This is a genomic window from Ruminococcus sp., assembly GCF_019417665.1.
Taxonomy (GTDB): domain Bacteria; phylum Bacillota; class Clostridia; order Oscillospirales; family Ruminococcaceae; genus Ruminococcus_C.
Genome location: NZ_DXUU01000003.1, coordinates 1 through 57,671, shown reverse-complemented (window position 1 = coordinate 57,671; position 57,671 = coordinate 1). Strand labels below are relative to the sequence as shown.

The 57,671-nt window shown below is 49.3% G+C and carries 56 protein-coding genes and 1 other annotated feature (1 of these 57 running past the window's edge); of the genes, 45 read left to right on the top strand and 11 right to left on the bottom strand.

The window, feature by feature from the left end; genetic code table 11:
• Nucleotides 1–2,611, top strand: partial view of a right-handed parallel beta-helix repeat-containing protein gene (locus QZ375_RS01535; RefSeq protein ID WP_295214215.1) — the 3' portion only. It extends 1,256 nt beyond the left edge of the window; only the last 2,611 of its 3,867 coding nucleotides appear in the window; its start codon lies off the left edge, out of view; it ends in the stop codon at nt 2,609–2,611.
• 105 nt (nt 2,612–2,716) lie between these two features.
• On the opposite strand, the gene spoIIR is transcribed toward QZ375_RS01535, so the two are convergent.
• From spoIIR to QZ375_RS01505, 6 genes are all read right to left on the bottom strand, one after another.
• Nucleotides 2,717–3,325: a stage II sporulation protein R gene (gene spoIIR, locus QZ375_RS01530; protein ID WP_295214213.1), complete on the bottom strand. Its 609-nt coding sequence runs from the start codon at nt 3,323–3,325 to the stop codon at nt 2,717–2,719.
• A gap of 107 nt (nt 3,326–3,432) precedes the next feature.
• Complete coding sequence (locus QZ375_RS01525) at nt 3,433–4,710, bottom strand: folylpolyglutamate synthase/dihydrofolate synthase family protein (protein ID WP_295214212.1); 1,278 nt, start codon at nt 4,708–4,710, stop codon at nt 3,433–3,435.
• A gap of 143 nt (nt 4,711–4,853) precedes the next feature.
• Nucleotides 4,854–7,469, bottom strand: coding sequence for a valine--tRNA ligase (locus QZ375_RS01520; RefSeq protein WP_295214211.1), 2,616 nt, complete (start codon nt 7,467–7,469; stop codon nt 4,854–4,856).
• A 73-nt stretch (nt 7,470–7,542) separates the two neighbouring features.
• Nucleotides 7,543–7,787: a binding site (T-box leader), on the bottom strand.
• 73 nt (nt 7,788–7,860) lie between these two features.
• Nucleotides 7,861–8,490, bottom strand: coding sequence for a hypothetical protein (locus QZ375_RS01515; RefSeq protein WP_295214210.1), 630 nt, complete (start codon nt 8,488–8,490; stop codon nt 7,861–7,863).
• A 357-nt stretch (nt 8,491–8,847) separates the two neighbouring features.
• On the bottom strand, nt 8,848–9,021 hold the full coding sequence (locus QZ375_RS01510; RefSeq protein WP_295214209.1) for a hypothetical protein: 174 nt from the start codon (nt 9,019–9,021) through the stop codon (nt 8,848–8,850).
• On the bottom strand, nt 9,018–10,226 hold the full coding sequence (locus QZ375_RS01505) for an RtcB family protein (RefSeq protein ID WP_295214208.1): 1,209 nt from the start codon (nt 10,224–10,226) through the stop codon (nt 9,018–9,020). The genes QZ375_RS01510 and QZ375_RS01505 overlap by 4 nt, the downstream gene beginning before the upstream one ends.
• A gap of 572 nt (nt 10,227–10,798) precedes the next feature.
• Here QZ375_RS01505 and QZ375_RS01500 point away from each other — a divergent pair.
• Together QZ375_RS01500 and QZ375_RS01495 are read left to right on the top strand one after the other, a co-directional pair.
• The gene (locus QZ375_RS01500; RefSeq protein WP_295214207.1) at nt 10,799–12,469 is read left to right on the top strand and encodes an AMP-binding protein; all 1,671 of its coding nucleotides are present in this window, start codon (nt 10,799–10,801) and stop codon (nt 12,467–12,469) included.
• Nucleotides 12,470–12,648: 179 nt separating this feature from the next.
• Complete coding sequence (locus tag QZ375_RS01495) at nt 12,649–13,500, top strand: CAP domain-containing protein (RefSeq protein ID WP_295214206.1); 852 nt, start codon at nt 12,649–12,651, stop codon at nt 13,498–13,500.
• Between the two features lie 83 nt (nt 13,501–13,583).
• On the opposite strand, the gene QZ375_RS01490 is transcribed toward QZ375_RS01495, so the two are convergent.
• Genes QZ375_RS01490 through QZ375_RS01480 form a run of 3 tightly spaced genes read right to left on the bottom strand, consistent with a single transcriptional unit; the run spans nt 13,584 to nt 16,299 of the window.
• Nucleotides 13,584–14,774: an ATP-binding protein gene (locus tag QZ375_RS01490; protein WP_295214205.1), complete on the bottom strand. Its 1,191-nt coding sequence runs from the start codon at nt 14,772–14,774 to the stop codon at nt 13,584–13,586.
• A gap of 3 nt (nt 14,775–14,777) precedes the next feature.
• Nucleotides 14,778–15,464: a response regulator transcription factor gene (locus QZ375_RS01485; RefSeq protein WP_295214204.1), complete on the bottom strand. Its 687-nt coding sequence runs from the start codon at nt 15,462–15,464 to the stop codon at nt 14,778–14,780.
• A 52-nt stretch (nt 15,465–15,516) separates the two neighbouring features.
• Nucleotides 15,517–16,299 (bottom strand): nucleoside phosphorylase, encoded by a 783-nt coding sequence (locus QZ375_RS01480; protein WP_295214203.1) that lies wholly within the window; start codon nt 16,297–16,299, stop codon nt 15,517–15,519.
• Nucleotides 16,300–16,573: 274 nt separating this feature from the next.
• On the opposite strand from QZ375_RS01480, the gene QZ375_RS01475 reads away from it, so the two are divergent.
• Nucleotides 16,574–16,957 carry a hypothetical protein gene (locus QZ375_RS01475; protein WP_295214202.1) on the top strand — a complete coding sequence of 128 codons (384 nt, stop codon included), beginning with the start codon at nt 16,574–16,576 and terminating at the stop codon, nt 16,955–16,957.
• 14 nt (nt 16,958–16,971) lie between these two features.
• On the opposite strand, the gene QZ375_RS01470 is transcribed toward QZ375_RS01475, so the two are convergent.
• The gene (locus tag QZ375_RS01470) at nt 16,972–17,994 is read right to left on the bottom strand and encodes a YegS/Rv2252/BmrU family lipid kinase (RefSeq protein WP_295214201.1); all 1,023 of its coding nucleotides are present in this window, start codon (nt 17,992–17,994) and stop codon (nt 16,972–16,974) included.
• A 148-nt stretch (nt 17,995–18,142) separates the two neighbouring features.
• Here QZ375_RS01470 and QZ375_RS01465 point away from each other — a divergent pair, with 148 nt between their 5' ends.
• Nucleotides 18,143–19,783: an NUDIX domain-containing protein gene (locus tag QZ375_RS01465; RefSeq protein ID WP_295214200.1), complete on the top strand. Its 1,641-nt coding sequence runs from the start codon at nt 18,143–18,145 to the stop codon at nt 19,781–19,783.
• Nucleotides 19,784–19,882: 99 nt separating this feature from the next.
• A complete protein-coding gene (locus tag QZ375_RS01460) occupies nt 19,883–20,878 on the top strand; it encodes a WYL domain-containing protein (RefSeq protein ID WP_295214199.1) in 996 nt (331 codons plus the stop codon).
• A gap of 51 nt (nt 20,879–20,929) precedes the next feature.
• On the opposite strand, the gene QZ375_RS01455 is transcribed toward QZ375_RS01460, so the two are convergent.
• Entirely contained in the window at nt 20,930–21,967 is a 1,038-nt protein-coding gene (locus tag QZ375_RS01455) for a hypothetical protein (RefSeq protein ID WP_295214198.1), read from the bottom strand.
• A gap of 244 nt (nt 21,968–22,211) precedes the next feature.
• On the opposite strand from QZ375_RS01455, the gene hydE reads away from it, so the two are divergent.
• The 39 genes from hydE (at nt 22,212) to QZ375_RS01260 (ending at nt 57,652) form a co-directional block, all read left to right on the top strand.
• Complete coding sequence (gene hydE / locus QZ375_RS01450; RefSeq protein ID WP_295214197.1) at nt 22,212–23,249, top strand: [FeFe] hydrogenase H-cluster radical SAM maturase HydE; 1,038 nt, start codon at nt 22,212–22,214, stop codon at nt 23,247–23,249.
• Nucleotides 23,250–23,531: 282 nt separating this feature from the next.
• The gene (gene infC, locus QZ375_RS01445; RefSeq protein ID WP_295214343.1) at nt 23,532–24,050 is read left to right on the top strand and encodes a translation initiation factor IF-3; all 519 of its coding nucleotides are present in this window, start codon (nt 23,532–23,534) and stop codon (nt 24,048–24,050) included.
• Between the two features lie 15 nt (nt 24,051–24,065).
• Nucleotides 24,066–24,269 carry a 50S ribosomal protein L35 gene (rpmI, locus tag QZ375_RS01440; RefSeq protein WP_022410771.1) on the top strand — a complete coding sequence of 68 codons (204 nt, stop codon included), beginning with the start codon at nt 24,066–24,068 and terminating at the stop codon, nt 24,267–24,269.
• Between the two features lie 54 nt (nt 24,270–24,323).
• On the top strand, nt 24,324–24,677 hold the full coding sequence (gene rplT / locus QZ375_RS01435) for a 50S ribosomal protein L20 (RefSeq protein ID WP_295214196.1): 354 nt from the start codon (nt 24,324–24,326) through the stop codon (nt 24,675–24,677).
• 94 nt (nt 24,678–24,771) lie between these two features.
• The gene (locus QZ375_RS01430; RefSeq protein ID WP_295214195.1) at nt 24,772–25,596 is read left to right on the top strand and encodes an RNA methyltransferase; all 825 of its coding nucleotides are present in this window, start codon (nt 24,772–24,774) and stop codon (nt 25,594–25,596) included.
• Nucleotide 25,597: 1 nt separating this feature from the next.
• Nucleotides 25,598–26,830, top strand: coding sequence for a DNA-processing protein DprA (gene dprA, locus QZ375_RS01425; RefSeq protein ID WP_295214194.1), 1,233 nt, complete (start codon nt 25,598–25,600; stop codon nt 26,828–26,830).
• A 73-nt stretch (nt 26,831–26,903) separates the two neighbouring features.
• Entirely contained in the window at nt 26,904–29,000 is a 2,097-nt protein-coding gene (gene topA, locus QZ375_RS01420) for a type I DNA topoisomerase (protein ID WP_295214193.1), read from the top strand.
• Nucleotides 28,997–30,301 carry a methylenetetrahydrofolate--tRNA-(uracil(54)-C(5))-methyltransferase (FADH(2)-oxidizing) TrmFO gene (gene trmFO, locus QZ375_RS01415; RefSeq protein WP_295214192.1) on the top strand — a complete coding sequence of 435 codons (1,305 nt, stop codon included), beginning with the start codon at nt 28,997–28,999 and terminating at the stop codon, nt 30,299–30,301. The genes topA and trmFO overlap by 4 nt, the downstream gene beginning before the upstream one ends.
• Nucleotides 30,302–30,322: 21 nt before the next feature.
• On the top strand, nt 30,323–30,553 hold the full coding sequence (locus QZ375_RS01410) for a hypothetical protein (protein ID WP_295214191.1): 231 nt from the start codon (nt 30,323–30,325) through the stop codon (nt 30,551–30,553).
• Nucleotides 30,554–30,661: 108 nt separating this feature from the next.
• The gene (plsX, locus tag QZ375_RS01405; protein ID WP_295214190.1) at nt 30,662–31,675 is read left to right on the top strand and encodes a phosphate acyltransferase PlsX; all 1,014 of its coding nucleotides are present in this window, start codon (nt 30,662–30,664) and stop codon (nt 31,673–31,675) included.
• A gap of 3 nt (nt 31,676–31,678) precedes the next feature.
• Nucleotides 31,679–32,386: a ribonuclease III gene (gene rnc, locus QZ375_RS01400; RefSeq protein ID WP_295214189.1), complete on the top strand. Its 708-nt coding sequence runs from the start codon at nt 31,679–31,681 to the stop codon at nt 32,384–32,386.
• Nucleotides 32,373–33,389, top strand: a complete 1,017-nt coding sequence (locus QZ375_RS01395; protein ID WP_295214188.1) for a radical SAM protein — start codon at nt 32,373–32,375, stop codon at nt 33,387–33,389. The genes rnc and QZ375_RS01395 overlap by 14 nt, the downstream gene beginning before the upstream one ends.
• Before the next feature lie 54 nt (nt 33,390–33,443).
• Complete coding sequence (locus QZ375_RS01390; protein WP_295214187.1) at nt 33,444–33,584, top strand: hypothetical protein; 141 nt, start codon at nt 33,444–33,446, stop codon at nt 33,582–33,584.
• Nucleotides 33,585–33,724: 140 nt separating this feature from the next.
• Complete coding sequence (locus QZ375_RS01385; protein ID WP_295214186.1) at nt 33,725–34,387, top strand: hypothetical protein; 663 nt, start codon at nt 33,725–33,727, stop codon at nt 34,385–34,387.
• Between the two features lie 287 nt (nt 34,388–34,674).
• The gene (smc, locus tag QZ375_RS01380; RefSeq protein ID WP_295214185.1) at nt 34,675–38,232 is read left to right on the top strand and encodes a chromosome segregation protein SMC; all 3,558 of its coding nucleotides are present in this window, start codon (nt 34,675–34,677) and stop codon (nt 38,230–38,232) included.
• A gap of 646 nt (nt 38,233–38,878) precedes the next feature.
• Entirely contained in the window at nt 38,879–39,748 is an 870-nt protein-coding gene (ftsY, locus tag QZ375_RS01375; protein ID WP_295214341.1) for a signal recognition particle-docking protein FtsY, read from the top strand.
• A 2-nt stretch (nt 39,749–39,750) separates the two neighbouring features.
• Nucleotides 39,751–40,353 carry an XTP/dITP diphosphatase gene (locus QZ375_RS01370; RefSeq protein WP_295214184.1) on the top strand — a complete coding sequence of 201 codons (603 nt, stop codon included), beginning with the start codon at nt 39,751–39,753 and terminating at the stop codon, nt 40,351–40,353.
• Nucleotides 40,340–40,627 carry a YhbY family RNA-binding protein gene (locus tag QZ375_RS01365; protein WP_295214183.1) on the top strand — a complete coding sequence of 96 codons (288 nt, stop codon included), beginning with the start codon at nt 40,340–40,342 and terminating at the stop codon, nt 40,625–40,627. The genes QZ375_RS01370 and QZ375_RS01365 overlap by 14 nt, the downstream gene beginning before the upstream one ends.
• Entirely contained in the window at nt 40,627–41,232 is a 606-nt protein-coding gene (gene nadD / locus QZ375_RS01360; protein ID WP_295214182.1) for a nicotinate (nicotinamide) nucleotide adenylyltransferase, read from the top strand. The genes QZ375_RS01365 and nadD overlap by 1 nt, the downstream gene beginning before the upstream one ends.
• 18 nt (nt 41,233–41,250) lie before the next feature.
• Entirely contained in the window at nt 41,251–41,835 is a 585-nt protein-coding gene (gene yqeK, locus QZ375_RS01355) for a bis(5'-nucleosyl)-tetraphosphatase (symmetrical) YqeK (RefSeq protein ID WP_295214181.1), read from the top strand.
• Between the two features lie 10 nt (nt 41,836–41,845).
• Nucleotides 41,846–43,087: an LCP family protein gene (locus QZ375_RS01350; RefSeq protein WP_295214180.1), complete on the top strand. Its 1,242-nt coding sequence runs from the start codon at nt 41,846–41,848 to the stop codon at nt 43,085–43,087.
• Between the two features lie 50 nt (nt 43,088–43,137).
• Nucleotides 43,138–43,506: a ribosome silencing factor gene (gene rsfS, locus QZ375_RS01345; RefSeq protein ID WP_295214179.1), complete on the top strand. Its 369-nt coding sequence runs from the start codon at nt 43,138–43,140 to the stop codon at nt 43,504–43,506.
• 38 nt (nt 43,507–43,544) lie between these two features.
• Entirely contained in the window at nt 43,545–43,871 is a 327-nt protein-coding gene (locus QZ375_RS01340; RefSeq protein ID WP_295214178.1) for a hypothetical protein, read from the top strand.
• Between the two features lie 67 nt (nt 43,872–43,938).
• Nucleotides 43,939–44,646 carry a hypothetical protein gene (locus QZ375_RS01335; RefSeq protein ID WP_295214177.1) on the top strand — a complete coding sequence of 236 codons (708 nt, stop codon included), beginning with the start codon at nt 43,939–43,941 and terminating at the stop codon, nt 44,644–44,646.
• Nucleotides 44,647–44,669: 23 nt separating this feature from the next.
• The gene (gene leuS / locus QZ375_RS01330; protein WP_295214176.1) at nt 44,670–47,081 is read left to right on the top strand and encodes a leucine--tRNA ligase; all 2,412 of its coding nucleotides are present in this window, start codon (nt 44,670–44,672) and stop codon (nt 47,079–47,081) included.
• Between the two features lie 212 nt (nt 47,082–47,293).
• Nucleotides 47,294–47,467, top strand: coding sequence for a 30S ribosomal protein S21 (gene rpsU / locus QZ375_RS01325; protein ID WP_009984057.1), 174 nt, complete (start codon nt 47,294–47,296; stop codon nt 47,465–47,467).
• A 159-nt stretch (nt 47,468–47,626) separates the two neighbouring features.
• The gene (locus QZ375_RS01320) at nt 47,627–48,136 is read left to right on the top strand and encodes a YqeG family HAD IIIA-type phosphatase (RefSeq protein WP_295214175.1); all 510 of its coding nucleotides are present in this window, start codon (nt 47,627–47,629) and stop codon (nt 48,134–48,136) included.
• A gap of 1 nt (nt 48,137) precedes the next feature.
• Nucleotides 48,138–48,569 carry a type II 3-dehydroquinate dehydratase gene (gene aroQ / locus QZ375_RS01315; protein WP_022410796.1) on the top strand — a complete coding sequence of 144 codons (432 nt, stop codon included), beginning with the start codon at nt 48,138–48,140 and terminating at the stop codon, nt 48,567–48,569.
• An 11-nt stretch (nt 48,570–48,580) separates the two neighbouring features.
• Entirely contained in the window at nt 48,581–49,660 is a 1,080-nt protein-coding gene (locus QZ375_RS01310; protein WP_295214174.1) for an aminopeptidase P family protein, read from the top strand.
• Between the two features lie 493 nt (nt 49,661–50,153).
• Nucleotides 50,154–50,711, top strand: a complete 558-nt coding sequence (gene efp / locus QZ375_RS01305; RefSeq protein ID WP_177437100.1) for an elongation factor P — start codon at nt 50,154–50,156, stop codon at nt 50,709–50,711.
• A 77-nt stretch (nt 50,712–50,788) separates the two neighbouring features.
• On the top strand, nt 50,789–51,268 hold the full coding sequence (locus QZ375_RS01300) for a CD1247 N-terminal domain-containing protein (protein WP_295214173.1): 480 nt from the start codon (nt 50,789–50,791) through the stop codon (nt 51,266–51,268).
• A gap of 125 nt (nt 51,269–51,393) precedes the next feature.
• Complete coding sequence (locus QZ375_RS01295) at nt 51,394–52,227, top strand: sulfide/dihydroorotate dehydrogenase-like FAD/NAD-binding protein (RefSeq protein WP_295214172.1); 834 nt, start codon at nt 51,394–51,396, stop codon at nt 52,225–52,227.
• A gap of 2 nt (nt 52,228–52,229) precedes the next feature.
• Nucleotides 52,230–53,642, top strand: coding sequence for an NADPH-dependent glutamate synthase (gene gltA, locus QZ375_RS01290; protein WP_295214171.1), 1,413 nt, complete (start codon nt 52,230–52,232; stop codon nt 53,640–53,642).
• Between the two features lie 37 nt (nt 53,643–53,679).
• Nucleotides 53,680–54,189 (top strand): preprotein translocase subunit YajC, encoded by a 510-nt coding sequence (yajC, locus tag QZ375_RS01285; RefSeq protein ID WP_295214170.1) that lies wholly within the window; start codon nt 53,680–53,682, stop codon nt 54,187–54,189.
• 123 nt (nt 54,190–54,312) lie between these two features.
• Entirely contained in the window at nt 54,313–54,720 is a 408-nt protein-coding gene (locus QZ375_RS01280; protein ID WP_295214169.1) for a TIGR04086 family membrane protein, read from the top strand.
• Between the two features lie 116 nt (nt 54,721–54,836).
• Nucleotides 54,837–54,974 (top strand): six-cysteine ranthipeptide SCIFF, encoded by a 138-nt coding sequence (gene scfA, locus QZ375_RS01275; RefSeq protein WP_021680510.1) that lies wholly within the window; start codon nt 54,837–54,839, stop codon nt 54,972–54,974.
• A gap of 139 nt (nt 54,975–55,113) precedes the next feature.
• Nucleotides 55,114–56,502: a thioether cross-link-forming SCIFF peptide maturase gene (gene scfB / locus QZ375_RS01270; protein WP_295214168.1), complete on the top strand. Its 1,389-nt coding sequence runs from the start codon at nt 55,114–55,116 to the stop codon at nt 56,500–56,502.
• Nucleotides 56,499–57,239, top strand: a complete 741-nt coding sequence (locus tag QZ375_RS01265; RefSeq protein ID WP_295214167.1) for a GH25 family lysozyme — start codon at nt 56,499–56,501, stop codon at nt 57,237–57,239. The genes scfB and QZ375_RS01265 overlap by 4 nt, the downstream gene beginning before the upstream one ends.
• 137 nt (nt 57,240–57,376) lie before the next feature.
• Nucleotides 57,377–57,652: a hypothetical protein gene (locus QZ375_RS01260; protein WP_295214166.1), complete on the top strand. Its 276-nt coding sequence runs from the start codon at nt 57,377–57,379 to the stop codon at nt 57,650–57,652.
• Nucleotides 57,653–57,671 lie beyond the last annotated feature (19 nt).

The window sequence follows — 57,671 nt, the reverse complement described above, 5'->3', positions numbered from 1 at the left end:
CGCAAAGGGCGAAGGTACATTCTCCGGCGAAGACGGCGGTATCATCAAGGCCTGTGGCAACTATATTACCGGTGCAAAGAGCTATGTCACTTATGCACAGGATAATACGGAATTTGATGCCTATGAAGTTTCAAAGGCTTCTGAGACTGTGCCGAGCAGCGTAAAAACTGTTGCAGGCGGCACAACCTATAATAACTTTGATACAAACTCCAGCGTGATGTACAGCTATACGCCGGATGCTGCTGAGGATGTTCCGGAAATTGTGACAGAAAATGCCGGACGTGTTCAGGGCGGTGATTTCCAGTGGACATTCGATAATTCTGTAGATGATGCAAGCTATGCAGTGAACACTGCACTGAAGGCAGCGCTGACCAGCTACGATGACACTATCGTGGCAATTGGCAGTGGATTTACGGATAATACCGATCCAATAACCACAACGACCACCAATCAGCCGCTGCAAACAACCACAACCACAGTGACTACGACAGTTTCTTCCAACCAGACTGCTGTGACAACGAACACAAAGGCACCGGATGTGCCCACAGCCGGCGACATTTTCTGCTCACCTACCGGCAGCGGCAGCGGCGAGTCTGAGAGCGATCCAGCTTCTGTGACAGATGCTGTTTCCAAGCTGACAGCAGGTCATACCATTTATCTGCTGGCAGGTACTTATAAATTCTCTGAAACAATTCTGATTTCTGAGGACAACAGTGGTACAGCAGATGCCATGAAGAGCATGAAGGCATATAACGGCGCAGATGTTACCTTTGACTTCTCCGGTCAGGGGGTTGCAAATGCGTCAAATCGCGGCATTGTACTGGACGGCGACTACTGGCATTTCTATGGCTTTGAGATCACCAAGGCAGCTGATAATGGTATGCTTCTGTCCGGTAATAACAATAAGATCGAGATGATGGTGTTCAACGACAACCAGGATACCGGTCTCCAGCTGTCTCGCTATAACACCAGTGCGGCAGCCATTGCAGACTGGCCCAGCAATAACCTGATCCTGAACTGCACCTCGAAAAATAACTGTGACGATGTGTCTATGGAAAATGCAGACGGTTTTGCTGCAAAACTGACCTGCGGTGAGGGCAATGTCTTTGACGGCTGTATGGCATATAATAACAGCGATGACGGCTGGGATCTCTTTGCTAAGTCGGAAACTGGCCCCATTGGCGTGGTAACCATCCAGAACTGCATTGCATTCCGCAACGGCTTTACGGAATTCGGTGAGGGCTACGGCGACTGTGACGGTAACGGCTTCAAACTGGGCGGCTCCGGCATTGGTTCTGCACATGTTGTGAAGAATTGCCTGGCATTTGAAAACCTCCACTGCGGTTTCACCGATAACAATAACCCTAAGCTGGGTACGCTGATCAACTGTACCGCAGTCAATAACAACGGCGAGGGTGCAGGAAAGCCCAACTTCTCCTGCTATCGCTGCACCGATGACGGCTGCGATTTTGAGAACATCCTGTCTTACTATGATAGTTCCGTATTCCTCTCTGACAGCAAGCTGAAGGGTGGTACTTCTAACGATAAGTTTGTGGGAACATTTACAAATGGCATCTACTATAACAGCGGTTATTATCAGGTAGATGCAAAGACAGATATCACAAACGGCGCAAAAATTGGCACAAAGCTTTCCGCAGGGCCGGCAGCTTCTGACTTTATTTCGATGGCAGCTGCTCCGGCACAGGGAACAGATTTCCATACTGCATGGAGAAATGTAGACGGTTCTCTCAATCCGGGTGGTTTGTATGAAACTGCGGATTCCAGCAGCTATAAGACCATGGGCTATCATATGTATAACGGCAGCACCGTGGTTCCGCCGACGACAACAACAAGCAGCACATCTTCTGGTCAGACAGAGACAACAACTGTTGCTACTGGTACTTCCGGCAGTGATGGTCCGGTGATCCCGGCTGGTGCGCAGATCCATAACTTTACCCTGAACGGCACAAGCAGCACATTCTACACCATCAGCGGTAATCTGTCCACTGGAAAGGGTACTGTAAATTATGATGGACAGGAACTGACCCAGTGTCTGAAGATGGAATCTGCCACCTCCATTACATTTACGAATGCGGCTGACGGTAATCTGACGTTGGTATTTGTTGAACCGGCTGCAACGGTCAAGGTGGATGGTACCAAATATACGGCAAACGGTGATGGCATCATTACAGTGCCGGTTTCCTCCGGTGCTCATACCATTGCGAAAGCAGATGCTGCAAATCTGTTCTACATGGTTTATGCCGATGATGGCAGTGTGACAATAGACACAACAACAACCGCAAAGCCGGATGAAACTACAACGGTGAAGTCTGGTGAATCGGAAACTACTACGACTGCAAAGCCGGATGGAACTACTACCAGCGTTTCTGTGGAAGAAAATACGCTGTTCGGCGATGTCAATCTGGACGGCAGAGTGGATATTACTGACGCAGTTTTACTGAACAAGGCGGCTGCTGGTGCGGTACAGCTCAACGATGCTCAGTTTGCAAATGCGGACTGCTATTACAATAAGGAACTGAGCGGTGACGATGCACAGGTGCTTTTGAAATTCTTAGTGCATCTCATTAGCGCGCTGCCTGTAGTAGAATAATCGCAATACCTCAATCCAATGGAATGATTTCATCAGGGTGCGATGCTCCTGAAGCCTGAAAAAGACGGGTACGATTTTGTGCCCGTCTTTTTGTATACCTTTCTGTTATTTTAAAAACATTTTTTCGAACCATTCCACGCATTTTAATTTTACCGCATATCGCTCATGATGCTCCAGAAGATCCTGTTCTTCCGTATCAAAATATGTCTCTTCTGTCTCCGGATCCTCCGTCACCTCGCAGGCATTGGGCACACAGAGGGATGGGTACATGACACACCACCAGTTCTGTCCCTGTGCTTCGCCGATGGTGATGCGCAGGGCATCATATTCGCCGGCAGGCATGGTCAGTTCTCCATAGGTACGGTCGTCAAAATCCATTTCTACCAGTTGGGCGGTAACATCATAGGAATACCCTTCATCCTGGATCAGTTCCCGGGCGATCTCCTCCAGTTCCTCCAGGTGCTCTGTGACGACTTTCTCCACTTCCTCCAGGGTGTTTCCTGGATTCCCCAGAATGTCACTGGTATATTCCAGTATCCGGTCACGTACTTTGAGCTTTAACGCTTGATCGTCGATGCTGTCAGAGTTGGCGAGAATGTGCAGCCGCAGGACATTGTCCTCTAGATCAGAACGGCTTTCTGCTGTTTTGGAAAGAGAAGAAAAACAAATCGCTCCGGCAAGTCCCAACAATAATGCAAGTTCCAGTTTTTTCATATCGGTCACCTCAATAGAAGTATGCACCGGAAAAATCTGTTTAAACAAAAATTGCAGAGAATGCACATAGCACTCTCTGCAATTTTTTGCAATTATTTCAGATGATTTTACAGCACCGGCTGATTTTCTGGCGCTGTTTCTTCTTGAAGTACAGCACTTGCCAGATAGAGGGAACCGCAGACCACGACCATGCCGCCGTCCGCCTTTGCCTGCTGCAATGCTGTTGCATAGGCTTCTTTCAGTGGTGCAGTCTGTATCTGTTTATGATCTTCGAAACATTTCACCAGAGTTTCGGCATTGACAGCATGTTCCGTGAAATCGTCCACGCAGATAACCGTGTCCAGAGCCTGGCGCAGAATACCGCAGGCTGTCTGATAATCCTTGTTTTGCATCATACCGCAGATACCGTGTACTGGTTTGCGTCCTGCATGCTGGATCAGATCTGTCAGTGCCATGACGCCTGACTGATTGTGACCGCCGTCCAGCAGAACCAGTGGTTCCTTTTGCAATACCTGGGTGCGTGCCGGCACTTGCACCTTTTCAAATGCCTGCTGAGCGACAGCAGCGGAAATGAGATAGCCATGCATTCCCAGCAGACGGATCACCTCAATGGCAGTCAGTGCATTGTACACCTGATGCCGTCCGGACATATGCAGGGTGTAGGTGAAACAATGATACTGAAATATAGTTTCCTCCAGCGTTTCCGACACGATCCGACAGTCCTCCATGGCTGGGGTAATGAGTGCGGCGTGCTTGCGCTGCGCCGTTTCCTGTACCAGACAAGTCACATCCAAAGGATTGTCCGGGGACAGCACCACGGGACATCCCGGCTTGATAATGCCGGCTTTCTGCGCTGCGATCTGGGTCAGGGTGTTTCCGAGGATTGCCATATGATCATAGGAAACCGAAGTGATGACACAGACCAGAGGATGCTTCACCACATTGGTGGCATCCAGCAGACCGCCGATCCCTGTTTCCAGAAAGACCAGATCGCATTCCTTCTGCACAAACCAAAGAAGTGCAATGGCAAACGTGATCTCAAACTGGGAACAATCCCCAGAGACTGGACACTGCTGCACCTGTTCACAGAGAGTGCAGAGGGTTTCCATGGGAATATCCTGCCCATTGATCTGAATCCGGTCGGTGTAATGCCGGATAAAGGGAGAAGTCAGCGTGCCCACCCGAAAGCCTGCCGCAGAAGCTGCCGCTGCGCAGAATGCCAGCACGGAACCTTTACCGTTTGTACCGGCAATGTGCACCACACGGAGAGAATCCTGGGGATTGTCCAGTGCATCCAGCAGGGCATGAATTCGGGAAAGGTCATGGACAGGCTTGCCGCTTTTCTGAAAGCTCTGGATATAGTCCATGGTTTCGGAAATGGTCATTATCATTCACCTCGTTCAAAAGTAGTTCGGTAAAAATGTAGGGGCGAACTTTGTTCGCCCGCTGCTGTATTTTCAATTGGGGAACACGGGCGAACAAGGTTCGCCCCTACAAAATTTGATGTTCCCGAAAGTCAACATGAGTGTTATTGCAGCGCCGCCATGGACTGCATGATCTTGTCCATCTTTTCCTGTGCCTTCGCCAGTTTCGCCTTTTCTGCTTCTACCAGCTGTTCCGGTGCCTTTGCCAAAAAGCCCTGATTGGACAGCTTCTTGCTCAGGAAGTCCAGATCCTTCTGTACCTTTTCCTGTTCCTTTTTCAGCCGTGCCAGTTCCTTGTCCTTGTCCACCAGTTCATCCATGGGGATGAAAATTCTCACGCTGTCTGTTACAGCAGTAGCTGCATCCGGCATATCGAAGCTTGCACCAACTTCTACCGCAGAGGCAGATGCCAGTTTTTCAAAGAATATTGCAGTGCTCTTGTAAAGTTCCGGCTCTGTAGTCTCAATGCAGACACGTGCCTTCTTGGACGGCGGAACCTGTAATTCTGTCCGGCGGTTGCGGATCGCACGGATAGCGTCGATCACCTTTTCGAACTGTGCTGCATCGGTATAGTTATATTGTTCCTCATAAACTGGATAGGATTCTGTGATAATCATGGATTCGCCGTCTGTCAGTACCTGCCAGATCTCTTCGGTGATATAGGGCATAAACGGATGCAGCAGCTTCAGCATACCACGCATTACCCATACCAGAACAGCCTGTGCCTTTTCCATGGCAGCACCGCCGGCCTGGATTCTGGGCTTTGTCAGTTCAATATACCAGTCGCAGTATACATCCCAGATGAAGTCGTAGATCTTGGCACTTGCTACGCCGATCTCGAACTTGTCCAGATTTTCGCCGACTTCCTTTGCCACTGCATTGAATTTGGATACGATCCAGCGATCTTCCAGCTCCAGATCTTCCGGCAGACCGTTGTACTGGAAATCATCCGGCAGATTCATCAGAATGAATCGGGATGCATTCCACAGCTTGTTGGCGAAATTCCGGGCAGCCTTTACCTTATCATCGCTGTAACGCATATCATTGCCCGGTGCATTGCCGGTTGCCAGCATAAAGCGCAGGGCGTCTGCACCATATTCGTCAATGACTTTCAGTGGATCAATGCCGTTGCCCAGTGACTTGGACATCTTCCGTCCCTGTTCGTCACGCACCAGACCGTGGATAAGAACGGTGTTGAAAGGTACTTCGCCCATATTTTTCAGACCGGAGAACATCATGCGGACTACCCAGAAAAAAATGATATCATAGCCTGTTACCAGCGTATTGGTGGGGTAGAAATATTTCAGATCTTCTGTCTGTTCCGGCCAGCCCAGAGTAGAGAACGGCCACAAGGCAGAGCTGAACCAGGTGTCCAGCGTATCGGGATCCTGACGCATGGGTTTGCCGCATTTTGGGCAGACTGCGCTGTTTTCCTTGGTGACAACCATTTCGCCGCAGTCGTCGCAGTAGAATGCCGGGATCTGGTGACCCCACCACAGCTGACGGGAAATGCACCAGTCTTTGATATTTTCCAGCCAGTGGAAATAGATTTTGTTGAAACGCTCCGGAACGAACTTAGTCCTGCCAGACTTGACTGCATCAATTGCCGGCCGTGCCAGGGGTTTCATCTTAACGAACCACTGCTTGGAAACTCTCGGCTCAACTGTCGTACCGCAGCGATAGCAAGTGCCGACATTGTGGCTGTAGTCCTCGATCTCCACCAGTGCACCCTCGGCTTTCAGATCTTCGACGATTGCCTTGCGGGCTTCATAGCGATTCATGCCAGCATACTTGGGATAATCATCTGTGATCTTGGCATCATCTGTCATAACGTTGATGACTTCCAGATTGTGACGCAGACCAACTTCAAAGTCGTTAGGGTCGTGTGCCGGTGTGATTTTGACTACGCCAGTACCGAAGTCCATTTCAACGTATTCATCAGCAACAATGGGAATTTCCCGGTGTACCAGCGGCAGGATCAGCGTCTTGCCGATCAGATGCTGATAGCGTTCATCGTTGGGGTTTACAGCTACGGCAGTATCGCCCAGGAGTGTTTCCGGACGGGTAGTTGCCAGTTCCAGATAACCGCTGCCGTCTTTCAGGGGATAGCGCAGATGCCAGAAATGACCTGCCTGATCCTCATATTCTACCTCTGCATCGGAGATAGAGGTGAGACATTTCGGACACCAGTTAATGATACGCTCACCTCGGTAGATCAGTCCCTCTTCATAGTACTTGATGAAAACTTCTTTGACTGCTTTATTGCAGCCTTCGTCCATGGTGAAGCGCTCTCTTGTCCAGTCGCAGGAAGAACCCAACTTTTTCAGCTGTTCTACGATTCTGCCGCCGTACTGTTTTTTCCAGTCCCAAGCACGTTCTAGAAAGCCGTCACGTCCGATATCCTCCTTTTTGATGCCCTCTTTGCGCATTGCCTCCACGATTTTCGCTTCGGTTGCAATGGAGGCATGGTCTGTACCCGGCAGCCACAGGGTGCTGTAGCCGGACATACGTTTCCAGCGGATGAGAATATCCTGCAATGTCTCGTCCAGTGCGTGACCCATGTGCAGCTGACCGGTGATATTGGGCGGAGGAATCACGATGGTGTAGGGTTCTTTTTCCGAATCCACATGAGGCGTGAAGCTGCCGCTGTCGTTCCACATCTGGTAGATGCGGTCTTCAAAGTCTTTGGGCTGGTAAGATTTTGCCAGTTCCTGTTTCATAGTTACTTTTCCTTTCCATGTATAATATGTGCTGATTGCCGCAATAAAAAACACCCCGGCAATCTGAAAGATTGCTCAGGGCGAACATTTGTCCGTGTTACCACCTGAATTCGGCAACAAAAACTGCCGCACTCATTGCAGAAAAACTCTGCCTGCGCTGGAACGGGCGCACCCGGTGCAGATTACCCATTCTCCGGACGAGAACTTCTTCTGCACTGCTCCAAGGCTACCTTCTCCTGCACCGTCCAAAAACTCGCACCAACCGTTTTCTCTCTGAAAGAGCCGGCGCAGGATACTCCTCCTTTTCACTGCATTTCAATATTCTATCCTATATTATAGTGAATTCGGCAGGGTTTGTCAAGTGGGCAAGCAGAAGATTTTTTGAAACCATTCATTCCTCTTCAGGCAAAAACATCTGTACCTTTTTCCAGTTCTGAAGCTCATGGATAATGCAATAGATACAAACCGTCAGGGTTCCTACCATCAGAAGAATCCAGATCACTGGTAATTTCCTGATTAAAATCCAAAGAATTCCCCAAATTAACAAGCCATCAAAGCAAATAGAAGTGATATGCCGGCAATATTTCCAGAAGCAGAGTTTTGCGTGTAGCGGATTCGGTGTAACAATCGGAATGATTTCTTTCTGATTCACCATGATTTTCGGCGAACGGCAGGCATGGGTAATTTCATCGTATCGGGACGGTGTATATTTAATTGTAATATCTGGCTTTGTCACCGTATAGCTGCAAGAAAAAACATACGGTTCCACGTCCTTAATCCATTGATCAGGCGTGTTAGAAAAGAATATATCCCAAAATCCTAACAAAATCCGAAACGGCGCAGTACACCAGACATGTTTCAAATCCTGTTTTGTGGTTGGCTTCGAATAAATTTCCATTGACGTAATTGCCGAACAAGATATCGTTATCTCATCGTCACCATAGAGATCGTACTCCTGATTGTCATAAAGTAGATATAGTTCTGTACCTTCTTTTGCTTCTAGTTTTACTTGTAGTTCCATGTGAAATCACCTCGCACTGCTCCAAAGGCTGCCTTTTCCCACACCATCCGAAAAATCTAGTGCAGGATACTCCTCCTTTTCACTGCATTTCAACATTCTATTATTATAGTGGATTTGGCAGGGTTTGTCAAGTGGAAAACATGTTTTTTCACAAAATCAAAAACATGTTTTTTCACAAAATCGAATTTATGGATGTGTAATTTGTGGGATGGAATCTGTGATATTGTTTGGGCAATCTGTGTGACAAGAGACTTTGCCACCTGACCCCACCAGCATTTTTGAAAAATTGTTGAACCAAAAACTTCATTGTCAAGGGACTTTTTTGAAGATGAGTAAGGAATAATATGGAGACTGCCTTTACCATTCATTCTCTATCCGCTTCGGATGCTTTTCTTTCCGGCGATAGCGCTTGACATTGGTATCTGCCACTTTTGTTACCGGATCAATGCTGCCCCAATCTCTCCGCCGGAGTGCATTGCGGCGTTTCTGTTCCTTTTTGCTGCACTTTTCGAAGGGAACGAACTGATTCATGCTTCCTCACCTGCCTTGAAATTATAAATGGGACGGATGATATCCATAACTTCTACTGTATCGCCGATGCACTGCAAAATTTCCTCCATGGACTTGTATGCCATGGGGCACTCGTCCAGGGTGTCCTTGTTGACAGAAGTGGTATAGATGCCCTTCATCTGCTTTTTGAATTCTGATACGGTAAACGTATTCCGGGCGGCAGAACGGGAAAGCACTCTGCCTGCACCGTGGGGCGCGGAATAATTCCAGTCGGGATTGCCCTTTCCCACGCAGATGAGACTGCCGTCACGCATGTTGATGGGTATCAGCAGCTTTTCGCTCAACTGTGCCGAAACGGCACCCTTACGCAAAATCATGTGCTCTGTGTCAATATAGTTGTGGATGGTGGTGAACTGCTCTGCCACGTGGAGTCCCATGCCCTTGATAAGTTCATCCATCATTGCCTTGCGGTTCCACATGGCGAATTCCTGTACCAGCTTCATGTCGTGGAGATACTGTTCAAACAACTCTCCCTCGGTATAGGCAAGGGGCTTCGGTACGCTGGTGTATTTGGTATTTTTCCGCTTCTGCAATTCCGTCTGGATCTGCTTTTCCTTTCCGGCAGCTTTCAACTTGGCAATCAGGGCGTCCAGGTCTGCCTTGGAGCAGCCGTTGAGGCGACGATACGCCTCTTCCTGGTAATACTGCGCCGTTTCCACACCCAGGTGCCGTGAGCCGGAGTGCAGCATCAGGTAAAGACTGCCGTCACTGCCCTTGTCTGCTTCAATGAAATGATTGCCGCCGCCCAGTGTGCCGATGCTCCGTTCTGCACGAATGGAATTGATATACTTGTAGCAGTATAGTTTTGTCAGGTCAATGTTCTGTGCATAGCGGTGCGGTTTTTCACGGATGGAAAAGCCGGAAGGAATTTTCTGGTAGATCAGCTTGTCTAGCTTTTGCAGCTCCAGATGGGTCTCCTTGAGCCGGACGACCTCCATGCCGCAGCCAATATCCACGTCTACCAGATTCGGCACAGCTTTGTCCGTAATGGTCATTGTAGTACCGATGGTGCAGCCTGCACCGGCATGGACATCCGGCATAATGCGGATCTTGGCGCCTTCTGCCATGGGCTGGCTGCACAGTTGAATGATCTGCCTCACGGCAGTGTCGTCAATGTGATCTGTAAAGACCTTTGCTTCGTTGTATTTTCCGTTTAATGTGAGCATTTCTGTTCCTTTCTGTTGTACCTGCGCCGGGACATGAATGTATATTTTTGTATATGGAACTTGACAAACAAACCATCGATTTATCACTGTAAGCGATATTATAATTGTAAATTATACATTTCATGCGTCATTTTGGGAATAAAAAATGCACCTCTGCTGAAAGCAAAAGTGCATGGATTTCCAGAATGTGATCAGATAGATGTGTCAGATCTGCCGTGCGCAGGGAATGATCATGCTTCGGTTGCTTTTTGTGCTGTTCAGTTTTACACTCTTATGATATGTACGGTTTCGCATGAGATTCACCTGCCTTTCTTGTTTTCATCTATTATACCACATTTTTTTAGCTTGTCAAGTAATTTTTGAAACAAAATCCCTTCGTCCGCTGTAGAAAAACAGCAGTCGGCTACAGAAAAACAAGTATTTTTGAAAATGCGAGGAAAACGTTAGATTTTCCTTGACAATGTCAGGGGAATATAGTATAATAAAAACAATGTCGCCAATTTTATGTAATGTATACAGGCGAGATTGCAGAAAATTGCAAAAAAATTGAATAGAAAAGGAGCATTTGCATTATGCTGCTCGACAAATATTTACCGCGTATTGAATTTGACAGCTATGAGGATTTTAAACAGAATTATCGTGTCAACATCCCGGAGAATTTCAACTTCGGCTTTGACATCGTTGACGAATGGGCAAAGCAGGAACCGGAGAAAAAGGCACTTGTCTGGTGTGATGATCACGGTGAGGAGCGTACGTTTACATTTACCGATATTTCTCTTCTGTCCAACCAGGCTGCGAATTATTTTCTGAGACTTGGCATCAAGAAGGGCACAGTTGTTATGATGATTCTGCGCCGCCGCTGGGAATATTGGGTATGCGCTGTGGCACTCCATAAGATCGGTGCCATTCTGATCCCGGGATCTCTCCAGCTGACGAAAAAGGATCTGATCTATCGTGGAAACAGTGCAAAGATCCATACCATGATCTGCGTCAATGACGATTATGTGATCGAACAGGTGGAACGGGCACAGCCCGCTGTTCCCACAATTGTCAATAAAATTGTCGTAAATGGCGAACGTGCAGGCTGGAGAAGCTTTCAGGATGAAGTGGACGGATTTTCCACCGAGTTTGTACGCCCGACTGGCGAAGCCGGCACAAAAGCAACAGACACCATGCTGGTATACTTCACTTCCGGCACCACCGGCGAACCGAAGATGATCCAGCACAACTGTACTCACCCATTGGGACATATTGTTACTGCGAAATATTGGCATCAGGTGCAGGAGAACAAGCTGCATATGAGTGTTTCTGATTCTGGCTGGGCAAAGTTTGGCTGGGGCAAGATTTATGGTCAGTGGATCTGCGGTGCAGTTCAGTTTGCATATGACATGGACAAGTTTATCCCCGCCCACTTGCTCCAGAAGATCCAGGACTACAAGCTTACAACTTTTTGCGCACCGCCCACGATGTACCGGTTTATGCTTCAAGAGGACGTTGCTTCTTATGACCTTTCCAGTGTAGAAAATTTTACCACAGCTGGTGAGCCGTTGAATCCTGAAGTGTTCAACCGCTGGAAGGAACTTACTGGTAAGGAGATCCGGGAGGGCTTTGGGCAGACCGAAGGCACTGTTCTGATTGCAAATTTCCCATGGATCACTCCGAAGCCCGGTTCTACCGGAAAACCGTCGCCGCTGTATGATATCACATTGCAGCGTGAGGATGGTACGCTGGTATCGGATAACGAAAGCGGCGTTCTGGTGATGCAGAATTTGAAGAAGGCATGGCCTACAGGTTTGTTTGTGGGATATTACAACAATCCAGAAATGACAAAGGAAGTGCTGGGCGGCGGAAGTTATTGCCCTCACGATGTTTTTGAACGGGATGCAGACGGCTATTATTGGTTCGTGGGCAGAAACGATGATGTTATCAAGTGCTCTGGCTATCGTATCGGACCTTTCGAAGTAGAAAGTGCTTTGATTGAGCATCCGGCAGTCCTGGAGTGTGCCATTACTGCGGCACCGGATCCGATTCGTGGTCAGGTAGTAAAGGCAACTGTGGTTTTGACAAAGGGCTATACTCCCAGCCCAGAACTGACCAAGGAACTGCAAAATCACGTAAAACATACCACTGCACCGTATAAATATCCTCGCATCATTGAATATGTGGATGAGCTGCCGAAGACACTGGGCGGCAAGATCAAGCGTGCACAGATTCGTAAGGAGGATGCAGCAGCACAGAAGTAATTTGTGCCATTGTGTATTAAATGTGAAGAACACCGTGTGAGTTTCTCATACGGTGTTTTTTTGCAAAAGCAGCACAAAAGGTTTACTATATTTTCTTTTAAAATGTTGCATTTTTTTGTTATGTGTGCTATAATAAAAGCAAATGGGTTCGTGCAAATATTGCAAAGGAGTGTGGTAGTATGAAACATTTGATACGAAGTTGCATGGTCTGTATCCTGGCGGTTTGTCTTTCTGTTTTTTCACTGCACACAAGCGGAGTACGGGCAGCGGCAGAATATCAGGCAGAGGTACTGGATATGAGCGGATATCCAGAAGAAGTCGCTGTGCTGGTCAATGCTTTTCGGGCTGAAAACGGGCTGGAGCCGCTGCAGATCGCTCCTGTTTTGCTGGAGGCCTCTTCTATCCGTGCGCAGGAACAGCAGCAGGCGTATGGTCACATAAGACCATCCGGTGAAGATTGGTTTACGGTAGTAGATGAAATGGGACTGGATACCAATTGCTATGCTGCAGAAAACGTTGCAGCTGGTTATGAAACACCGGAGGGCGTTGTTGAGGCCTGGAAAAATTCCCCGCTGCATCGTGCCGCTATGTTGGGGGAACATTATGAGTACATCGGTGTTGGCATAAGCTATCTGGAGGATGATCCGGAATACTATTTCTATTATTGGGAATTAGTGGTGATCTCTTCCGAAACACCTCTGGAGGGAGCATGGATACCAGGAAAAGCTGAAACCACAGTGACTACGACAGATACGATGACGGATCTGAACTCGACTGGCACCACGACTAGCAATACCATGTCCGATGGAATGTCTCTTTGTACCAAAATAGGCGATGTCAATATGGACAAGGAGGTCGGCCTGGCGGATGTAGTTCTGTTGCAGCAGATCATGCTGGGACAGGTGACTGCTAGTGAAGTGCAGCAGGTTCAGGCGGACTGCTATCAGGATGGGGTGATCGATCAGAAAGATGTTCTTACCCTAATGCAGTTTCTGATGCATATTGTGATGCAGATTCCAGTGTTGCCTTAAAATTTATGACTGAATGCAAACAGCCCTGCAAACATGTACTTGCAGGGCTGTTTTATGTTCAATAGGTTGATGTGGGATTGGTATCACACTGTTCTGTTCTCAATGGGCAGCAAAATGGTGATCTCTGTGCCTTTTCCCAGTTTGCTTCGGAGAGAAATGGTGCCGTCATGGCAGTCAACGATATGTTTGACAATGGACAACCCCAGACCTGTGCCGCCACGTTGTTTGGAACGGCTTTTGTCCACACGGTAAAACCGTTCGAAAATCCGGCTCTGTGCGTTCAAGGGAATGCCGATGCCGTTGTCGGAGATGACGATCTTTGCCTGCTGTTCCACGTGGGCAATGGAAATGTGCACTTGACCGCCGGAGTTGTTGTATTTGATGGCATTGTCGATCAGGTTGATGAACAGTTCTCGGATATACCCCTCGTTGCTATGCAGCAGGAGACAGGTACCGTCTAGTGTCACCTGGATCTGATTTTGTTGGATCTGCGGCTCCAGGATCTGAATAGCGCTTCTGGCGGAGACAGAAAGTTCTACAGGGGTATCCAGCATTTCTGTATGTTCTTCGATCTCAGAGAGACGGATGATGTCATTGATGAGAAAAAGCAGCCGTTCGCTTTCTCGTTCAATCATGGCACCGTATTTGAGCACATCTTCTGTCTTGGTGATCATGCCGCTGCCAAACATTTCTCCGAAGCCTTTGATGGTCGTCAGAGGCGTTTTCAGTTCGTGGGAGACATTTGCTGTGAATTCCTGCCGCATTTTTTCTGCCTTGACGCTGTAGGTCACATCCACCAGGAGAATAATCGTACCGAAAATGCCGCCCATTTCCACCCGGCTGATGTGAGCACGGATGTATTTTCCGTCAATTTTCAAAAGCTGGCGGACAGATGTATGGTGCTCTGTTTTGGATTTTCGCAGAGCATTCAGAAATTTCTGGTTGTCTGTGAGAATGAAAATGGATTTATCCTCCCATTCCCCCTTGGCAATTTCCAACAGCGCTGTGGCTGTACGGTTTGCCAGTTGGATCTTATCGGAATCATCCAGGATCAGAATTCCTTCTACCATGTGCTCCTGGATCAATCCAATGATATCTTTTTCGTGGCACAATTCCTTTTGGGTGCGATTCATCTCTTGCTGCAGGGCAGTCAGTGCTTTTTGATCTTCGCTGTGCTGCTGCTGCATCTGCTGTTTCTGGTGCATATGTACTATGCCCAGAATAAGCAGCAGGGTGATTGCCACAGTCAAGGCAGTCCATGCAATCCAGTCCATGTCTTATCCTCCGATCTTATACCCATATCCTCGAATCGTATGAATGAAATTCTGACATCCAGCAGCATCCAATTTTTGCCGCAGTGTTTTGATATGTGCATCTACTGTGCGTGTTTCCCCTTCGTACTGAAAGCCCCAGACCTGTTCTAAGAGTCGGTTCCTGGAGATCGCCGTGCCTCGGTTTCGTACCAGATAAGACAGCAGTTCAAATTCTTTGTATGTCAAGGAGATCTCTGTGTCACAGAAGTTCACCATGCGCTGATCCAAGTCAATGACAAGCTTCTGGAGAGTCAGAACATGGGGCTGTTCTGGCTCTGCCGGATGGCTGCGGCGCAGGACCGCCTTGATACGGGACAACAGTTCCATAATGCCGAAAGGTTTTGTGATGTAATCATCAGCACCGTTTTCCAGTCCGGTCACTTTGTCGATCTCCGTGGACTTTGCAGAGAGCATGATTACGGGGATATTCTGTGTCACCGTTTCGGATTTCAGACGCTTTAAGATGGAAATGCCGTCCTCGTCGGGGAGCATGATATCCAGTAGGATCAATGATGGTGAAGCCGTCTGCATTCGCTGGAAAAAAGCTTTGCCGTTGGAAAAACCCTCCGCCGTGTAGCCGCCGGACTGCAATGCGCAGGTGATCAGTTCTCGTATGCCGTTGTCATCTTCAACACAAAATATATTTGCCAAGATTCTCGTCCTCTTTCTTGTAACTTCTGTTAGGGCAATATCGCAAAAGCCGTCAGGCATTCTTTATACAGTGCTGCCTTAGATCTTCCTCGATGGCTGCCGTCATGGCGTGCACCGCAGTTTCCACTGCATGCGTCATGTCGTTTTCGGCATGGGCATCATCCCGTATGACCTGTTCCCGTTCCTGATTCCACAGCATCTGGAGCACTGTGGCACAGCGGACATGCCGGGCAGCAGCTACAATAAACAGTGCGGCGGATTCCATTTCGGATGCCAGAGCGCCTGCCGCTTTCCATGCCTGCCAGTGATCCAGCAGAGTATGGCAGATGGGCATAGACTCCGGGTCGTGCTGTCCATAGAAGGAATCCTTGCACTGTACTACGCCGGTGTGATAAGGATATGCAAGGGACTGGGCAGCGCATGCCAAATGCTGCGTCAGGGAAAAGTCGGGTACTGCCGGAAAAGCGAGGGGCAGATATTCCTGTGTGGTGCCTTCCATGCGGATGGCGCCGGTGGGAATGATGAGCGATCCCGGCATCAGTTCTGGCTGCATACCGCCGCAGGTGCCAATGCGGATGAAAGTATGAGCGCCCAGTGCAGCCAGTTCTTCCATAGCAATGGCGGCAGATGGACCGCCGATCCCGGTGGAAGTGACGCTGACAGGCGTATCGCCGATTTTTCCGGTATAGGTAGTAAATTCCCGGTTCCGGGCAATTTTTCGTGCATCTGTCAGATAGCCTGCGATCATTGCCGTCCGTCCGGGATCTCCGGGAAGAAAGACATACTGTCCCACTTCACCAGGAGCGCATTGAATGTGGAATTGACGTTCAGACATGATTGATCCTCCTAAGCATAATGTGTAAATTATGGTGCATCATGCAAATTGCAATGAAGCGTAGAAAGGCTGGAAATTGTAGGGACAGACTGCGTTCACTCGCAGAATTCCGAAAATTACTCAATGGGCGAGCAAAGTTCGCCCCTACATTGATATGATCTCAATAAGATAAAACAACAAAAATCGTTTTTGACAATAAAAACCGTCTGCTTGACAAATTGTCGAAACTCTGTTATGATACTTACTGTTATCTTATTACGTGGAGGAATTGCGTATGCAGCCGAATTCGTACTGGCAGTTGCCGGAATCTCAGCATCACTATGACGTACGAGCATTGATCTTCGGGGCAGTTTCTTTTTTATTCTGCCAGCTGCCGCTGATCCCTGTGGGAATGGGTATTGCGGCTATCGTTTATGCTGCAAAAGCCAGAAAACAGCCATACAGCAGCCGGCATATCACCATAATCGGCATGGTACTTGGCATCATCGGGGTCTGCGTGGGTTTTGTTGCCACCATATACTGGGTGATTTGTTTTCTGGGGATTCTGATGATGCTATACCAGGAGTCAGATCTTGTGCCCACGCCAGTCGATCCAGATGTCTATGAGTTTGAAAATCCCGGTCAGCCGGCTTTGTTTTGGCTGCGAAATCTTCTGTAGATTGCTTCTGAGAATTACAGTTCGTTACCCTCGGCGAGCCTTGGCTTCTGCGGCAGTTCCTGGCTGTTCATTTCTTCCGGCGGCGGCATTACTACTGCAAAGCCGGAATCCGGCGCTTCTTCTGCCTGTTCCCGGCAGGCGGGATCCACGCAGAAGGAAATGGCCTGATGGTTGTTGACGATCTGGTTCACACGTTCTGTGCCGCCGTATTCTCCGTCAATGGTCCAGGAGACCGGTTCGTCGTCCAGATTGGTCACCGTCAGGTGGGACGTCCGAAAGTAGTGGAGATACTGCTTTGCCAGTCCCAGTTGGATCTTGGAAAATGCCGCAATGAGCTGGTGAAATTCGATCAGATTGGACGGCTTGTGAATCAGCGTTACTTCGAAGAGACCGTCATCCCAGCGGACATCGGAAAGCGCCAGAAATTTTGCCACGGAGGAAGAGTTTGTTACCATGCCGTAGAGAAACTCATCTTCAATGACGCCGCCGTCATGTTCGATGTGCATCCGGCAAGAGCGGATCTTCGGCAGTTTGGAGATCGCATTGAGAATATAGGCAGCATGCCCCAGGACATTTTTGAATTGCTGAGATGTCTGATATGAGATCTCCGTCAGTGCGCCGAATGCCGCAACATAGGTGAAATATTTATCATTGAAGCTGCCGATGTCACATCGCATGGGTTTACCGTTGATGATGCAGTCTACAGCAGCTTCGGGATCTTTTGGAATGCCCAGACCACGTGCGAAGTCGTTGGTAGAACCGAATGGAATATAGCCGATGGGACAAGGGGTCTCGCTTGCCATACAGCCCTGGATCACTTCATTCAGCGTGCCGTCGCCGCCGGAGCAGACGAGGATCTCATAACACCCGGCGTCGCAGGCTTCTTTTGCACATATTGTGGCATCGCCGCGTTTTTGTGTGGGATGCACTGTGACCTGGAATCCGGCAGCTGTGAAACGGTCTACAATCATAGCGAGATGAGAACCGACAGAAGCTCTGCCGGAATGCAGGTTGCAGATAAAGTAAAGCTGTTTCAAAAAATAACCTCCTTTGTCATTTCTATGGTACTTTTAGTATAACACGATTTGTGCAAAAATGCAAGGGCGTTGAAGCGGAAAAGGAAATGTGTTAATTCAACATATTAAATTTTTTAGAGATACCCTTTAGAGAAAGGAGATGGAGTTCATGAGAAATGTGATGCAGGAAATGGACGTGTCAGATTGGAAAGAACGTCTTGCCGCATATGTTCCACAGGATGCACAGGAACAGGCAGACTATGAGGAAATATGCAAGGCGGCAGAAACTGACGGCGGGCAGATCTTGTATCGTTCCAGAAATGCAGGTCATGTGACTTGTTCCGGTTTTGTCATGAATCCGGCGCTGGATGCGGTACTGATGGTGTACCATAATATTTATGATTCCTTTGCCTGGACAGGGGGACATGCAGACGGTTCTGCGGATTTCTTGTGGACAGCTGTTCGGGAAGCGAAGGAGGAAACGGGGGTTCGGAAACCTTTTCCACTGTCTGGTGTAATTCTGTCTCTGGATGTGCTGCCGGTAAGAGCACATGTGAAAAACGGCGCTGAAGTGCCGGCGCATGTGCACTATAATGTAACATACGGACTGATCGCCGATCCCAAGGAAATACTTTCTGTAAAGCCGGACGAAAATCAGGATGTCCGTTGGATCCCGGTGGAACAGTTGACGCAGGTCTGTCGGGAACCACATATGCTCCCAGTCTATGAAAAGGTGATTGCACGGATGCGTGCCTGTGCTGCACGGCAAAAGCAGGTGATGGCTGCACTGGCAGAACCGCTTTTGGCTTGGTATCCATCCCATGCAAGAGATCTGCCCTGGCGGCATGACAGGGAGCCATATTATATCTGGCTGTCGGAAATTATGCTGCAACAGACTCGTGTAGAGGCAGTGAAGTCCTACTATCAGCGTTTTTTGGAAGTGTTCCCGGATGTTCATGCCCTTGCGGCAGCGACGCAGGATCAGGTCAATAAATGCTGGGAAGGTCTGGGCTATTACAGCAGAGCCGCCAATCTGCGCAAAGCCGCAGGGGAGATCGTGGAAAAATACAACGGCATCTTTCCGTCTGCCTGGGAGGAAGTGCGCAGTCTGCCAGGTATAGGAGGTTATACAGCTGGTGCAATTTGTTCTATCTGTTATGAATTGCCTACGCCGGCGGTGGATGGCAATGTCCTCCGGGTAGCAGCACGGGTGACAGACAACTTCTGCGAGATCGACCGCACAGAGCAAAAAGAGGCAGTGACTAAGAATCTTGCGGAAGTATACCAGTCTCACCCAGGCAGCTGCGGCATGCTGACTCAAGCACTCATGGAACTGGGTGCTACAGTCTGCCTGCCCAATGGTCAGCCTCTTTGCGGAGAATGCCCATTGGCAGCGCTATGCACGGCACGGAAAAATAACGATGTCATGCGTCTGCCCCAGAGAACGGCAAAAAAGCCTCGGAAGATGGAACAATATACTGTATTTGTACTGTGCTGTGATGGGAAATATGCGGTTCGGAAACGCGGTGCAAAGGGACTTCTCCATGGTTTGTGGGAATACCCCAATATTCCGGGTATCTGCACCGCAGAGGAGGCGATCGCACAGGTCAGTGCATGGCGCTGCCAACCTCAGGATCTGTTGCAAACAGTAGAGCGGCGGCATATTTTTACCCATGTGGAGTGGGAGATGTACGGAGTTTATCTGACCTGTGCCCGACAGGATGAGCAGTTTGTCTGGCTTTCTGCACAGAAGATTGCAGAGGAGATCTCTCTGCCCACGGCATTCCGGCAATTTTTCCGGGAGGAATAATGTTGAAGAGCGTTTTTTTGTGCGGTGTTGCCTTAAAGGTATCATGTATATAAAACGGTGATATAGTACAATGAAAAAAGCCCATTGCATGGAGGCGTTATGGAACGGGAACGAATCATACATATACTGGAATTTCTCAGCCGATATACAGACGATGAAAAAAGCGCTACGGTCAAGGAGATCCAGACATATCTGGCAGCCCAGACCAATGTGGGCAGCATTTCTCCCCTGAGCATCCGGCGGGATATTGACAGCCTGATCCTTGCCGGAAATCAGATCGAGATCGAGAGAGGTCCGCACAATACCTATTATTACCGGATGCCGAGCCGGGGATTTACGTTCAATGAGATCCGCTTTCTGGCGGATTCTGTTTCTATTAACAAGTTCCTGTCAGCAGAGCAGAAACAGCGCTTGTTCCGTAAATTCGAGGGTTTGTGCTCCCAGGCGGAAGTACGGAAACTCATTGGACGTATCACCATCAGTGAAGTGACGCCGCCGTCTCTGGATCTGCTGGAAAATCTGGAGCGGATCTATCAGATCCTGGCGGAACACCAGAAGATCAATTTTGCTTACGGAAAATACAACACCCAGAAGCAAATGGTCTATTATGATAAAAAACGAGAGCTAATCCCTTGCCGTGTGGTCTATTTCAATGAGCGATTTTATTTGAAATGTGTCAGTGAAGAGACCGGGCAGGTGCGTACCTATCGGGTAGACCGCATGAAAAATATCACTGCCGGCGAAAAGGCAGAAGTTTGCCTGGAACTGCCGAAACGGGAAGGGGCGGTGGTAGATATCTTTGAACCGGAACGCTATGAAAATATCAGGCTGCGTGTGAGTCGGGAACTGCTGGATGATATGCTGGAACAGCTGGGAAATTACGCTAGTATTCGTGATGATCTGTCCCATCCGGATTATGTCATCGTTCGGGCAAAGATCGGTATCAGCTATGGCTTTTACCGTTGGATCATGAAGTACGGCAGTACAGTGGAGATTCTGTCTCCGGAATCGGTGCGCCGGGATTTTGCAGAAAAAATACGCCAGGTCTGTCATATGTATGATGATATACCGGAAGAATCTGACTCAGAAGGATAATCAAAAAACGGACAGCCTCAGCTGCCCGTCTATTCTAATATATTGCTGTTTTTATGCTTGTTTTCCGCTGCGTTCCTTTGCCAGCAGGTCATAACGATCCATCATTTCTTTGATCTCAGGATCGTTTGTCAGACCGTACTGCATGTGCAAATAGAACCGGATCGCCGGGAGATCCTTATTCTCCACAGCTTCCTTGGCAAGTGCGGTGATAACGCCTACCACATCCTGATTAGCACCGGGCTTCATGCCATAGTGTTCAAATGCCGCATTGACCTCTTCACGTGTGGGCGGAACGATCTTCTTCTGGGTAATGGTGTGGATATGGTGCAGTTCTGCCGCAACAAAGGGGTGATCTGCATAGATCAGGCTCTCATAGTAGAAGCAAACAGCCCGGTCGTAATCCTTCACTTCCACGCAGTAGAAGCCCAAATTGCAGTAGCACCGGGAGATCTGTACCGGTGTGACAGCGACTTCCAGCGTCTCCTTGATGACAGAGAGCAGCTGATCCGGGTCGTGCATGGCTTTGTAGCACTCTGCCAGTTCGAAATATGCGTCCGTATTCATAGGATTATAGCGGATGGCATCGTTGATAACACGTGCTGCTTCTTCCGGACGTTTTAACTCCAGGAGATTGTAGCCGTGGAGCAGCACCATCTGAGACAGGTCGAATACTGGTCGTACTAGTTTTTTGGACGGGCGATAGAAATAGAGATAGAGCTGGTGCTCCAGCGTATTGCGCATGCTCAGATAGACTTCGCTTTCTGTTTCGCGATAATTCATACGGATCTTGGTATAGAGTGCTTCGGTCAGGCGGAAGGATTCTTCGATTTTCTTTTCCTGAATCAGTTTTTGTGCTTCGGCAAAGACAACATCCAGGCGCTTGCCGTCGATGTACATCATTTTGTTGAGAATGGCACGTTTATCTTCGGGCATAATTTCATATGCCAGATCAGCGATGGCGCTTTCGATTTCCTTTCCGTTTTTTGTCGGGCGGTACTTGTCCGCCTGGGATTCCAGGTAGACAATATCCACGCTGTATTCTCCGGTCAGTCCGTCCCGGATCTTTTCGATGATTTCATTTGTGGTCATAGTTTAACTCCTTTGTTTTCATACGGCAGCTGCCGCAAATGTTCTTGTTTTTATTATACAAGATTTCTGAGAAAAAAGCAACCCTAATTTGTCCGGGTTTACGAAAATGATTTCAGGAGCAGGATGGATAAGAATAGTGCGTTAACAAAAAATCTAATTTGAAAAATTGCTGGATCAAAAAACTTCACTGCCGCCTGCAATGATTTTTTCTTTTATTTTTATCTCTTTGGAAAGGGGAATGATTATGCAGTGTCTTATTTCGCAGCTTGTGACAACTGGTGATCTCCCGGACGAATCTCTCCGGGAATTGCTGGAATCTGACGCATATGATACGGAACTATTCCGCCAAGCAGACCGGGTGCGAAGAGGATATTACGGCACAGATGTCTATATTCGTGGGTTGATCGAATTCACCAATTACTGCAAAAATAACTGCTACTACTGCGGCATACGCCGGGGCAACACCAAGGCAGTGCGCTATCGTCTCACCAAAGAAGAGATCTTGTCCTGCTGTACAGAAGGCTATGGTCTGGGATTCCGTACCTTTGTGCTTCAGGGCGGTGAAGATCCGTATTTCACGGATCGGATTATTTGTGAGATTGTCTCTGCCATTCGGGAACGCTTTCCGGATTGTGCCATTACCCTGTCTATGGGGGAACGTTCCCGTGAAAGTTATCTTGCCTGTTATCACGCCGGCGCAAACCGTTATTTGCTTCGCCATGAGACGGCAGATGCGGCGCATTACGGGCGGCTGCATCCGGAGAGCATGTCCTTGAAAAATCGGAAACGCTGCTTGTTTGATTTAAAAGAGATCGGGTATCAGATCGGCTCCGGCTTTATGGTAGGGTCACCTTTTCAGACTACGTCGCATCTGTTGGCGGATCTGCGTTTTTTACAGGAATTGCAGCCGGATATGATCGGCATCGGTCCGTATCTTACCCATAAGGATACGCCTTTTGCGGACAAACCCAACGGCAGTCTGCCACTGACTTTGCGGCTGATCGCTGTGCTGCGGCTGATGTTTCCCTATGCGCTGATCCCGGCAACTACTGCCCTGGGGACGATCCATTCTCAGGGCAGGGAACTGGGGCTGAAATCCGGTGCAAATGTGGTTATGCCAAATCTCTCGCCAGTCCGGGTGCGGCAGTTGTATTCTCTCTATGATGACAAGATCTGTACCGGAGAGGAATCCGCCCAGTGCCGTCATTGTCTGGAACAGCGTGTGGCATCTGCCGGGTATGAGATCGTGACGGCAGTGGGTGATGTGAAACGGGTGCTGTAGCGGGGAATAGGAATCTTTTTGGCTTCATTCATATATGTGTATAAATTGTAAAACTTGAAAGGAACTCTTGACAAACGCATGAAACCGTGGTACAATACGTAAAGTAAACAAAGAAGAGCATTCCAGTTCTCACCGTTTGGCCTGTTGTCGAAACGGTCAATAATTCGTTTTCGCTTTCCTGATATTGTGGGAAGAGTGTGGTTTGACGAACGGAGAAGGAGTGTTCACAAAGGTGGACGCTTTTTTTTGTTTTTGAATTAACATGTTTGGAGGTGCTGGCTTATCAGCAAGCAGGAGCTGCAGATCAATGAGGAAATCCGGGACAAGGAAATTCTGGTCATCGACCAGAACGGCGAAAAGCTCGGAACAATGTCTGCAAGAGATGCGCAGAAGATCGCCTACGAAAAAGATTTGGATCTGGTGAAGATCGCACCGATGGCAAAGCCTCCGGTGTGCCGGATCATGGATTATGGCAAGTACTGTTTTGAACAGCAGAAACGGGAAAAAGAGGCACGGAAAAACCAGAAGGTTGTTTCCATCAAGGAAATTCGGATGTTTTCTGCTATCGACACCCACGACTTTGAGACCAAGATCAATCAGGCGAAAAAGTTTTTACAAGGCGGCGACAAGTTGAAGGTTTCGGTTCGTTTTCGTAAGCGTGCAATTGCCCATCCGCAGATCGGCGAAGAACTTCTGAAGCGTTTCAAAGAGGCGTGTGCAGAGGTTGGCGTTGTTGAAAAGCCGGCAAAAATGGAAGGCCGCAGTATGGTCATGTTCATTTCACCGAAGGCATCGAAGTAAACAGGAGGAATCACCATGGCAAAGATCAAGACTAAGACACATTCCGGTGCGAAAAAGCGTTTTAAGATGACTGCTTCCGGAAAAGTGAAGTATCAGAAGACCAATAAGAGACACAGACTGACTCAGAAGGATACCAAGCGGAAGAGAATCGCTCGTACGGTTGGCATCGCAGACAGCACAAACGCACCGGCACTGAAAAAGCTGATGCCGTATCTGTAAACTGCACAGTCGGTCAATTTGGTTGGAATCAGAGAAAAACGGAGGTAAAGAATTATGGCACGTGTGAAGGGTGCAATGATGACTCGCAAGAGAAGAAATAAAACGCTGAAGCTGGCAAAGGGCTACTGGGGCAGCAAGAGCAAGCACTTCAAGATGGCAAAACAGGCCGTTATGAAGTCCGGCAACTATGCGTACATCGGCAGAAAGCAGAAGAAGAGAGAGTTCAGACAGCTGTGGATCACTCGTATTTCTGCTGCATGCAAAATGAACGGAATCAACTATTCTCAGTTCATGAACGGCTGCAAGAAGGCTGGTATCACACTGAACCGCAAGATGCTTTCTGAAATTGCTATTCATGATGCAGCTGGTTTTACTGCAATCGTAGAACAGGCAAAGGCTGCTCTGTAAGATCGAATGCGAAACACGCTCTGGAACGATACGGGGCGTGTTTTGTTGTATGTTGTGATATTTCAAATTAGATCAGATAAACGGGGTTGATTTTGTGGAAGCACTGCTGAAAATATCAGCACATGACAATGGAGCGGTGAAGCTGTATCGGAAGCTGGCACGCTCCAAAAAAGACCGGACACGGGAAGGACTGTTTGTCTTGGAAGGACTGCGGTTGGTGTCGGATGCGGTGCAGAATGGAGCTGTTCTGACCCATCTTTTCTGGACGGAAGAGGGCTATGTCCGTTGGAACGAAGAATCCATTCGGGCGGATCTGGGGAAAATACGCTGTGCACTCCTCTCTGATGCCCTCGGGACGGCGCTGTCTCAGACGGAACATTCCCAGGGTGTGTATGCGATTTGCCGGATGCCGGAACAGCCGGCGCTTTCCGATCTCATTCGACCCGGCGGCAATTATGCTGTTCTGCACCAGCTGCAGGACCCCGGCAATGCTGGTATGATCCTGCGGACAGCTGATGCTATGGGATTAGATGGCGTCATCTACAGTGCAAGCTGCGATATTTTCAGCCCCAAGGTCGTGCGTGCAACGATGGGGTCTTTGTTCCGGGTACCTATCTGCTGTACGGCGGACATTGCTCCTGTGTTAGAAGCGTGCCAAGCTGCTAGCGTGGAAACCTGTGCGGCAGTGGTCGGCGGTGCAGCAGAATTGGTGGGACAGTGCACTTTTCAGAAGGGTACGGCTGTGGTTATTGGCAACGAAGGAAACGGTCTGCCGGAATCGGTTTCAGCAGCATGTGACCGGAGGGTAACCATTCCCATGCACGGGACGATCGAGTCCCTGAATGCCGCAATGGCTGCCGGAATCATCTTGTGGGAAGTGCAGAAAGCCAAGACAGATATGGAGAAAGAGGTGCGCTGATATGGAGGAAATTCGTTGCCTGCTGTGGCTTGTCATGGTATTCGGTGCAGGAAATCCCCGGATCTGGACGGCGCTCCATCGCTATGAAACACCTCAGCGCACTTGTGAAGTGCTTCGTTCCGGCTCTGACCCAGAGCTGCATTTGCCGGAGCATACCCAGCGCAGGATGCGCCAGATCGGAAAGGCACAGATTGATGAGATGCTGGCACGATGCGAAAAGCTGGACTTGTCCATTCTCTGGTATGGAGATGATCTATATCCAGAGCAGCTGTTTTCCATTGTAAATCCTCCGGTGCTGCTGTTTTATCAGGGTGATCCGGCGCTGCTTCAGCATCATCTGCTGTTGACAATTGTGGGGACACGCAACCCTTCGGAGTATAGTCTGCGTGTGGAAAAGGCTATTTGCCATGATCTGGTACAGCTGGGATTTGTTCCGGTGACGGGCTATGCAGTGGGAATCGATATTACGGCAAATTTGTGTGCGCTGGAGGAAAACAAACCCAGTATTGCACTCATGGGCTGCGGTCTGGATATTGCGTATCCCCAGCCTCATGCCAATCTGAAATACCAGATCGCTCAAAATGGTCTGATCCTGTCGGAGTTTTTGCCGGGAACGACCCCGGCACCGGCAAATTTCCCTTTGCGAAACCGGGTGCTCTCCGGTTTGAGTATGGGTACATTTGTGGTACAGGCACCAGCAAGAAGCGGTGCGCTCATTACCGCAGAGAATGCCATGGAACAGGGAAGAGATGTTTTTTGTGTGCCGCCGGCGGACATATTTGACAAACGGTATATGGGTGTGATAAAATATCTTCGGGACGGTGCGATTCCGGTATTTGACAGCCGGGATATTGTCTATGAGTATTATACCAATCATGCGCACATGATAGCGGCATCGGCACTCTATGATGAGAACCGGGAGAAATCCGAGAGTCTGGTCATGACATTGGGCGAAAAGACGGAAAAGCAGAAATCGTCTGCGCCAAAGGCAAAGCCACAAGAATCCCATCCGACAGAGCCAGATTCCGTGACAGATCTGATGCCGGAAGAGGAGACTCTGGAGGGACTGCCGGGACAGGTCATGGATTTGCTTCGATCACAGGCGGTTATGCATGTGGATCAGATTGCAGCGGAACTGGATGCGCCTATGGATGTATTGATGACAACGTTGACAGAACTGGAATTGTATGGAAAGATCGAACGACTGCCGGGAAAGCAGTTCCGAGTGATGTAGGCATCGTCATATTGTAGAAATAAACGAAAATCAAGCGAAAATGTAACAAGAGAAGAGAGTATAGAGAGTAACTATGTCGAATTTAGTCATTGTTGAGTCGCCGGCAAAGGCGAAAACCATTCAAAAATATTTGGGCAAGGATTATGATGTCATTGCCTCTATGGGTCATGTTCGTGATCTGCCAAAGTCCAAAATGGGCGTGGATGTGGAGCATGGATTCCAGCCTCAGTATACGGATATGAAGGGCAAAGAGGATGTGATCAAAAAGCTCAAGGAACACGCCAAAAAGTGTAACCGTGTGTATCTGGCAACTGACCCGGACCGGGAAGGAGAAGCCATATCCTGGCATATCGCGCAAATGCTGAACCTGGACATGAATGCGGACAATCGCGTGGAATTCAACGAGATCACACGAAGCGGTATTCAGGCAGGTATGAGTCATCCCCATAAAATTGACCTGGATCTGGTGAATGCCCAGCAGGCACGCCGGATCCTGGATCGTCTGGTGGGCTATAAGCTCAGCCCATTCCTATGGAAAAAGGTGCGCCGTGGTCTGTCGGCTGGTCGTGTGCAGTCTGTGGCAGTGCGTCTGGTGGTAGATCGGGAAAACGAGATCCGTGCCTTTGTGCCCCAGGAATACTGGTCTATTGATGCGAAGTTCACTGCACCGCCGTCCCGGAAAGTGTTTGGGGCAAAGCTGGTGAAAGTGGATGGTGTACGTGTGGATAAGACAGAGATCCCCACGAAAGAAGATGCAGATGCGCTGTTGGCACGGCTTCAGAATGCTGCGTATTCTGTGCAGAACGTGAAAAAGCGTGTCACAAAGAGACATCCGGCACCGCCGTTCATCACGTCAACACTCCAGCAGGATGCATCTTATCGTTTGGGATTTCAGTCCAAGCGCACCATGAAAGTTGCGCAGGAACTGTATGAAGGTGTGGATATTGAGGGACTGGGTGCAGTCGGTCTGATCACCTACATGCGTACCGATAGTTTGCGTATATCCGAAGAGGCGCAGAAAGCCGCATCGGATTATGTCACTGCACAGTATGGCGCAGATTATCTGCCGCCGGAACCCCGTGTGTACAAATCTAAGAAAAACGCTCAGGATGCTCATGAAGCCATTCGTCCGTCTATGCCGGATCTGACACCGGATCGGGTAAAGTCCAGCCTGACTGTGGATCAGTTTAAGCTGTATAAGCTCATCTGGGAACGGTTTATTGCCAGTCAGATGGCAGATGCACTCATGGATACGGTTTCCGTGGATATTGAAGCGGATCACTGCATCTTCAAGGCAACTGGTTCTACCGTGAAATTTGAGGGCTTTACGGTGCTGTATGATGATGCAAAAAGTGAAAAGGGCGAAAACAAGAATCTGCCGGAGCTGGAAAACGGCATGGCGATCAGGGTAAAATCTCTGGAGGGTAACCAGCATTTTACTCAGGCACCCCCTCGTTATACCGAGGCAACGCTCATCAAGGCTCTGGAAGAAAACGGCATAGGTCGTCCGAGCACTTATGCACCTACGATTACTACCATTACATCTCACCTCTATGTGGAGCGTGAGGGAAAACAGCTGAAGCCTACAGTTCTGGGCGAAGTGACCACAGAGCTGATGAAGGAGCATTTCCAGAATATTCTGGATGTAAAATTCACTGCGGAAATGGAGAATAACCTGGACGAAGTAGAACAGGGCAAAAAAAGCTGGGTGGCAACGCTGGAGGATTTCTACGGCGACTTCTCCAAAACCTTGGAAACTGCCGAGGAAAAAATGGAAGGCAAACGTGTCAAAGTGCCGGACGAAGAAACGGATATTGTCTGCGATCAGTGCGGCAGAAATATGGTCATCAAGATCGGAAAATACGGTCGGTTTCTGGCATGTCCGGGATTTCCGGAGTGTAAGAATACCAAGAAGATCGTTCAGGAAACTGCCGGCAGCTGTCCTCTCTGCGGCGGCAAGATCATTCTGAAAAAATCCAAGCGTGGACGCAGCTTTTATGGATGCAATGCCTATCCGGACTGTAATTTCATGACCTGGAATGTTCCCACAGAGGAAAAATGTCCGGAGTGCGGCTCGACTCTGTTCCAGAAAGGCGGAAAGTCGGGTACGCTTGTCTGTGAAAAGCCGAACTGCGGTTACTCCCGTCCTGTGGGCGGAGGTGCATCATGAGTCAGGTAACGGTCATTGGTGGCGGTCTTGCCGGATGCGAAGCGGCGTGGCAGTTGGCGGAGGCAGGTTTTTCTGTTCGTCTGCTGGAAATGAAGCCGGTACAATATACCCCAGCGCATCACTATGAAGGACTGGCAGAATTGGTCTGTTCCAATTCCCTGAAAGCAGACCGTATCAATTCTGCGGCAGGTCTGCTCAAGGCAGAAATGACCCGGCTGGGATCGCTGCTGATGCAATGCGCCCGAAAGTCTGCCGTTGCTGCCGGCGGTGCGCTGGCAGTTGATCGGAAACAATTCTCTGATCTGGCAACGGAGGCAATTCGGAATCATTCGAATATCACGCTGGAAACGGCTGTTGTGGAAAAAATTCCTGACACGCCTACAATTGTTGCCACAGGGCCGCTGACGGCTGGAAAACTGGCAGAGGATATCGAAAAGCGCTGCGGTACAAGACTGAGCTTTTTTGATGCGGCGGCGCCTATTGTCAGCTTTGAGAGTCTGGACAAGGAAAAGGTATTTTTTGCTGCACGCTACGGCAGGGGCGATGCGGATTATATCAATTGTCCCATGAATAAAGAAGAATACGAGAATTTCTACCATGCATTGGTGACTGCGGAGCGTGCGTCTCTGCACGACTGCGACAAGGATGCTTTCCGGGTGTACGAGGGTTGTATGCCCATTGAGGTGTTGGCATCCCGAGGGATGGATACCATGCGGTTCGGACCGCTGAAGCCCGTGGGGCTGACAGATCCCCGGACGGGACATCGTCCTTGGGCAGTGGTACAGCTGCGCCGGGAAAATCGAGAGGGCACGATGTATAATCTGGTGGGATTTCAGACGAATCTGCGCTTTCCGGAACAGCGCCGGGTGTTCTCTATGATTCCGGGATTGGAGCATGCGGAGTTTCATCGGTATGGTGTCATGCACCGGAATTCCTTTCTGGACAGTCCACGGCTGCTGAATGCGGATTATGCGTTCCGTGGGGCAGAGAATCTCTATTTTGCAGGACAGATGACCGGCGTAGAGGGCTACATGGAATCTGCGGCGAGCGGTATTCTTGCCGGGAAAAATCTGGCACGGAAATTACAGGGCAAGCCACCGCTTATTCTCCCCAGAGAGACTATGATGGGTGCACTTGCCGCATATATCAGCAGCGCACCTACAGAGAATTTCCAGCCCATGGGGGCAAATATGGGCATCCTGCCGGATCTGTCGGAGCGTATCCGTGGGAAGCAGGAGAAATATCAGGCATACGCAGACCGGGCAATGGCAGCGCTGGAAACTTATCTGGCGCAGATCTGAGGCAGAAAGGAACAAGTAAAAATGGGGCTTGTTTTGGGACTGGGACTGATCATTTTTCTGATATTTGCAGTGCCGGCAGTGATGCTGTTGATCGGAAGCATTCTGTTTTTTTGTTTTTGGCATAAAAATCGGAAAACCGTATTGTTGGTTCTGGGAATCGTGAGTCTGGTGCTCATGGTGATCTGCATGGTTTTGGCGGGGATAGGCTTGCTATTGATGTATGGACCATTGAGCTATGGCGGAATGATTTAAGTGAACAAAGAATCAGGCGTTAGAATTGAGGAATGACGGAAAAATGAGCGTCATTCTTCACTCCTAATTCCTTATTCTGTAGAAAACGAAATGGGGGAACTCAAAAACGTGAACATTTTAATAGACGCATTCGGCGGTGACAACGCACCGCTGGAGGTCATCCGGGGCAGCGCTCAGGCTGTGAAAGAATTGGGCGTGGCTATGACTCTGGTGGGTGACTCGGACAAGATCAGAGATTGCGCTGCAAAAAATAATATTTCTCTGGATGGCATGGAATTGCTTCATGCTTCGGCGGTGTTTGATATCCACGAAGAACCGACTACACTGCTGAAGCAACACGCTGATAGTTCCATGGCTGTGGGTATGCAGGCACTCCATGACGGTAAAGGGGATGCCTTTGTCTGTGCTGGAAGTACCGGGGCACTGCTTGTGGGGGCAACATTTCTTGTAAAGCGTATTCCCGGCATCAAACGTGCTGCAGCTGCACCGGTATTGCCTACGGAAAAGACGCCTTTTATTCTCATTGACGGTGGTGCAAATAACGACTGCCGTCCGGAAATGCTGGTGCAGTTTGCCATTATGGGCAGTGCCTATATGCAGAATGTCATGGGCGTGGAAAATCCTCGGGTGGCACTTCTGAACGTAGGTGCAGAGGAAACAAAAGGCAGAGAACTGGAACTGGAATCCTATGTCCAGTTGGCACAGGCACCGGTCAATTTTATTGGGAATATCGAAGCCCGGGAACTGCCGGCAGGTGCGGCGGATGTGGTTGTTACAGACGGCTTCACAGGTAATGTGACACTGAAGCTGTATGAGGGCATGGGCAAATTTATGGCGCACCAGATGAAGGGCAACCTCTTTGCCGGTTTTACCGGCAAGCTGGCGGCACTGCTCATTCTGCCGAAGATCAAGGCGCTGACGAAAAAAATGGACTATAAGGCAGTGGGCGGCGCAGTCATGCTGGGCGTCCAGAAGCCGGTCATCAAGGCTCATGGCAGTTCAGATGCCGTGGCATTTTTCAACGCCATCCGGCAGGCACGGGATTGTGTTGCCGGAAATGTAGTACAGTCTATAACAGAGACCGTTTCTGCTATGCGGTCGGAAAAAATCGGAGGAAAGTAAGCAATGGAACATACCGAATATGTGGATCTGGGACGGTTTGAAACCTACATCCATTATCATTTTCATGACAAACACTTGTTGCTGGAGGCACTCTCTCATTCCTCCTATGCAAATGAAAAGCGCAAGACACGCAATAGCAATGAACGGCTGGAATTTCTGGGTGATAGCGTACTGTCTATTGTGGTGTCTGAGTTTCTGTTTCATAAATATCCCAATATGCCTGAGGGCGAGTTAACAAAGCTTCGTGCCTCTATGGTTTGCGAAAAGGCACTCCATGTTTTTGCACAGGAGATCCATCTGGGCGAATTCCTGTTACTGGGAAAGGGCGAGGAGCACACCGGCGGAAGAGAACGTTCCTCCATTTTGGCGGATGCCTTTGAAGCAGTCATTGCAGCAATTTTCCTGGACGGCGGCATGGGTGCGGCAAAACGTCATATTCTGCGGTTTATTCCCGATGATCCTGAGGAAAAGGAACCCATCGGATTCCAGGATTATAAGACCCAGCTTCAGGAAGTTGTCCAGAAGAATCCGGAAGAAAAGGTGGAATATGTACTGGTCAGCGAATCTGGTCCCGACCATGACAAGGCGTTCAAGGTGGAGGTCTGTCTGAATTCCAATGTGATCGGCATGGGGGTCGGTCATAGTAAAAAGGCAGCAGAACAGTTGGCGGCAAAGGAAGCCTTGTCGCTCATGGGCTATGGCAAAGCATAAGACACTTGCCTTTTTCATTCCCCATCGTGGATGTCCTCACCAGTGCAGCTTCTGCGATCAGCGCACTATCAGCGGCACCCAGGATGCCCCAGAATCGAATGAGATCGCACAGACCTGCCGGGAAATGCTGGAACGATCAGCACCGTTGGAATCAGCAGAGATCGCCTTTTTCGGCGGCAGTTTTACGGCGGTGGAGAAGGGATATCAGGTCGCACTGCTGGAGGCCGCACAGCCTTTTCTGGGGGTGGGAAAATTCCAGGGTATCCGTATTTCCACACGTCCGGATGCCATTGATGGGGAGGTTCTGAAACGGCTGAAACAATATCATGTGACAGCGATTGAACTGGGTGCACAGAGTATGTCAGACACTGTTCTCACGGCAAATGCACGTGGGCATACGGCACAGGCTGTCCGGGATGCAAGTGCAGCGATCCGCAGTGCCGGGTTTTCATTGGGATTACAGCAGATGGTTGGGTTGTATGGCAGTACACTGGCGGACGAATATGACACGCTGGAACAGCTGCTTCGGTGCAGACCGGAAACTATGCGGATCTACCCCACAGTGGTGCTGGAGGGAACAAAGCTGGCGGAATGCTGTCAGGCTGGTGTCTATCCGGCATTGTCTCAGGAGGAGGTACTGGAGTTCTGTGCAGACGCGCTTTGCCGTTGTGCTCAGGAAGATGTGCGTGTCATTCGGCTGGGACTTCATGATACGCCGTCCATTCGGGAACGGATGGTTGCCGGGTATTATCATCCGGCGTACCGGGAACTGGTGGAATCCAGACTGTACCGCCGTGTGTTGGAACAGGCGGCGGAGGATCGTGGAAAATCAGAATTGTTTGTGGAAACTGCACCGGGAACCATGAGTAAGTTGCTGGGACAGCACGGGTGTAACCGGAAGTGGCTGGCGGAGCGTGGAGTGATGCTGAAAGCTGTGGAAACAATGGGAGTGCAGCAAGGCAGAATTCGTGTCGGTGAAAAGACATATGACCTGTTTTTTTAGTGAAAAGTAATATAAGAGCATGTTTGCTGCCAATTTTCAGAAAGGGAGCCCATCATGCTGGTCCAGCTGAGTACAGCTGGCGCAGATCCAGGGTTGCGGAAGCCCTGGCAGAGTCCAGGGACAGCGTCCCTGGTCGCCGTCCGCAGACGGCGAAACACCCTGCGCCGTACTTTCGGCGCACGGAGAGGGTGGTGAGAAAAAGCGATAGCTTTTTCGAGGAGGGGCGAACAAGATCGCCCCTCCTTGTGAAACCATACAAGTAAAGGAAAGCCTTGCAAACGTTCCGGTGGAACGTTTGCAAAAGAACAATTTCTTATTCAACAGGAGGAAATGCTATGCAGAAAAAACGCCGTAAGATCTGGATCCTGATTGTTATCATTGCGGTTCTGCTCGCCGGACTCGGCACAGGCTATGTCCTGTATCGCCGACAGAGTGCGGAGCCGGTTTCTGTGGAGACAACGCTGGAATATGCTCCGGAAAACGTGGTTTTCTTTTATCAAAAAGACGATGCATGGAAATCGGACAAGCTGGGAGATTCCAAGTATACCATGAATGATTCCGGCTGTCTGACATGCTGCATGGCGGCAGTGCTGCAAATGCAGGGCTTTTCTGTGGATGGTTTATCTGCTGATGCCGATGCTGGAGAAGTGAACCGATTTTTTTCGGAGCATGGTGTCTATGACAGCGAGGGCAACCTGCAATGGGATGTGCTGGAGCAGGTGACGGGGGTATCTGTAACGAAAAAAGACGCATCGGAACTGGCAGACGGAGAACTGGATGAATATCTGGAGGATGGGTGCTATCCTATTGTCCGGGTGCGTGTGGGCGGAACCGGCAGCTATCACTACGTGCTCATCGTCAGCAGTACGGACGGAGAATACTGGTGTATGGATCCGCTGGAGGAAGAGGAGACACTGGTGCCGCTGTCGGACTTTGGCGGGAAAATTTATGCCGTGCGGTTTTTGCAGTGGGAAAGTCGTGTTCTGAATGAGACTTGACGAAAGTGGGGCGGCGAAATTCGCTCGCTTTGCTCGCTGTTCGCCTTGGTTCGCACAAACGCTGTTTGGGGTTTTACTGTATGGTTTACTTTGGAATCCTGAATTTACACTGCTTGTATGGGGAAGTTATTTTAGTAGCGTTTGTGCTTTGTATGCTATGCGTTAACTTGATAGAGAGGGTGTTTCTTCCTTTTTCTTTTTGCTGAAAAAAGAAAAAGGAAGCGAAAAAGAAAAAAGACGGCTCGCTTCGCTCGGATGCGAATTTAACAACGAAAGGAGATGTGTGTATGTATTTACAGTCGCTGGAACTACAGGGTTTTAAGTCCTTTCCTGACAAGATCAAACTGACCTTTGACAAGGGCTTGACTGCCGTTGTCGGCCCTAACGGCAGCGGCAAAAGCAACATCGGCGATGCCGTGCGCTGGGTGCTGGGAGAACAGTCCACCAAGACCCTCCGTGGCAACAAAATGGAGGATGTCATTTTCTCCGGCACAAAAACCCGGAAACCTATGGGCTTTGCCGCAGTCACTCTGGAGATCAACAACGAGACCGGCGAACTGGGCGATACTTATGGTGAGGTAGTCAGTGTTACCCGAAAGCTGTACCGCAGCGGTGATAGTGAGTACCGCATCAATGGCAAAAATGTCCGTTTGAAAGATGTGACTGAGCTGTTCATGGATACCGGCATGGGCAGGGACGGCTATGCCATTATCGGACAAGGGCGTATTGCAGAGATCGTCAGCGCCAAGAGTACTGACCGCCGGGATATTTTTGAAGAGGCTGCCGGGATTTCTAAGTTTCGCTATAAAAAGCAGGAGGCACAGCGTAAACTGGATGCCGCCCAGGATAATCTGGTGCGTCTCCAGGATATCGTGGCGGAATTGGAATCCCGTGTAGAACCTCTGCGCCAGCAGGCGGAAAAAGCGAAACAATATGTGGAGCTTGCCGGACAGCAAAAGCAGTTGGAGATCTCTCTGTGGGTGCGCAGACTTTCGGCACTGCGGGAAAAGTTGACGGCACTTTCTGACGGCTTTTTGCAGGCACAGGCGGAATATCAGAACGCTGAACTGGAGATCCAGCGTGCAGATGAACAGGTGCAGGAGGGCTATCGCCGGATGCAGGAGAGTACGCTCCAGATCGAAGCTATCCGGCAGAAGATCCAGCAGGCAGAGGAAGAAGCTGCACAGCTCCGTGCGGCAGTTGCCGTGTGCGAAAATGAGATCACCCATGGAAAACAGACCCTGGAAAGCCTGGAACGGCAGATGCAGGAGACTCAGTCGCAGTCTGAGGGTATGAAAAACCGTATGTCCTCTCTGACGGAACAGACAGTACAGCTGCGGCAGAAACGGGAGGCGCTGTCTCTGGAGACAGAACAGGTTCAGCAGCAGTGGAATGAACTGGAAGAGCATGCCGCAAAGCGGGGACAGGAGTATGAACAGGCCAATGCCCGGTTACAACAGCTTTATGTTCAGCAGAGCGAACTCCGTGTGATGCAGCAGACCACAGCCGGGCAGCAGGAGGAACTCCGTGCCCAGCTGGCGGAGCACATCATGCGGCAGAATGCCCTGAAACAGGCGTGCGAAGCACAGACAGGGACATACCAGACGGCAAAGTCCCAGGCGGAGCAGGCAGAGACAGAATTGCAGCGTGTGCAGAATCAGCGCAGTGGCTTTCAAAAACGTTATGCCAATGCAGTACATGCATTGGAAGAGGGACGGAAGCGCCGGGAACAGGCGACCTTTGCACTCCGGGAAAAACGCCAGCGGCAAAAGCTGTTACAGGATATGGAACGAAACATGGAGGGGTTTGCCGGCAGTGTCAAGGCAGTGCTCCGTGCAGACGGCGGCAAGCCTCACGGCGTGTTCGGTACAGTGGCACAGCTGATCACCACCGACCAGAAATACGGCGTGGCAATTGAGACTGCACTGGGCGGTGCAATGCAGAATCTCATTGTAGCCGATGAAAGTGCTGCAAAGCAGTGGATCCGCTATCTGGCACAAAATCGTGCCGGACGTGCCACATTCCTGCCCTTGACTTCAGTTCGTGGGAAACAATTGACAGAGACCGGTCTGGAACGTCACGAGGGGTTCGTGAATTTGGCCTGCAATCTGGTGCGCTATGATCCGAAATATGCGGATATTGTCCGATTCCTGTTGGGGCGTATCGCTGTGGCAGAGGATCTAGATGCGGCAACGGAAATTGCCAAAACGCATCAGTACCGGTTCCGCATTGTGACATTAGACGGTCAGGTGATCAATGCCGGCGGTTCCTTTACTGGTGGTTCGGCGCAACGTTCTGGGGGAATGCTTACACGGCGTGCGGAGCTGACAGCATTGTCTGCGGAGGTACAGACTCTGGAACAGCAGGAACAAGAAGCGGCAGATGCTTTTCAGAAAGCGCAGGCGCAGTCGGTGCAGTTACAACAGCAGATGGAAGCACTCCAGGCAGAATGCCGTAAGGCAGAGTCGGAGAGCCTGACGGCAAATACGCAGCTGGAAAAATACAGCTATATGCAGCAGCAAGCAACGGAACGGCTTGCTGAGGCGCAGGCACAGCAGATATCCCTGCAAAGCCGTCTGGATGAAGCTGTGGAAAAACACACTGCTGCAAAAGCCCAGGCAGCGCAGACAGAACAAGACATTGTTCAGGCGCAGGCGGCATTGGAACAGGAGACAGACAAACGCAGTGTCTTGCAGGAACAGCAGGAAAAGCTTGCAGATCGGCGTGCTCAGTTGAAGATCGGCAGGATGGAACTGGAAAAGGACATGGAGACCCTGTCCCGGGAAATGCAGCAACAAAGCGAGCAGCAGCAGTCCATGGTGCAGCGGCTGGAAGAGATCCGGTCGGATATGGAAGTCCAGCGACAGCTGATCTCTCAGAAACAGGAAGAGATCACCCAGGGCAATGCGAAAATCGAACAGATGAAAAACGACCGTACCGACAGCCAGGCACAGATACAGCATTGGCAGCAAGTGCATGATGCGCAGGATCAGCAGATCCGGCAGATCCAGAACGGTCTGCGGGAAACCAATGCCACACGGGAGAAATATTCCGGAGAAATGAGCCGTCTGGAAGAACGGAAACTGTCTGTACATGGCGACTATGACGGTGTTATCCGGCAGCTGTTCGAACAGTATGAATTGTCCCTTTCCGAAGCACAGGCATTAGCGCAGCCGTTGGAAGATTTGCAGACAGCACAGCGAGAGCTACAAAGCTTGAAGAGCAGGATTCGTGCACTGGGAACAGTCAATGTTGCGGCAATTGCGGAATATGATGAAGTATCTCAGCGATACAAATTTCTGTCGGCACAGATGAAGGACGCACAGACTGCCAAGGAGGAACTGGAAGATCTGATTGCATCTCTGACAGAGGAAATGCAGCGGATCTTTTCGGAGAGTTTTACCCTGATCAACCAGAATTTCCAGGAGATCTTTCGGGATTTGTTTGGCGGCGGCGAAGCACGGCTGGAACTGACAGATCCTGAAAATGTGCTGGAGTCAGGTATTGAGATTAAGGTGGCGCCGCCAGGAAAGGTCATCAAGAATCTGATCTCTTTGTCCGGCGGAGAACAGTCTTTTGTGGCGATCGCCATTTATTTTGCCATTCTGCGGCTGCGCCCGTCGCCGTTCTGTATTCTTGATGAGATTGATGCGGCATTGGACGAGGGCAATGTGCGGCGGTATGCTCAGTATCTGCAAAACTTTACGGATACCACTCAGTTTATTCTGGTGACCCACCGCCGGAGTGCCATGGAAGAGGCAAATGTGCTCTATGGCGTCACTATGCAGGAGGATGGTATTTCCCGTTTGCTGCGGATGGAGCAGGAAGAATTTGCGTTGAATTGAATGTATAATTCATAATGCGAAATGAAATGTATTTGGGTAAAGTAATCTGAAAAAGGACAGGTGTATTATGGGCTTATTTGGAAAGAAAAACAAAGAGAAAAACGTACCGTTCTGGAAACGCAATAAGGAAAAGCCGACAGAGGAGCCACTGGTACAGCCGGATCCTACGCAGCGGGATGAGGCAGAGGAAATTGCAGCTGCGGCACTGGAAGCACTTGCAGCCCAGGAACAGGACGAAGTGGAAAAGGTGCGTCAGGTTGCGGAAGAAGTTGTTCAGGCGTCTGAGCAGCGAAAAGAAGCAATTGCATTGGCACGCCAGGCAGCGCTGGAGGCTGCCGGAATTTTGACAAAGGAAGAAGGTGGTCATGTACCGGAGTCCGATATGTCGGAGGAAACAGCAGAGGAAACGCCGGAAGAAACAGAAACAGTTCCCGAAGTATCAGAAGCAGAATCGAAGGAAACAGAAGTACCGGAGGTCACAGAAGAACCTGCGGCTGAACCAGAGGAAGAGACAGCGGCTGAAGAAATATCCGAAGAAACACCGGAAGAGCCGGAGGAGATTCCGGAGACGGCGATACCGGAGCAATCAGAGAAAAAGGGTCTCTTTGCAAAGATTCGGGATGGTCTGCGCAAGACAAAGGATGCCATGATGTCCCGGATGCAGCAGGTGCTGGGGAACTTCACAAAAATCGACGACGACCTGTTTGACGAACTGGAAGAGACCATGATCATGAGCGATCTGGGACCGGAAACCTCTGTGCAGATCTGCGACACGCTGCGCCAGCGTGTCAAGGAACGAGGCGTTACAGATCCTCAGGAGATCATGGGTATGATCCAGGAGATCATTACTGAAATGCTGGGTGAGGATCAGGCACTGGAATATCCCACAAAGCCCACTATCGTCATGGTCATCGGCGTCAACGGCGCAGGCAAGACCACTACCATCGGCAAGCTGTGTCATCAGCTGAAATCCGAGGGCAAAAAGGTTATTGTTGCTGCGGCCGATACGTTCCGTGCGGCGGCGATTGATCAGCTGGAGGTCTGGACACAGCGTGCCGGCGTAGATATTGTCAAACATGCTGAAGGCTCTGACCCGGCATCGGTGGTATATGATGCTATTGATGCGGCAAAGGCACGGGACTGCGATGTGCTTATCTGTGATACTGCCGGCCGTCTGCATAACAAGAAAAACCTCATGCAGGAGTTGGCAAAGATCAATCGTATCATTGAGACCAGGGCTGAGGGCTGCCATCGGGAGATTTTGCTGGTACTGGATGCCACCACGGGACAGAATGCGGTCAATCAGGCACGGCTGTTCCAAGAGGTTGCCGATATTACAGGCATTGTTTTGACAAAATTGGACGGTACTGCAAAGGGCGGTATTATCGTTTCCATTCGCAACGAACTGGGCATTCCGGTGAAGCTTGTGGGCGTTGGCGAAAAAATTGACGACCTCCAACCGTTCCGTGGTGCAGATTTCGTACAGGCACTTTTTGAACCTACAGAGGAGGCGTAAGGATGCAGAAAATTGTCATTGCTTCAAACAATGCCGGAAAACTTCGGGAGATCCGTGCCATTCTGGCACCCTTTGGGTTGGAGGTAATTTCTCAGAAAGAAGCCGGATTTCATGCCGAAGTAGAGGAAACAGGTACGACATTTCAGGAAAATGCAGCACTGAAGGCACATGCTGTTTATGAAGCTCTGCATTGCCCCGTGATCGCCGATGACAGCGGTCTTATGGTAGATGCGCTGGACGGTGCGCCGGGTGTGTATTCCCATCGCTTTGCCGGGGAAAATGCTACAGATGTCCAGCGGTATGAAAAGCTGCTGGAATTATTGGAAAATAAACCCTTGGAACAGCGGACGGCACGGTTTGTATGCGTGCTGTGCTATGTGGACGGGGATGGAAAGGAACAGTTCTTCACAGGTATCTGCGAGGGATATATCGGGACGGAGCCTCTGGGGGAAAACGGTTTCGGCTATGACCCGATATTCTGCTGTGGTGAAAAGACTATGGCGCAGATGACAGATGCAGAAAAGAATCAGATCAGTCATCGGGGCAATGCGCTGAAAGAGCTGAAACAATATTTTGAAAGTGAGAGTAGATATGCTAACAAGTAAACAGCGTGCGGCACTGCGTGGTATTGCCAGCACATATGAGACGATTTTTCAGGTGGGAAAAGGCGGTATCAGCGATACACTGGTACAGCAGGTAAAAGATGCACTTCATAAGCGTGAGTTGATCAAGCTGCACGTGCTGGACAATTGTCCTCTGGATGCCCGGGAAGCGGCCGATGAACTGGCGGAGAAAACAGAATCTGATGTGGTACAGGTCATCGGAAATCGGTTCGTGCTGTTCAAGCGCAATCCCAAAGAACCGGTCGTGAAATTCTGATGCACCGGATCGGGATCTTCGGCGGCAGTTTCAATCCCATCCACAATGGACATCTGCACTTGATCCGGACGGCAAAGGAATGTCTGGGGCTGGATCAGGTGATTCTGGTGCCGGCACGGGTGTCGCCTTTTAAACAGCATCATACAGAAATGGCATCGGCGGCAGACCGTCTCGCCATGTGCCGGCTGGCGGCAGAAACTGTGCCCGGCTGTACTGTGGACAGCTGCGAACTGGAACGGGAGGGTGTGAGTTATACTGTGGATACAGTGCGGTATTTCCGGCAGCAGTATCCGGATGCGGAACTGGTACTCCTGGTGGGCAGTGATATGTTCCTGTCTTTTTGCCGTTGGTATCGGTGGCAGGAAATTTTACAGTATGCTGGGCTGGGGGTGGTCTCTCGTGAGGCTGATGACAGAGACGCACTGGAGGCGCAGCAGCAATTTTTATTGCAATATGGCAAAATTTTTTTGTGCAGTGCGGATGTATACACCATATCTTCTACAAAAATTCGGGAAAATTACAAAAATCAAACAGATTATTCTTGCTATTTGCCGGAAAAAGTAGTACAATATATAATATCTCATGAGCTGTATCAACAGGAGTAGAAGGGAGACTGCGTTCGCATGGAAAATATCGAGGAATATCGGCAGTATCTGAAGCAGCATCTTTCACCGAAACGCTTTGCACATTCGGTCAATGTCTCTGCGGCAAGTGCAGCGCTGGCAGAACGCTTTGGGGGTGTAGATCCTGAAAAGGCACGCTTTGCAGGGTTGATTCACGATATCTGCAAGGAAGAACCCCGGGATGTACAGTATACCCTGATGATGCGCTCGTCGTTGGATGTGTGTGAAGAGGAACGCAAGGCGTTTAAGGTGTGGCACGGCATCGCCGGGGCAGAAATGCTTCGGGATACTTTCGGCGTGACAGATCCGGATATTCTCTATGCGGTGCGGTATCATACCATTGGGAGAGCCGGTATGTCGGTTCTGGAACAAATCGTCTATCTGGCGGATATGATCTCGGAGGAACGGGATTATTCCGACGTGGATGTGATGCGACAGAAAACCAGGGAAAGCCTTGCAAAGGGAATGTGCTATGGGCTAGAGATCTCTTTGCAGAAGCTGCTCCGGCGAGAGGCGCTGATTCCCCATCACACTGTGGAAGCGTATAATGAATATGTCACAAAGCTCCAGCAGCAGGAAGGATGAATTTACCAGTATGAGAAAGCAGAAACGATCCCAAAATGAATATGGATATTATACACCGAAACAGAAGAAAAACAGTGTGCGGGATATTGTGGTCATTGTTGCCAGTATTGCGGTCAGTATTGTACTGATTCTGTTGATGGTATGCAATGTGCCTATCATCAACTACGAAAAAGTTGAGGGTAATACCGTTACGACCCAGCAGGTTTCTATTGTGAAATACTGGAAACTATGGCAGCCCCTGGTGGAACGTGAGGGTACGCTTTCCAAGGTGGATTCAGCAGATGCATCTGCACTGAATCTCAAAAGTGATCTGGATTCGGATATGAATGATGGACTGGATCTGGAGCAGACGATCGAGGGTCAGTATACCATTCTTTTCCTGGGAATGGATGAAAGCGGCGAGCTTTCTGATGTCAACTGGATCTTCCAGTTCGATTTGATCGCTGGGACGATGAATATCCTACAGGTGCCCCGGGATTCTTATATGCCGGATTATGCGTCCTACTCTACTGGAAAATTTAACAGCATTTATCATAGCGGTCAGGAGACAGGTGTAACGCCGATTCAGCGTGTGGTCAATGCCATTGAAGAGAATTTCTGTATCTACGTAGATTGTTATGTCAAGCTAAACTGCAATGATATTGCCAATATTGTAGATTCCATCGGCGGGATTCCCATTACATTGCCGGAGGAGATCATCTATGAAGCAGATAAAGTGCTTCCGGCAGGAGAACAGGTGTTGGATGGTCAGCAGTCTGAGTGGTTTGTTCGGTTCCGTCATGGATATACCGAAGGGGATATCGGTCGTGTGAAAGCACAGCGCATCTTCTTGGCGGCAGCTATGGAGAAGATGCTGAATATGAGCCAGACAGAACTGATGAGTGCTATGCAGAAGATCTATAAAAATCAGTGGATCGCAACGGATCTGTCTCTGGAGCAGATCAGTATGGTGGCGGATTTTGCTTCCACACGGCTGACCATGGATTCTGTCAATGTCTTTATGGTACCTGGTGAGGGCTCTACCTATTATCCGGGAGATGGGAGCAGCCAGTCAGTTTATTCCATCCACAAGTCTGCTACCATTGATCTTCTGAACGGCTATTTTCGACCGTATCAGAATGAGATCTACCCGGAGGAGAGCACCATTGTGGAGCTTGTTCCCGAAGGGGAGTATCTGGCGACTACCTATGATGACACGCAGGAGAATTTGTCAAAGATCCATGAGGGTGATACAGAGGATGGCGCGCAGTAAATCAATTGATTTCATTTTAAGGTGATCTTCAATATAGAAAGGAAGTTATTATGACGCAGCAGGAAATGTTAGAAACCATTGTCAAAGCATTGGACAGTAAGCGTGCAGAGGATATCAAGGTGCTCCGTGTCAATGATCTGACCATTCTTGGCGATTATTTTATCATTGCCAATGGTACCAGCACGACCCATACCCGGACGCTGGCGGACGAAGTGGAATATCAGCTTTCTCAAAAGGGAAAGGAACCGACACACCGGGAGGGACGTGGAAACGGCTCTAACTGGGTGGTGTTGGATTATTCTGATATCATCGTGCATATTTTTTATAAAGAGACCCGCAATTTCTACCAGTTGGAGCGTCTCTGGGCAGACGGCGAGCCGGTGGATATTTCGGCGTGGACAAAGCAGGAGGGCTGCTGAGCGCAGCTCTGTCTCTTTTTTGAGAAAGGATGAGAACTATGGCAGAAACCGGGAAGAAATGGGTCTTTGGGATCGGTTTGTATCTGATCGTGAAATCGGTACTGAACCTGCTTCTGGGATTCAGTGCGTCAAACCTGATCATGCTGATCGTGTCTGTTGTGGCATTGGTGCTGATGCTGAGCCGTGTGCCGTATATCAACTATATTGTGGCGGTGTTCCTGACGATCATGTTTTTGATGCATGTGGGAAACAATATCAGCAATTTCGGCAGCCAGTGGCTGTATCTGCTGGAAGGTCTGCTGGATGTAGGCGCTGCGGCTGTACTGGTGTTTGAGAAGAATGTGAAGGCTTACTTTGGAAAGTAACAGAAAAAATAGAAATTTCAAAAGAAACGCCTGTATTATATTTGGATGCATACTGGGGATTGCGTTAATGGAGGCGTTCCGGCTTTCTTCGCTGAAAAGCGGATGGCGTGTCTGTTATCAGCTGGAACAAAAATATCAGGAGAAATTTGTAATTTGTGACAGCAGTGCGGAAAGCATCCGTGAGAAAACATATACTGTTTCACCGAAAGAAAATCCAGATCTGGAGTTTGAGGTAAATGTTGGTTGGTCAAAAGCTGGATGGAATGACCTCATACCGTTTATTTACGAGTTTCCGGAGTATTTCATGGGTGATAATTATGAAGCCACAGTATGGCTGGACTACTGCATAGAACATAAAATTCCTACAAGAGTAGTAAGTACAGATTTCCGCTATTTTGAAAATACCATAAATGACCAACCTTGGCATTCTGATAATATTTATGACAGCTTTGGCGAAAATGGAAATATTACGGTGGATTTTTCAAAGGATAATCTATCGGAAAAGGCGGATGAAATCTATGCGCTTTACAGTGGTATTGGTGCGCTTCGCCCCTTTTGTAATTTTTCTGCGGAAGAGAAGAATGATTACTGGAATGGTGTTGCTTTTGCAGTATATGTTGTATTTTCCAACGACAATAGGGAGATTTACAATACAATAACAAGAGAACGCTATCATTATGGCTTTCTGATAAATTACCCATTTACACGGGATGAGATCTACCAGCAGCTGGTGGAACTCGCATCGGAAGACAAATGGGAATATAAAGACGAGTAAATATAATAAAAGGAATGATATACATGAGCAACAAATACGATTTTGCCGCTGTGGAACCTAAGTGGCAGAAATACTGGGAGGAACACGGTACATTCCGTGCCAACGAGGATCATACCAAGCCAAAATTTTATGCGCTGGTAGAGTTTCCCTATCCGTCGGGACACGGTATGCACGTGGGACACATTAAGGCATATTCCGGTCTGGAGGTTGTCAGCCGGAAACGCCGGATGCAGGGCTATAATGTCCTGTTTCCCATCGGCTTCGATGCCTACGGTCTGCCTACAGAAAATACCGCCATCAAAACCGGTGTGCATCCGAGAATCGTAACAGATAATAACATCGAGAAATTTACTGGTCAGCTGAAGCATGTGGGCTTCTCTTTCGACTGGTCACGTGTGATCGATACCACAGATGAGGATTATTACAAGTGGACCCAGTGGATTTTCTTGAAAATGTTTGAAAACGGGCTGGTGTTCCGGGATAAGACCATGGTAAATTACTGCCCTAGCTGTAAGGTTGTTCTCTCTAACGAGGACTCCCAGGGCGGCAAGTGCGATATCTGCCACAGCGACATTGTTCAGAAGACAAAGGAAGTCTGGTATCTGCGCATTACCGAATATGCGGATAAACTCCTGGAGGGACTGAAAGAGGTAGATTATCTGCCCAATGTAAAGCTCCAGCAGGAAAACTGGATCGGCAAATCCACTGGTGCATTCGTGAACTTTTCTATCAAGGAGCATGATGAGACACTGCGTATTTACACCACTCGTCCGGATACCCTCTATGGCGTGACATTCATGGTCATTGCACCGGAGCATCCCATGATCCAGAAATACCGGGACAGTATTGCCAATATCGACGCACTGGACGCCTATAAGGCGGAGTGTGCTAAGAAGAGTGAATTCGAGCGGACGCAGCTGGTCAAGGACAAAACTGGTGTGAAAATCCAGGGACTGACCGGTATCAACCCCATTACCGGCAAGGAAATTCCCATTTACATTTCGGACTATGTTATGATGGGTTATGGCACCGGCGCCATTATGGCAGTACCGGCACATGATACCCGTGACTATGAGTTTGCCAAGAAGTTTGGCATTGATATTATCGAGGTTATCAAGGGCGGCGATATCTCTAAGGAAGCATATACCGGCGACGGCGAAATGGTCAACTCCGGTGTGCTCAATGGTATCACCAACAAGAAGGATGCCATAGCCAAAATGCTGGAGATCCTGGAGGAAAAGGGCTGCGGTGAAAAGGGCGTTCAGTACAAGATGAAAGACTGGGCATTTAACCGTCAGAGATATTGGGGCGAGCCGATTCCCATTGTACACTGTCCGACATGCGGCATGGTGGCTGTGCCCTATGAGGAATTGCCCCTGCGTTTGCCGCCGGTGGAGAATTTTGAGCCGGGTACAGATGGTGAAAGTCCACTGGCAAAGATCGATTCCTTTGTGAACTGCAAGTGCCCGAAGTGCGGTGGTGCTGCAAAGCGTGAGACTGACACGATGCCCCAGTGGGCAGGTTCGTCCTGGTACTTCCTGCGCTATTGTGACCCCAACAACGACAAGGAATTCGCCAGCCAGGAAGCTTTGAAATACTGGATGCCTGTCGATTGGTACAACGGCGGCATGGAACATGTGACACGACACATGATCTATTCTCGTTTCTGGCACAAGTTCCTATATGATCTGGGATTGGTTCCCACATCTGAGCCTTATGCCAAGAGAACGGCACAGGGTCTGATCCTGGGACCGGATGGAGAAAAGATGTCCAAGTCCAGAGGCAATGTCGTTGACCCTAACGATGTGGTGGATGTCTACGGCGCAGATGTGCTTCGGCTGTATGTCCTCTTCATGGGTGACTATGAAAAGGCTGCACCCTGGAGTGACAACAGCGTGAAGGGCTGCAAGCGTTTCATTGACCGTATCTGGGCATTGCAGGACAAGCTGGTGGATAGTGACAGCTACAGCGATGGGCTGAGATCCAATATGCACAAGACCATTAAGAAAGTCTCTGAGGATATCGAAGCCATGAAGTTCAACACTGCCATTGCGGCAATGATGACATTGCTCAATGATATCTACACAGTTGGTTCTATCACAAAGAAGGAATTCCGTGACTTCCTGGTGCTGCTGTATCCCTTTGCACCTCATATTTCGGAGGAACTGTATCAGGTCATCGGCTGTGAGGGCGTACTCAGCGAACAGGAATGGGTGACCTATGATGAGGCGCTGTGCGTGGATGATACCATTGAGATCGTGGTACAGATCAACGGCAAAGTTCGTGCAAAGCTGGAAATTGCTGCTGATGCAGAGAAGGATGTCGTTCTGGCACAGGCAGCCGCAGAACCGAAGATTGCAGAAGCTGTCGAGGGCAAAACGATCATGAAACAAATTTATGTACCAAAGAAACTGGTCAATTTTGTGGTAAAATAACAAAAAGATAAGTTTTTCGAAAAAACTGCTTGACAAATTCTGTGAGACATGCTATAATAGATTACATTGCAAAAAATGTTTGCTGGTGACAGATGGAGCTAGTCCCCGATATCCTGTTTTATGCAGGATTCTGGTGATATAGATTGGAAGTCTGACCTTGGGTCAGATGGAAAATTAGCCTCTGCCGTAGTGGCAAAGGGAGGGAAATGTAAGTGGCAGAAGTTCGCGTTGGTAAGAACGAGTCTTTGGACACCGCTCTGAAGCGCTTTAAGAGATCTTGTGCGAAGGACGGCGTTATCGCTGAAGTTCGTAAGAGAGAGCATTACGAAAAGCCTTCGGTAAAGCGTAAGAAGAAGTCTGAAGCTGCTCGTAAGCGCAAGTATTAATAAAATCATTGCGATACACAGCATGCGGGCGCACTTGAGAAGAGTGCGCCCGTTTTTTGCAGTATGCGCATTTTCGACATTTCCGGCAGGGAAATGAGAGTATAATGATACTATTAGGGGACTTGCTGTCCCTCTATTCGGATATAAGGAGGGACAGCCATGCTGTTTCGGACAAAGATCGCACTGCGCAGCGTATGCGATATTACGCCCCAACTGCTGGATACCCTGGGCGTAAAAGGACTTTTACTAGATATTGACAACACCCTTACCACTCACGATAATCCCACACCTGCCCCTGGTGTGGAGGCGTGGGTGACAGGAATGCAGGCTGCAGGGATTTCTTTGTGTCTGGTGTCCAATAATCATCCCCCACGGGTGGAACCTTTTGCTAAGCGGCTGGGGCTGGATTTTGTGTGTGAGGGAAAAAAGCCTTTGTCCAAGGGATACCGGGAGGCAGTGCGGAAAATGGGACTGTCCCGGAAGGAAGTTGCCGCAGTGGGAGATCAGATCTTCACGGACGTGCTGGGGGCAAATCTGTTCCGGATCCCGTGCATTTTTGTATTCCCCATGGAGATGGAAAAGACAACGTTTTTCAAGGTGAAGCGGAAGCTGGAAATGCCGTTTTTGCCACGGAAAATTTATGAAGAAAAAGAAGAAGGAGTCGATTGATATGATCAAAAAAGTATTGGTGATCCACGGACCGAATCTGAATCTGCTGGGCGAACGGGAACCGGGCGTATACGGCAACACCACTTTTGCCGATCTGAACCGTCAGATCCTGGATCGTGCAGAGGGGTTGGGACTGGAGTGTGAGATCTTCCAGTCCAACCACGAGGGTGCGATTATTGACAAGCTCCATGCGGCACGGCATACTTTTGACGGTGTTGTGATCAATGCTGGTGCATATACGCATTATAGCTATGCCATTCACGATGCCATTCATGATATCCGCATTCCCTGCGTAGAGGTACATATCAGCAACATCTATGCCAGAGACGAGTTCCGTTCCCATTCGGTGCTCAGTCCGGTCTGCGCCGGAACTATTGCCGGGTTCGGCATCAACGGCTATTTTCTGGCGCTTCAGGCACTTTCTGAAATGTGAGGTGAACGGACATGATGAGTCGAATTGCAGTGTTGATGCAAAAACTTCCCCCGGAAACAGACGCTGCGCTGATCCAGTCGGATGTGAACCGGCGGTATTTTACGGGAATGCAGTCCTCTGCGGGAACAGTGCTCTGTTTCCGGGATGCAGCATATTTGCTCATTGATTTTCGGTATATTGAAAAGGCGAAGCAGTGTGTGAAGGACTGTACTGTAATCGAACAGCATGATTTGCAGGAACAGATCCGGGAACTGCTCCAGAAGCACCATGCACATACCCTTTCTATGGAATCCATGACCATGACGCTCAGCCAGTTTTCCAAGCTGAAAAAGGATCTGGGAAGTCAGGTACAGCTGGATTGCAGTGACACATTGAGCCGTGTCATTTACGATTGCCGCACAGTGAAATCCGATGAAGAAATAGAGAAGATCCGGTCAGCACAACGTATTGCGGAAATTGCTTTTGAGGATATCCTGACATTTTTGCGTCCGGGCGTGTCGGAGCGGGATGTGATGCTGCGGCTGAACCAGACTATGATGGAGCACGGTTCAGACGGGGAGTCTTTCCCTACCATTGCCCTGACAGGTACAGCAACTTCTATGCCTCATGGAGTACCATCGGCCGACCGGCTGGTGCAGGAGGGCGACTTTGTACTCATGGATTATGGCGCAACTGTGGACGGTTATCACAGTGATATGACACGGACTGTCTGTGTGGGACAGCCCAGCGAAAAAATGCAGATGGTGTATGAAACGGTTTATCTGGCACAGGCGGCGGCGCTGCGTGCAGCAAAGGCAGGTATGACCGGCAGGGAACTGGATAAATGCGCACGGGATGTGATAGAAGAGGCAGGCTATGGTGTGAATTTCGGGCATTCCCTGGGACACGGCGTAGGTCTGGAGATCCATGAGTATCCCAATGCTTCGCCAGGCTCTCAGAGAGTATTGGAGCCGGGCAATGTGGTGACTGTAGAACCGGGTATTTATTTGCCGGGTGAATTTGGCGTGCGGATCGAGGATTTTGTGGTGATCCGGGAGGATGGCTGCGAAAATCTGACAAAGGCGCCGAAGCATTTGATGGTGTTGGATTGAGGAATGGCACTGTGCTGTGATTTTTCACCTCAAATCCGATAAATTCTTCTAGAGGAACTCTAAAGCAATTTTTTTCCAGGGCTTCCGCATGAAAATTTCTCTAAAGTTTGTTGAATATGCACAAGAAAAGATGCTTATATTAGAGGAATTGACGATTGAAATAGATGATATTGTATATTTTTCTTTGGCTTAATCAAAACTTAACAGCGTATCTTCACTATTCCATGAGGTGTTTACTATTAACAAAATGATTTTACTCCTCAAAGGTAACAATTATAAGCGTTTATTTATGTCACTTTGCACAAATTTTCCTGATTTTTTCATGCGGAAGCCCTGATTTTTTTTCAGGAAAGGCTTGCAAAGTTTACAATAATGTTGTATAATAGTAGTAAGCAATGCTTTTGGGTGGGGAAAAGACTGTAACATATTGGACTGACAAAACGAGCTGCCCCACATCGTTGCAACAAAGGATAAAAAACGGAGGTTTCAATTTATGATTTCAGCAGGCGATTTCAGAAACGGTATCACATTTGAATTGGACGGCAACGTGGTACAGGTAATCGAATTCCAGCACGTAAAGCCGGGTAAGGGCGCTGCATTTGTGCGTACCAAGTATAAGAACGTGATCACCGGTGCCGTGGTTGAACGTTCGTTTAACCCGACAGATAAGTATCCGACTGCTTATATTGAGCGCAAGGACATGCAGTATCTGTACAGCGACGGCGATCTGTATTACTTTATGGATATGGAAACATATGAGCAGCAGCCCATTGACAAGTCGAAGCTGGGTTCTGCATTCCAGTTCGTCAAGGAAAACATGGAGGTGAAGGTCCTGTCCTATAAGGGTAATGTTTTCGGCGTAGAGCCGCCCAACTTCGTAGAACTGGAAGTGACTGAGACAGATCCGGGCTTCAAGGGCGATACTGCTACTAATGCAACAAAGCCGGCAACGCTGGAGACTGGTGCAGAGATCAAAGTGCCGCTGTTCATTAACCAGGGTGATATGATCCGCATCGATACCAGAACTGGTGAGTATATGGAGCGTGCATAAGTCAAAGGGACTTTTTGCATAGAGTAGCACTGTTCACAAAAGTGGCAGGCTGTTGCACAGAACAGGAGGTATACTGTATGAATCTGACAGATAAGATGGCGTATTTGCGCGGTATGGTCGACGGCATGGAGCTTGATCTGACCGGTTCAAAAGAAGGCAAGGTACTGGGAAAGCTTTTGGATGTCATGCAGGAAATGACCGCCTATGTCGTAGATTTGCAAACTCAGGTGGACGAGCTGACAGAGGTCTGTGATCTGCTGGATCAGGATCTGGGCGATCTGGAGGATATCGTCTATGAGGAGGACGATGACGACGACGAAGATGTCTATGATTTCTGCTGCGATGAGGACGATTATGAGGATGATGACGATGACGAGGAGGAACTGTATGAAACAGTTTGTCCTTCTTGCAACAATGTTATTGTCTTGGATGAATCTGTTCTGGAAGAAGGCGAAATGCCGTGTCCGTGCTGCGGCGAAATATTGGAATTTGACTATAGCGATCTGACTATGGACGCATTTGAAGTGCCCATTGAGACGCCGGACGCAGATGAATAATCGGGCATGATTTTGCATGAAACAGAATTTGTATCAGGGGTATTTTGGTGCAGATTCTGAGGGAAAACAAGCCGGCGGGTTCGTCGGCTTGTTTCGTTAAACACTCAATTTATGAGGTGACAGAATTGTTTCAAATTGTAGAAAAGAAAAAACTGAACGATGCAGTGACCATGGTGCGTATTGCTGCACCGCTCATTGCAAAAAAAGTTCTGCCGGGTCAGTTTATTATCTTCCGGCTGGATGAATTCGGTGAGCGTGTGCCGCTGACGGTTGCGGACTATGACCGCACAGAAGGTACCATTACCCTGATCTTCCAGGCAGCTGGTGAGAGCACACGCCGGTTTGCAGAACTGGAGGCGGGAGATTCCATACTGAATCTTGTGGGACCTCTGGGTGTTCCTACGGAATTGCCGGAGGGTGCGAAGTCTGTGTGTGTGATCGGCGGCGGCGTGGGTTGCGCTATCGCATATCCCCAGGCAAAGCATCTCCATGCAATGGGCTTGGAAGTAGATACCATTGTAGGCTTCCGGAATAAGGATATCGTGATTCTGGAGGATGAATTCCGGGCATGCAGCGATCATCTGTATTTATGTACAGATGACGGATCCTACGGCACAAAGGGCTTTGTGACCAATGTGCTTCAGGAACAGCTGGACAAGGGCAAGAAGTATGATGTAGTCATTGCCATCGGACCAGTTCCTATGATGAAATTTGTCTGCAAAACCACAGAGCCGTATCACATTAAGACCATTGTTTCTCTCAATCCGATTATGGTGGATGGTACGGGCATGTGCGGCGGATGCCGTGTCACTGTCGGCGGAAAGATCCGCTATGCCTGCGTGGACGGCCCTGATTTTGACGGACATCAGGTGGATTTTGACGAATTGATGCGCCGGAACGGCACTTATCGGGAACAAGAAGAGCATGAGTGCAGACTCTATGGAAAGGGGGATCAGTGATCATGGCAGGAAATTTCAATATGGCACCGCAGAAAGTGCCCATGCCGGAACGTGATCCCAAGGAGCGTGCACGCTGTTTCCAGGAAGTTGCCATGGGCTATACGCCGGAACAGGCACAGGAAGAAGCAACACGCTGTCTGCATTGCAAGGCAAAACCTTGCGTCAGCGGATGTCCGGTAGGCGTTCCTATCCCGGATTTCATTGCAGCAGTGGCTGCCGGCGATTTCTTGCAGGCGTATGATATTATTCGTACAACAAACAGTCTGCCAGCGATCTGCGGCCGTGTTTGTCCTCAGGAAAATCAGTGCGAGGGAAAGTGTGTTCGCGGCAAGAAAGGCGAGCCGGTTGCGATCGGTCGTCTGGAACGCTTTGTGGCAGACTATGCAAGAGAACATGGTTATACCGGAAAGAGCGAAGCGGTAAAGCCCAATGGTATGCGTGTTGCCATTGTAGGAGGCGGGCCGGCAGGTCTGACCTGTGCCGGTGATCTGGCACGGTTGGGCTATCAGGTAACGATCTTCGAGGCATTTCAGGTTGCCGGCGGCGTGCTTATGTATGGAATTCCGGAATTCCGTCTGCCGAAAGAAATCGTCCAGAAAGAGATCCATGCACTGGAAGAAATGGGTGTGGAAATCCAACCCGATATGGTTATCGGCAAGATCCTCTCTGTGGATGAACTGATGGAATCTGGCTATGATGCGGTATTTATTGGTTCTGGGGCTGGTCTGCCCCGGTTCATGAATATCCCGGGTGAAGCATTGGTGGGCGTTTGCTCTGCGAATGAGTATCTGACCCGTATTAATCTCATGCACGGATATGACCCGAAATATGCAACGCCGGTCATCAAATCTAAGGCGGTTGCTGTTGTGGGCGGCGGCAATGTGGCAATGGACGCTGCGAGAAGTGCACTGCGTATGGGTGCGGAGCATGTCTATATTGTCTATCGCCGTTCAGAGGCAGAAATGCCGGCACGTTTGGAAGAAGTACATCATGCCAAGGAAGAAGGCGTGGAATTCAAGAATCTGTGCAATCCGGTGGAGATCCTGGGTGATGAAACTGGTCGTGTCAACGGCTTGAAGTGCATCCGGATGGAATTGGGCGAGCCGGATGAAAGCGGCAGACGCCGTCCGGTTGCCGTTCCCGACAGCGAGTTTGTCTTGGATGTGGATACAGTCATTATGGCGATCGGCACTTCACCGAATCCGCTGATTTCTGCGACAACAGAAGGACTTGACACAAATCGTTGGGGTTGTCTCGTGGTCAATGAAGAGATGGCAACGACAAAGGAAAAAGTCTATGCCGGCGGCGATGCAGTCACTGGCGCAGCTACGGTGATTCTTGCCATGGGTGCCGGAAAAACAGCTGCTGCATCCATTGATGAAGTGCTGAGAGGCGGAAACGCTGCAAAGGCATAACAACGCTCGGTAAAACGTGAGGAAAGGGTTTTTGATCATGATGAAGAAATTTGCAAAACTGGGACTCGCTGCAAGTACAGCAGCACTGACAGGTTCGCTCTGCGCCGTAACAGCATTTGCGGAGGGTGGTTCAGCATCGGCTAATGGTGCTGGCGGAAGTGGCTTTGGCACAGTGGGCTATCTGATTTTTATGATATTGTTGTTTGCTGTCATGTATTTTATTCTGATTCGTCCCCAGAAGAAAAAGGACAAGGAAGCAAAGGCAATGCAGAGCAGTCTTCAGGTGGGGGATGAGATCGTCACCATCGGCGGCATTGTTGGTCTGGTTGTACAGGTTGGCGAAGATACGATTGTGGTTGAAACGACCGGCAACCGGAATAAGATCCGCCTGAAAAACTGGGCGATCCAGGAGAATTTGACCATGACCGAAAACACCAAGCGGGAACAGGAAGCAAAGCTTGCTGCTGCAAAGGCAAAGAAAGAGGAAAAAGCAAACAAGAAGAAAAAGGATGACTCTGACGGAGATCAGGGCATGCTGAAAGACTAAGTTTGTAAAAATAACATTTCATAAAGCGGGTTGTAGAAATACAGCTCGTTTTTGTTTTTGTTCTAATTGTCTGTGTGTTCGCATATGAATCCAACATAAGAGAATGGACGGGAGGAATGCGCCATGCAGACAAAACGGCCGCCGGCAAGGCGCAGTTTGTGGGAATCCGGAGTGTGGTATCTGCTGTTTTCGCTGCCGGTAGGTGCAGGGATACTGCTGGGGTGTCTGCTTGTGCTTGCGGGAATGATGATGCTGGCAGATGCGGCAGAGTGGATGCTCTCTCTTATGGCGGCAGTTTCGCTGTTGCTGTCAGGATATGGAATGGGGCGTTTCGCCGGGTTTCACCGGCGGCATCATGGACTGAAAACCGGATTGGTGTGTGGTTTGATGCTGTATTTGGTATTGCTCTTGCTGGGATTGGTGTGGCAGGGCATAGGCGGAGGATTCCTGCGCCCAGTTTGTTTGCTGGCAGGCGGCTGCTGGGGCGGTATTTCTGGTGTGAATGCACAGCATAAAAAACCGCCAAGGTGAATCATTCAGCTGTGAAACGATATATGTAAACTTTTTTCCGTTTTTGCATAGAAAGCTTGAAAATCGGACAAATTTGTGCTATAATGAAAGTAAACTTTTTTTGGGGAGGGTTCTGAATGAAGCATATCAAGACCATCAATGCGGCTAACCTGAAGGCTTCTGCTGCAAAGGGCGGCTGTGGTAAGTGTCAGGCTTCTTGTCAGTCTGCTTGCAAGACTTCCTGCACAGTAGCTAATCAGAAGTGCGAGCACTAAGTGCGATCTGCTCTACGGCAGTTTTTCATTGTACGCTTGCAAACAAATACGGAAAAGGGACAGCTTTTGTCCCTTTTTTCGCATCCTGAGAATATTTTGCTGTCCGAAAAACAGACGGCGTGGAAAGAGGAAATTGTATATGATTCATAAATATAAACTGGGCGATTATAATGTTGTTCTGGATGTCAACAGCGGTGGTGTTCATGTGGTGGACGAGCTGACATATGATATGTTGGACAATGTGGCACCGCCCTTTGCACCGGAATGTCCAGAGAATGTGGTGGAAAAGCTGTCTCGCTTTTATGACCTTGAGGAGATTCGCTCCTGCTATGCAGAAGTGTTGGAGTCATATGAGGAGGGAATTCTTTTCTCGCCGGATGACTATGAAAAGTATGCCAACTTTGCTGTGGCATCTCCCATCAAGGCAATGTGCCTGCATATTTCTCATGACTGCAATCTGCGCTGTAAGTATTGCTTTGCTTCTACCGGCGACTTTGGTGAAGGCAGAAAACTCATGACCTATGAGACTGGAAAGCAGGCAATTGACTTTTTGCTGAAAAATTCCGGCGATCGTGTAAACCTGGAACTGGATTTCTTCGGCGGCGAACCGCTGATGAATTTCGATGTGGTAAAGCAGGTCGTGGAATATGCCCGGAGTCAAGAGCCAATTTACAAGAAAAAGTTCCGTTTCACGATTACCACAAACGGGATGCTCCTGACAGATGACAAGATCGATTTCATCAACAAGGAAATGTCCAACGTGGTTCTCTCCATTGACGGCAGAAAGGAAGTCAATGACAATATGCGCCCCCGTGCAGACGGAAAAGGTTCTTTTGACCGCATTGTGCCCTTGTACCAGAAGCTGGTACAGCAGCGTGGGGATAAGGAATACTACGTTCGGGGTACATATACCAAGTATAACCTGGATTTCTCCGATGATGTATTCGCACTGCTGGATGCCGGATTCGACCAGATCTCCGTGGAGCCGGTAATGGCTGACCCGTCTGAACCCTATGCCATTACAGAGGCAGATCTGCCTCGTATTTTTGAGGAATACGAACGGCTCATGCAGCGGATTCTGGACTATGAGGCAACGGGAAAGAAGTTTAACTTCTTCCACTTTATGTTGGATCTGGATCAGGGACCTTGCGCAATTAAACGTCTCCGGGGCTGCGGCTGCGGTAATGAGTATGTGGCGATCACACCGGATGGAGATATCTATCCCTGCCATCAGTTTGTGGGCGATCCGGACTATAAAATGGGCAATCTGGCAGACGGTACATTCAATCAGGAAATGAAGTCGGATTTCGCAAAAACCCATATTTACAGCAAGCCAGACTGCCGGACATGCTGGGCACGGTTCTATTGCAGCGGTGGATGTAATGCCAATAACTATCAGTATGCCGGTGATGTGCACAAGGCGCACAAGCTCTCCTGTGAGATCGAGAAAAAGCGTCTGGAATGCGCCATTGTCCTCAAGGCAATCCGCATGGATCGGGATGCTGCAAAGCAGGAGCAGAATCAGTGAAGCGTTTCAGAAAGTGCATTGCCCTCACGGGCGGTGTACTTTTTTTGATCGTTGTCGTCTGTGCAGTGATGATCTGGTTCGGTGTGATCCAACTGAACGGTCATGCTGCAAAGCAGTTTCCGGTGCACGGCGTGGATGTGTCCGAGTATCAGGGCGAGATCGATTGGGAAGTGCTGGCAGCACAGGATATTTCTTTTGCTTTTATCAAAGCCACAGAGGGCAGCGGCTATGTGGATTCGCAGTTTTCGTATAACTGGGAGAATGCTGCAAAAACGGATTTGCGCATCGGGGCATATCACTTTTTCAGTTTTGACAGCAGCGGCGAGACTCAGGCGGCACTATTTACCCAGACAGTAGAACCTGTGGAAAATATGCTGCCGCCGGTGGTGGATGTGGAATATTACAGCGATTACAAGGAAACGCCTCCGGACAGGGATACTGTGAAGCAGGAACTTTCCACAATGTTGAAAGTGCTGGAAGAGACGTATGGCGTGAAGCCTATCCTCTATGTGACAAAAGATACCTTCTGGGTGATAACGGCATTTCCGGAGTATGCCTATTGGGAACGCAGTGTTTACAGCGAACCGTCAGGCGGTGATAAGGGCTGGACATGGACATTCTGGCAGTATTCCAATCGGCTTCGGTTGGAAGGGTATGACGGTGAAGAACGGTATATTGATGGAAATGTGTTTGTGGGGTCGGAGGAGGATTTTGCGGCCTTTGGAAAAACAGATTGAGGAGGCAACACAATGGCAGAGAAGATCGGTGTTTACATTTTACAAAATATACATTAAATTTCCCTTTTTTCATGGTATAATGTTCTTGTATATTCCAGTTCGTGGAATGAAACAAAGTGAAAAAGGAGTATTTGGGTATGAGGATTTGGAAGAGGATGCTTGCGGTGTTATCCGCCGGCGTGATTTTTGCGGTGAGTGCACCGTTTGTCGTTCGTGCAGAGGAGACGGCGGCAGAGACGGGAACATATGGAGACCTGGCGTATAAGGTGCTGAATAACGGTACGATTCAGATCACTGGATTGGCAGGAGAGTGGTCAGAATGGGAAAAAGTTACATCTATAGAAATTCCTTCTGAAATTGATGGGAAAGCTGTGACAAGAATTAGGGACACGCTGAATAAAAGCGATAGTTGAAAAAAACCGCACCAATCAT

Excerpts from the sequence above, each read along its gene's own strand:
- spoIIR (WP_295214213.1), bottom strand. The coding sequence starts at position 3,325 with ATGAAAAAACTGGAACTTGCATTATTGTTGGGACTTGCCGGAGCGATT.
- QZ375_RS01525 (WP_295214212.1), bottom strand. The coding sequence starts at position 4,710 with ATGACCATTTCCGAAACCATGGACTATATCCAGAGCTTTCAGAAAAGC.
- QZ375_RS01520 (WP_295214211.1), bottom strand. The coding sequence starts at position 7,469 with ATGAAACAGGAACTGGCAAAATCTTACCAGCCCAAAGACTTTGAAGAC.
- QZ375_RS01515 (WP_295214210.1), bottom strand. The coding sequence starts at position 8,490 with ATGGAACTACAAGTAAAACTAGAAGCAAAAGAAGGTACAGAACTATAT.
- QZ375_RS01510 (WP_295214209.1), bottom strand. The coding sequence starts at position 9,021 with ATGAATCAGTTCGTTCCCTTCGAAAAGTGCAGCAAAAAGGAACAGAAA.
- QZ375_RS01505 (WP_295214208.1), bottom strand. The coding sequence starts at position 10,226 with ATGCTCACATTAAACGGAAAATACAACGAAGCAAAGGTCTTTACAGAT.
- QZ375_RS01500 (WP_295214207.1), top strand. The coding sequence starts at position 10,799 with ATGCTGCTCGACAAATATTTACCGCGTATTGAATTTGACAGCTATGAG.
- QZ375_RS01495 (WP_295214206.1), top strand. The coding sequence starts at position 12,649 with ATGAAACATTTGATACGAAGTTGCATGGTCTGTATCCTGGCGGTTTGT.
- QZ375_RS01490 (WP_295214205.1), bottom strand. The coding sequence starts at position 14,774 with ATGGACTGGATTGCATGGACTGCCTTGACTGTGGCAATCACCCTGCTG.
- QZ375_RS01480 (WP_295214203.1), bottom strand. The coding sequence starts at position 16,299 with ATGTCTGAACGTCAATTCCACATTCAATGCGCTCCTGGTGAAGTGGGA.
- QZ375_RS01475 (WP_295214202.1), top strand. The coding sequence starts at position 16,574 with ATGCAGCCGAATTCGTACTGGCAGTTGCCGGAATCTCAGCATCACTAT.
- QZ375_RS01465 (WP_295214200.1), top strand. The coding sequence starts at position 18,143 with ATGAGAAATGTGATGCAGGAAATGGACGTGTCAGATTGGAAAGAACGT.
- QZ375_RS01460 (WP_295214199.1), top strand. The coding sequence starts at position 19,883 with ATGGAACGGGAACGAATCATACATATACTGGAATTTCTCAGCCGATAT.
- QZ375_RS01455 (WP_295214198.1), bottom strand. The coding sequence starts at position 21,967 with ATGACCACAAATGAAATCATCGAAAAGATCCGGGACGGACTGACCGGA.
- hydE (WP_295214197.1), top strand. The coding sequence starts at position 22,212 with ATGCAGTGTCTTATTTCGCAGCTTGTGACAACTGGTGATCTCCCGGAC.
- rpmI (WP_022410771.1), top strand. The coding sequence starts at position 24,066 with ATGGCAAAGATCAAGACTAAGACACATTCCGGTGCGAAAAAGCGTTTT.
- rplT (WP_295214196.1), top strand. The coding sequence starts at position 24,324 with ATGGCACGTGTGAAGGGTGCAATGATGACTCGCAAGAGAAGAAATAAA.
- dprA (WP_295214194.1), top strand. The coding sequence starts at position 25,598 with ATGGAGGAAATTCGTTGCCTGCTGTGGCTTGTCATGGTATTCGGTGCA.
- topA (WP_295214193.1), top strand. The coding sequence starts at position 26,904 with ATGTCGAATTTAGTCATTGTTGAGTCGCCGGCAAAGGCGAAAACCATT.
- trmFO (WP_295214192.1), top strand. The coding sequence starts at position 28,997 with ATGAGTCAGGTAACGGTCATTGGTGGCGGTCTTGCCGGATGCGAAGCG.
- QZ375_RS01410 (WP_295214191.1), top strand. The coding sequence starts at position 30,323 with ATGGGGCTTGTTTTGGGACTGGGACTGATCATTTTTCTGATATTTGCA.
- rnc (WP_295214189.1), top strand. The coding sequence starts at position 31,679 with ATGGAACATACCGAATATGTGGATCTGGGACGGTTTGAAACCTACATC.
- QZ375_RS01395 (WP_295214188.1), top strand. The coding sequence starts at position 32,373 with ATGGCAAAGCATAAGACACTTGCCTTTTTCATTCCCCATCGTGGATGT.
- QZ375_RS01390 (WP_295214187.1), top strand. The coding sequence starts at position 33,444 with ATGCTGGTCCAGCTGAGTACAGCTGGCGCAGATCCAGGGTTGCGGAAG.
- QZ375_RS01385 (WP_295214186.1), top strand. The coding sequence starts at position 33,725 with ATGCAGAAAAAACGCCGTAAGATCTGGATCCTGATTGTTATCATTGCG.
- smc (WP_295214185.1), top strand. The coding sequence starts at position 34,675 with ATGTATTTACAGTCGCTGGAACTACAGGGTTTTAAGTCCTTTCCTGAC.
- ftsY (WP_295214341.1), top strand. The coding sequence starts at position 38,879 with ATGATGTCCCGGATGCAGCAGGTGCTGGGGAACTTCACAAAAATCGAC.
- QZ375_RS01370 (WP_295214184.1), top strand. The coding sequence starts at position 39,751 with ATGCAGAAAATTGTCATTGCTTCAAACAATGCCGGAAAACTTCGGGAG.
- QZ375_RS01365 (WP_295214183.1), top strand. The coding sequence starts at position 40,340 with ATGCTAACAAGTAAACAGCGTGCGGCACTGCGTGGTATTGCCAGCACA.
- nadD (WP_295214182.1), top strand. The coding sequence starts at position 40,627 with ATGCACCGGATCGGGATCTTCGGCGGCAGTTTCAATCCCATCCACAAT.
- yqeK (WP_295214181.1), top strand. The coding sequence starts at position 41,251 with ATGGAAAATATCGAGGAATATCGGCAGTATCTGAAGCAGCATCTTTCA.
- QZ375_RS01350 (WP_295214180.1), top strand. The coding sequence starts at position 41,846 with ATGAGAAAGCAGAAACGATCCCAAAATGAATATGGATATTATACACCG.
- rsfS (WP_295214179.1), top strand. The coding sequence starts at position 43,138 with ATGACGCAGCAGGAAATGTTAGAAACCATTGTCAAAGCATTGGACAGT.
- QZ375_RS01340 (WP_295214178.1), top strand. The coding sequence starts at position 43,545 with ATGGCAGAAACCGGGAAGAAATGGGTCTTTGGGATCGGTTTGTATCTG.
- QZ375_RS01335 (WP_295214177.1), top strand. The coding sequence starts at position 43,939 with ATGGAGGCGTTCCGGCTTTCTTCGCTGAAAAGCGGATGGCGTGTCTGT.
- leuS (WP_295214176.1), top strand. The coding sequence starts at position 44,670 with ATGAGCAACAAATACGATTTTGCCGCTGTGGAACCTAAGTGGCAGAAA.
- QZ375_RS01320 (WP_295214175.1), top strand. The coding sequence starts at position 47,627 with ATGCTGTTTCGGACAAAGATCGCACTGCGCAGCGTATGCGATATTACG.
- aroQ (WP_022410796.1), top strand. The coding sequence starts at position 48,138 with ATGATCAAAAAAGTATTGGTGATCCACGGACCGAATCTGAATCTGCTG.
- QZ375_RS01310 (WP_295214174.1), top strand. The coding sequence starts at position 48,581 with ATGATGAGTCGAATTGCAGTGTTGATGCAAAAACTTCCCCCGGAAACA.
- efp (WP_177437100.1), top strand. The coding sequence starts at position 50,154 with ATGATTTCAGCAGGCGATTTCAGAAACGGTATCACATTTGAATTGGAC.
- QZ375_RS01300 (WP_295214173.1), top strand. The coding sequence starts at position 50,789 with ATGAATCTGACAGATAAGATGGCGTATTTGCGCGGTATGGTCGACGGC.
- gltA (WP_295214171.1), top strand. The coding sequence starts at position 52,230 with ATGGCAGGAAATTTCAATATGGCACCGCAGAAAGTGCCCATGCCGGAA.
- yajC (WP_295214170.1), top strand. The coding sequence starts at position 53,680 with ATGATGAAGAAATTTGCAAAACTGGGACTCGCTGCAAGTACAGCAGCA.
- QZ375_RS01280 (WP_295214169.1), top strand. The coding sequence starts at position 54,313 with ATGCAGACAAAACGGCCGCCGGCAAGGCGCAGTTTGTGGGAATCCGGA.
- scfA (WP_021680510.1), top strand. The coding sequence starts at position 54,837 with ATGAAGCATATCAAGACCATCAATGCGGCTAACCTGAAGGCTTCTGCT.
- scfB (WP_295214168.1), top strand. The coding sequence starts at position 55,114 with ATGATTCATAAATATAAACTGGGCGATTATAATGTTGTTCTGGATGTC.
- QZ375_RS01260 (WP_295214166.1), top strand. The coding sequence starts at position 57,377 with ATGAGGATTTGGAAGAGGATGCTTGCGGTGTTATCCGCCGGCGTGATT.